Genomic DNA, 41963 nt, shown 5'->3' with positions numbered 1-41963 from the left:
ACACCCGCGTGCTGATCGGCGCGGCCACGGCACTGGGTGGATCCGGCCCGGTTCCCGCCCCCGCCCGCATCGCCCACCGGGAACTGGCCGCGCTGCACCATGATCCGGTGATTCAGGATCACCGGATCGGCACGCAGGCGGTGCTGCCCGCGACATTCGGACTGGGCTGGCTGATCAATGTCGCGGAACGGGCGCATCCGGGCCTTCGCGTGGTGCGGGTACGGGGCTTCCAGGTGAACAAGGGGATCGTGTTCGACGACGGCCCGGATATCCCACGCTGGGTCGAACTTTCCGATGCCCGGATCGAGGGTGACCGCGTGTTCGTGGACGCCTCGGCGCGGGGCGACAGCGGCCGGACACTGCCCATGTCGCACTACGCGGCCACCCTGGAGCTGGCCGCCGCAGCGGGCAGTACGCCGATGCGGCCGCCGCGACCGTCCGGCATCGGCGCTCAGGACGGCGCGTCCATCTACACCAGCGCCACCCAATTCCACGGCCCACTACTGCAAGGTCTGCGGGAGGTCCTCGAATTCACCGATGAGCGCCTGGTCGTGCGCTGCCACCTGACCGATACCCGGGTAGCGAACGGGGCGTTCACCGGCATCCTGCACAGCCCCGTGCTGGCGGACCTATTGCTGCAGGGACCCTCCGCCCTCGGCAGTCGGCTGCTCGGACAGGCCTGCCTGCCGCTGGCGATCGGTGTCGCCGAGTACTACGCGCCGCTGCCCGGCGACGCGGACTTCGTCCTGGTTGTCGACGGGGTACGCCGAAATGCCAATGGCATCACCGCGACTGCTACGGCCACCGATGAAGCCGGCCGGGTGCTGATGCGATTCGACGAGCTGGCGTTCGTGGCGACACCGGCCATGGCAGCCAAGTTCGCCGAATCCGTGGCGCACCGGCGAGATTCGGTGGCTCACATGCCAGCGGCCCAGAGTGAAATGGAGACTGCGCCGTGATCACCGCCGAACTCGAATTCGTCGGCGAGCCGTTCGACGCGCTCGCCCTCATCTCGCCCGCCGCGATCCCGCCCGCGGACGTTCTCATGCCACCAGCGGTAACTTCACGAGCCCCGGCCGCCTCCGACAGGCCGATCTCGCCCGCGGGCGTCGCAGGCTTGGTGCGGGGCCTGCGGTTCGCCATGGTTCGCGCGCACGAACAGGTATTGCGGGCGCAAACGGCACTGCAGCTCAGGGAATTTCAAGTACATGGGGCCTTCGGTGCCACCCTGCCCGCACCCGCGGCAACGGCCCGCGTGGATACCGAGGCGAGGTTCAAACCGCTGGCCCGCACCGCCGTCACGGAGTTGGACGGCACCGCTCTTGCCCAACTGGCGGCCGGTGACATCGCGGCCGTGTTCGGTTCCCGCTACGCGCAGGATGGCGCGAATCCAGATATCCGCCTGAGCGGTACCTCGCTGGCGGCGGTGCGCGGACTGGACCTGTACGGCGGGACGCGGGGGAGAGGCGGATTCACCGCGCGCGTGCGGGCGACCGACCACGCGGCCCCCGAGCACGACGTGGTCGAGGCGGTCGTGCAGTGCGCTCAGGTGTTCGCGCTGTACACCGGCCTGCACCTGTGTCTCGCGGATGCCACCTTCGAGCGGAGCGCACCGGGACTGCCCGATCAACCGGTGGTACTCGACTACGCCGCACCGGGCGGCAGCGATATCGAGCTGAGCCTCGAGGTCACCGAAATCGACCTGGTGCCACGGCCGTATCTACGTATCGATGCGGAGGCGTCGATAGCGGGCGGCGCGGTGGGACGGGTGCGCGGCGTGACCATCGCCGTGGTGGAGAAGCCGGGCGTTCCGATCGGCCCGGAGCTCGGCGGCGTCCCCGCCCGCTGGCTCGGCCGGGTCGGCCGCTTCGGTGAGCGCGCACTGCTGAGTGAATTCCATCTCGCGCACATGTGCCGTGGTGATCAGGGCATCGGCATGGGGCCGGAGTTCACACCCAACAGCGCGCGCAAGGCGACGCGTCCGCCGGACGGCGGACTGCTGCTGGTGGACCGGTTCATGGAGATGACCGGTACCCGCGGCACGCTCGACGGTGGTTCGCATCGCACCGAATACGATTCCCCGGCCGATTCCTGGTACTACCTCGATACCGCCAATGCCTCCATGCCCAACTGCGTGTACATGGAGACCTCACTACAGGCGGCGCTATTGCTCGGCTACTACCTCGGACCGACCCTCGCCGATCCCGAGGCCACCGTCAGCCTGCGCAATCTCGGCGGTACGGCCACCGTGCTGCGCGAGGTGGATTTGCGGGACAAGACGATTGTCGAGCACTCCCAGCTGTTGTCCACCTCGCCCGTACCGGGTTCTATACTGCAAAATTTCGCCTACACGATGACCGTGGACGGCGAGCCCTTCTATTCGGGCGACACGCTTTTCGGTTACTTCAGTGACGCGGCCATGGCCAACCAGAACGGACTGGACGCCGGACGCAGCGTCCCGACCTGGCTCGACGATCAACCCACCGCACCCGCCACCCGAACAATCGACATCGCCGCCCGACGCGCCGACCCGCACGCGCGCCTGGTCTCCCGCGGCCACCTTGCCCTGCTCGACCGGGTGCGGGTTGTCGATGGCGGCGGCCGCTATGGGCAGGGGTATCTGCACGCGGTCCAGCCGATCGACCCGTCGCACTGGGTATTCGCGCGGCACTTCCGCTACGACCCGGTGATTCCCGGCTCGTTCGGCATCGAATCCTGCATTCAGGCCATGCAGGAATGGGTGTTGGACAGCGGTTTCGCCGCCGGCATGACGAATCCGGGATTCGTGCTGCCGGTCGGATTGCCGTTCACCTGGAAGTACCGGGGCCAGTTCCTGCCTACCGACGGGGAATACACCCTCGAAGTGCATGTGAAGCGGGTCGAGCAGCGGCCCGATCGGGTCCGCGTGGTCGGCGAGGCCAGCATGTGGAAGCCCGGCCTGCGGATCTATGAACTCAGCGATATCGCAGTCGAACTGCGTGCGGAAGGAGCGCTGCCATGGTGAGCGCCGAACCCACTCGAATGGCCGGTGATGTGGCGAGCGTGCGGGCCGCGCTGCTGCGTGTGGAGGATCCGTTCTTCCTGGTGCGCACCGAATCCGGTCTGGCGGCCACCAACGACCCGGTGGCCGCGCGCACCGTGCAGGTGCTCGCCGCCGTGCCACCCGGGCGACCGGAAGCACTGGGGGACGAGGCATTCCGTCGCGCACACGGCGTCCGTCAGGCGTATATGGCCGGGGCGATGGCCAATGGCATCGCGTCGGCCCGTATGGTGATCGCCCTGGCCCGCGACGGCATCCTGGCCTCCTTCGGTGCGGCCGGTGTAGTGCCCGCGCGAATCGACCAGGCGCTCACCGAGATTCGTCGCGACGCACCGGGCATGCCGTTCGCCTGCAACCTCATTCACAGTCCCAATGAGCTCGCCATGGAACGAGCCACGGTCGACCTCTGTCTGCGCCACCAGGTTCGGTGCATCGAAGCGTCCGCATTCATGAGTCTCACCCCGCAGGTGGTGCACTACCGGCTCGCGGGACTGGTGGCGCGCGAGGGCCGGGTGGCTGCCGAAAACAAGGTGATCGCCAAGGTTTCCCGGCTCGAGGTCGCCGAGTTGTTTCTGCGACCCGCGCCCGAACCGATGGTCCGGGAGCTGCTCGCCGCGGGACTGATCACCGCCGAGCAGGCCGATCTGGCCCGGCGGGTGCCGATGGCGGATGATATTACCGCCGAGGCCGATTCGGGCGGACATACCGACCGTCGGCCCCTGACCGTATTGGTGCCCGAGCTGATCGCCCTGCGCGATCGTATTCAGTCCGAACTCGGCTATCGGCAACCGGTTCGGATCGGCGCGGCGGGCGGTATCGGCACTCCCGCCGCGGCCTTCGCCGCCCTCTCCCTGGGAGCTTCGTATGTGGTGACCGGTTCGATCAATCAGGCCAGTGTCGAAGCCGCACAGTCGGAATCGACGAAGGCGCTGCTTGTCGCGGCCAATAGCGCCGATTGCGTCATGGCCCCCTCGGCGGACATGTTCGAAATGGGTGTCGAGGTGCAGGTGCTCAAGCGCGGCACCATGTTCGCGGCGCGTGCCAAGCGGCTCTACGAGACCTATCGGGCCTACGACTCCATCGAGGCCATCCCGGCCACCGAACGCTTGCTGCTGGAACAGCGAACCTTCCAGCGTCGGCTGGATGAGGTCTGGGAAGGCTGCGTCGGCTACTTCACCGAACGCGATCCCGAGCAGCTCATACGCGCCGAGCGCGACCCCAAACGCAAGATGGCGCTGATCTTCCGCTGGTATCTGGGTCTGTCCTCGGCCTGGAGCATTGTCGGCGAACCGGAGCGGGCCACCGACTATCAGGTGTGGTGCGGTCCGGCCATGGGCGCGTTCAATGCCTGGGCAGCCGGATCCTATCTGGCCCCGGCGCGCAATCGACAGGCAGCGGAGCTGGCCGCGCAGATCATGCGCGGCACCGCGGTCACCGCGCGGGTGGCCGCACTGCGCCAGGTGGGGGCGCGCCTGCCGGCCGCCGCCTGCACCTATCTGCCCGCTCCGCTGGAGGGATGATCATGACTGTCGTCCAGTCCGACCCCCGGTCCGCTGCACCCAATGACTGGCTGTTGTGCGGAGGCTGCGGGCAAATGCTGTACCGCAAGCGATTCGAGTCGGCGAGTCACGTGTGTCCGGCGTGTGGTCACCACGGCCCGCTGACCGCCGGGGATCGCCTGGATATGCTGTGTGACCCAGGCTCGATCCGGGTGTTGGAACTCGCTGTCGCCGAGACCGATCCCTTGGACTTCGTCGATACGAAGCCCTACCCGTGGCGCTTGCGAGAAGCCCGGGCGCGCACCGGGTCAGCCGAGGCGGTGGTCTGTGCCCGCGCTCGCATCGGCGGGTTCGCCGCGGTACTGGCGGTCATGGACTTCCGCTTCCTCGGCGGGAGTCTGGGCACTGCGGTCGGTGAAGCCATCACCCAGGCCGCCGAAATCGCTCTGGCGCAGCGCACTCCACTGATCCTGGTGACCGCCTCCGGCGGTGCCCGCATGCAGGAGGGCATTCTCGCGCTCATGCAGATGGCCAAGACCAGTCAGGCCCTCGGGCAGCTGGACGAGGCGGGCATTCTCACCGTCGCACTGATCACCGACCCAACCTTCGGCGGCGTCGCAGCGTCCTTCGCCACCCTCCCCGACGTGATTATCGCCGAACCAGGTGCGCGACTGGGATTCGCCGGACGCCGGGTGATCGAGCAGACCATCGGTCAGACTTTGCCCGCGGAGTTCCAGACCGCCGAATTCCTGCTCGAACATGGGGTTGTGGATAGGATCACGCCCCGCGCGGAGCTCCCGGCGACCCTGGCCCGGCTGCTGTCGGTGGCCGGGCGACGCCCAGGGGCCGTGCCGCACGAATGGCCTCGAACCGATGCGCTGGTCACCGATTACGCGCGATTGCCTGAGCGGGATACCTGGGATTGTGTGCGCGCCGCGCGCCGCTTCGGCCGCCCCAGCACCCTGGATTACATCGGGCTCATGATCGACGATTTCGTTGAACTGCACGGTGACCGGGCCTCGGCCGACTGCCCGGCGATCGTGGCCGGCCTCGGCCGACTGGCCGGGATTCCGGTCACCATCATCGGTACCCAGAAAGGGCGCAGCACAACGGAACTGGCACAGCGTAACTTCGGGATGCCGAATCCGTCGGGCTATCGCAAGGCCGCCAGGGTAATGCGGCTGGCCGCCAAACTCGGCCTGCCCGTGCTCACCCTGATCGACACCGCGGGCGCGCATCCGGGCATCGAGGCCGAGGAGCGGGCGCAGGCGGTGGCCATTGCCGAGAACCTGCGGCTGATGGCGAGTTTGCCGATTCCGGTGGTCGCGGTGATCACCGGTGAGGGTGGCAGCGGTGGCGCACTCGCCCTGGCCGTCGCCGATCGGGTGCTCATGTGCGCCAACGCCGTGTACTCGGTGATCAGTGCCGAAGGCTGTGCGTCGATTCTGTGGAAGACTCCGGCCGAAGCGCCCAGGGCCGCAGCGGCTCTCCGCGTCGACGCGCGGTCGCTGTTGGAACTCGGCGTCATCGACGGCGTGATAGAGGAGCCCGGTTCGGGCGCGGAGACCGACCTCATCGCGGCGGCGGCGAACGTGCGCTCCGCCTTGACCGAGTGCCTCGACGAGTTGCTCCCGCAGGATCAGATGACCCTGATCGCCACGCGCCACGCGCGATTCCGCCGCTTCGGCGCAGACAGTGCCGTGCTCGCCGACGGTCCGGCCGAGCAGCCTCGTTTTCTCGAAAAGGATGTGCAATGACCCTGCCGAACCTCGATACCGTGGACACCATCACCGCGTTGACCGACAGCGTGCTCGCGGTGGCCGCGCGGGCGGATCGCCCGCCACTCTCGATTCGAGTGTCGGCCAGTGACTTTCAGATCGAGGCGGGCTGGGCGGAACACCCGGTCGCAACGGCCGCCGTGCCCCGGCAGCAGCCGATCGCCGCCACCTCGAACGGCAGTGCCGTGCACACTGTTGCCGCTCCGATCGCCAGTGGCGCGGACACCGCCCCCGCCGATACCGACAGCGGATCCGCCACGTTCCTGCTGACCGCTTCGATGGTCGGCGTCTTCTATCACGCCGCCGAACCGGGAGCCGATCCCTTCGTCACCGTGGGCGCCACTGTGGTGCGGGGCCAGCAGATCGGCATTATCGAGGCGATGAAACTCATGGTCCCGATCGAGGCGGATCGGGCTGGAGTGGTGGCGGAGATCCTGGTCCCCGACGCCACCGCGGTCGAATTCGGTCAGCCGTTGCTCCTGCTGCGCGAGGCCGACCGGTGATCACCTCGGTCCTCATCGCCAACCGGGGCGAGATCGCGCTGCGCGTTGCCCGAACCTGCCGTGAGCTGGGCCTGCGTTCGATCGCGGTCTACACCACGGCCGATGCCGACAGCGCGGTGGTCCGCTGCGCCGATGCGGCGATCCGCATCGGATCCGGCCCGGCGAAGAACAGCTATCTGCATATCCCGGCGCTCATCGAGGCCTCTCGCATGTCCGGCGCGGATGCCATCCATCCGGGCTACGGCTTCCTCTCCGAGGACCCGGACTTCGCGGAAGTGTGTGCGGCCGAGGGGATTACCTTTATCGGTTGCCCCGCAAAGGTATTGGCCGAACTCGGCGACAAGGCCCGCGCCCGCGCCACCATGCTCGAAGCGGGACTGCCACTGCTACCGGGCAGCCGGGATCCGATCACCGATCCGGCCGCGGCCGCCGCCTTCGCGGCCGAGATCGGCTACCCGGTGATCGTCAAGGCGGTCGCCGGCGGTGGCGGTCGCGGTATGGCGGTGGTGCACCATCCGGCCGCCTTCCCCGAGGCATTCGCCCGCACCCGTGCCACCGCTGTCGCGGTATTCGGCGACGGGCGGCTCTACATCGAGCGCTATCTGGAATCGGCTCGGCACGTGGAGATTCAGGTGCTGGCCGATCAGCACGGGACCGTGGTGCACCTCGGCGCTCGCGACTGCTCACTGCAACGCCGCCATCAGAAGCTGGTGGAGGAATCACCTGCGCCCGGCATCGCGGCCGATGTGCTCGACCGGATGGGCGCGATGGCGGTGCGCGGCGCGCTCGTCTCCGGCTATGTCGGCGCGGGCACCTTCGAGTTCCTGCTCGATCCCAGCGACCACCGCTTCTACTTCATGGAGGTGAATTGCCGTCTGCAGGTGGAACATCCGGTCACCGAAATGGTGACCGGCATCGATCTGGTGCACGAGCAGATCCGCATCGCCGCGGGTGAACCGCTCGGATACGCGCAGGAAGACATTGCGCCACAAGGCGTTGCCCTGGAATGTCGCATCAATGCCGAGGACCCTGCCCGTGACTTCGCCCCGACTCCCGGTGAGCTCACCGAGTGTGAACTCCCCGGCGGTCCGTTCGTGCGGGTCGATACCCACGCCCGCCTCGGCTACCGCGTGCCCGCACTCTACGATTCCCTGCTGGCGAAAGTCATTGTCTGGGCACCGGATCGAGTCATGGCCATCGCGCGCATGCGGCGCGCGCTGCACGAACTCCGGATGGGTGGACCCGCGGTGTCGACCACGGCCGAATTCGTGGACGGTCTGCTCGATCACGAGCGTTTCCGGGAGGTCCGCCACGACACCGCCATGGTCGCCACGCTCGCCTGATCGAGAACTCGCCCTGTCGTCGGAACCCTTATGTCCAGCCACTTGGAACAGGGCATTGCCTCTGTTCGCTGCTATCGACGCCCTGGAGGATCTGAATAAACGGCCGGCCCGCCTCGACGCTGAGGCGGGCCGGCCGTTTCTGTGTCGGAAGGGCTGCTGGGCTCTACCGACCTTCCCGCACCCATTCGGCGAAGCGCGCGCCGAGCGACGGGCTGTCCTTGATCCAGGCGAAGTGGTCCAGATTCTCCAGGCCGGAGTCCGGGCCCAGATGCCACCGGGTGAGCTGTGCGGCCTTCAGGCGGCCGGCGAGGTGGTCCACGGTCGACTTCGGGCCCAGCGGGTCGGACTCGAAGGAGACCATGAGGGTGCGCAGCGGCGAATCACCGAGGAGGCGATCGTAATTCAGCTTCGTGCCCGCCGGCCGGTAGCGGCCGGTCAGGGCGTGCCAGGACCAGTCGACCATGACGCCGCCCGCCATCGGGCCGCCCATTACCTTGCCGCCGGGCCAGATACCGCGCAGACGCGAGACCACGCCGACGTACTGGCTGCCGTACAGGACCGAGGCCCAGCGCTTCGGGTCGAAGGCGCGCCAGTAGACGACTCCGGTGGCGATGGTGATGACACCGGCGAGCTGGTCCGGATGCGCCGCACCGTAGAGCAGCGAGAGTTGGCCGCCGAGGCTGTGCCCGACCAGGAAGATCGGCGCCTCCGGGAAACGGTCGTGCAGCGCGTCGAGAATCGCGGGCAGATCCGCCTCGAGCATCTGCCGGTAACCGTAGTTGCGCGCCTCGCCCAGCGGCGGGGTGCTTTCCCCTTGGGCGCGCAAATCCACTGTTGCCGAGGAGAATCCGGCCTCATGCAGGGATTTGGCGAGCGGCAGATAGAACTTCGCCTTCAGGGCGATGGCGGGCAACACCAACATGACCGGTGCGGTCGGGTCGGTGGCGGGCAGTAACCGAACGACGAACGAGGCTGCCTCGGAGACATCGGACTTCGGCACCGTGACCGGCAGTGCCTCCAAGGTGGAGAACTCCGAAGGGCGTTCACTGTTCGGGCGTGGTGCCGCATCGGAAACCGGGGTTTTACCGGGTGTGGACATATGTATCAGCTCCTGGTTCAGACGACCGTGGATGACGGGGCGGCGAGCTTGGTGACGTACTGGAACGAAACCTTGCCGACGAGCACGTCATTGGCGTCGTAGAGCATCGCCCGGGTGTCCACGTCGAACTTGCCCTGCTCGGTGCGCTCGGCAATGGCGCGCACATCGCGCGGATCGACGGTGCCGATGGCGCGGATCCGTCCGACGGCGGGTTTGAAGAACGCGGCGTGTGAGTCGCGCACCACCATCCACTCGACCGCACCCAGGTCGGGGGCAGCCGCGCCGACGAAGGCCACCGCACAGGCGATATCGGCGGCCAGGTACAGCGCCGCCGCGTGCACCGTCTTGACGTGATTGCGCAGGTCCGGGTTGTCCGGTACCACGGCGAGCGCGTGGTCGGCGTCCAGTTCGGTGACCTGGACCCCGGTGAACACACCGAACGGCACGGCCGCATTGGCGATCTCGGTGAGCTTGGCGAAATCCGGGTCTTCGGTGGCGAATGGCACGAACGGCGCGAACGCGCGGTCGAAGAACGACGTCTCGGTCATTTTTTCTGTCCCAACTGCGTCGAATCGATGGTTCTGGCAACAGCTTTCGATTCGCAGTATGTCCGGGCGCGAGGTCTGGAACGGGTCCCGATTGGGAAGTCCTATCGCCATCCATGGACCTGTGGAACGTCACCGATCGGCGGGGTGGTCCGTCGGTAGTGTCCGGACTGACCGTAGGGAGGACAGACACCATGCTCTGGGACGCGATCAGCAGTGCGGTGACGCCGCGTACGGTGCTGCACCTCCCGACGGAGGGACAATCGATTCCGGTCTCGCGAATTCTGCGCGATGCCGAAACGGCCGCCGCGATCATCGACGGCGACCGTCGGGTCGGTGTGCTGATGACCAATGGCGAACCGTGGTTGCGCGGCCTGCTGGCGTGTCTGCGCACCGGAGCCGCGGCGGTTCCGATCGCCCTGCCGGGAGCATTCGGCAGCGGCGGCGCGTATCTGAATCACCTGCGTCGCATCATCGACGACGCCGAGCTGGACACGCTGCTGGTCGACGATTCCGGCACCCGGTTGTTGAAACGGCTCGACGGCGACCTCACGGGCGTTCGGATTCGCGATATCACCGAAGCAGTCGACCCGGATGCCTTGCGGCGGACTCGGACCCGGGGCCCGGACGAATTCGCCGTTATCCAGTACACCTCCGGCAGCACTTCCGCCCCGAAGGGCGTCGCGCTCACCGCCGCGAATATCGTGGCCGGACTGGAGGTCATCGCCGATGCCGCCGCCTGGACCGGCGAGGACTGCATGGGGCTGTGGCTGCCGCTGTTCCACGATATGGGCCTGTTCGCCACTCTTGTCAGCCTCGTTCACGGCACGCCGGTATGCCTTTGGCGTCCAGCGGATTTCGCCCGCGACCCCCGGCGCTGGCTGAACGAGTGCGCGGCATCGCCTACCACTGCGGTGCCCATGCCGGACTTCGGCTATCGAACTCTCGCGACCGCGTTCCGGGACGGGGTACCCGCCGAAATGGATCTCTCCCGATGGCGGCTGGCCTTCAACGGTGCCGAGCCGGTGCAGATGGAGACCATTCGGGAATTCACGGAAGTCTTCGCGCCCAACGGATTCCGCCCGGCGGCCATGCGCCCCTGCTACGGCATGGCCGAAGCCACCCTCATGGTGACTTGCCAGGCACCGGGGTCGCTGCCACGGGCGCTGACCGTGGACCGATTCCGGCTCGGCCCCGGAGATACGGCTCGGTCGGTGCCCGAGAACTCCGACGCCGCGCGAACGGTGGTGAGCGCGGGCCGTGCTGCCGGCCAAATGCGCTGGCGCGTAGGTGAATCGGGTCGCGTGGGGGAAATCGAGGTATCCGGTGCCGCGGTCATGGGCGGCTATCTGGGCGTTCCGGATGCCGGGCAACCGTTCACCGGCGATGGCTGGCTGCGTACCGGCGACCTCGGTTTCGAGCACGGCGGCGAGCTCTACATCGTCGGTCGAGGCAAGAACATGATGATCCAGCACGGGCAGAACTACTACGCCGAAGACATCGAGGAGATCGTCCGGCGCTTCCCGGACGCGGACACCGGTCGCTGCGCCGCGATCGGCATCACCGGACCCGAGGCCGAATACATTGCCGTCCTGCTCGAAACACCACTCGCTCCGGAGGCGGCCGACGACTTGGCCGCGGACGTCGAATCGGCGATCCGGGCGGCACTGGGGCCCGATATCGCCCGGGTGTATCCCGTTGCACCCAAGACGATTCCTTACACCAGCTCCGGCAAGGTGCGCCGCCAGGCGGCCCGCGAGCTGTGCTGTCGCATCACAGAGGAAGGCGCGCTCGCATGAACGCGGAAACCGTGGAAGCTGCCCTCGTCGTCGCGTTCGCGACCCGGCTGGCACTGGACCCCGCCGAAGTCGAACCGGACCAGGCGATCGTCGACTTACCCGGCATCGACTCGCTCGCCATGCTCCGCGTCATCGTGGACGTCGAAACGGTCCTCGGCATACAGGTTCCCGACGACACCGCCTATGCCGCGACCACCGTGCGGCAGCTCGCGAAACTCATCGCGGAGCAGGCGTGAATCTCCGATTCGTACAGACGCCGGCCGATCTGGCAGTCTTCGACACCACCGTCGCGGAGGCGGCCGAACTACTGGGGTTCGACACCGCACAGGTGGCGGCACTGGCGTCGGATGGGTTACAGCACCGGCTCGATCCCCTGCGAGGCCTGCTGTTCGACTACGCCGATGTGGTCAATGCCGGTGCCTGCTCGCACAGTGGACTCACCGTACCCGAACTGGCACAGCGGCTGCTGCTGCGGTTCGCCGCCGGTACGCCGCAGTCGTGGCTGCGGCCGGTCACCTGGACCATCACGGTGCATTTGCCCGTGGGGCGGCGGGGTGCTCTGGCCGCCGCCGTACCCGATCTGCGGGCCGACGGGATCGAGGCCCTCGATGCTGCGGACTCCGACATCCCGGCCCCGACCGTGCCGACGGGTCGCCAGAGCGAACCGTATCGGGTCCGAGTGCGACTCTCCGGTGAGCGATATGACATCGAGAATATCGGTGTCCGTGAGGTATTCGATGAGCACCTCGACGCCTTCACATCCGGGAGGGTCGTCTACCAGACCATTGCCGAGAGTCTTCGAGCCGACCACCGGCGGGCGTGGGATCTGGGTATCGCCGACTGTGTGGTGGCGAGCGCGGTACTCGCGGACAGATTGCGGGACAGTGGATTACGCGCCAGAACCCGTCGCGGCTATCTGCTCGGCCTGCTCGGCAGCGACCACGCCTGGACCGAGGTGCACGAACAGGGACGCTGGAGGCCCCTGGATGTCGTCTTCGCGCACCTGGCGGCCGAGGATGCCGACGAGTTCCGGCAAGCCTGCTGCGGCAGTCGCTTGAACCGCTTGCTGCCGTGCGCTGTCGAGGCGGGCGCTCCGCTGGTGATCGATGCCGACGGCGGGCCGGGACCGAAATGGGCGTTCGCCGGAGTGACCTCGCGCATGGAATCCGCTGCGGTGACGGGAGTCCGGTGATGAATAGCGGGAGTTCACCGAGCGAGGCCGAGCGGATGGCCGCACTCGGCGGGAGCTGGTCGCTCGAAACCGGTGGAGCGACGGTATTCAGCTGGGACTACGACGCCGGGAACGAACGGCTGCTCGCCCTGTACGGGAAGGGCAAGCAACGGCAGTGGGACGCTGAGGTCCGGCTGGACTGGTCGCATGAGGTTGATCCGGACAATCCGATCGGCATGCCGGACGAATTCGTGTGGATCGCCGACTCGGACCTCTGGCGGGCGCTACCGGAAACCGAGCGGATCACCGTGCGGCAGCACCTGGCGGGCTGGTTGTATTCCCAGTTCCTGCACGGCGAGCAGGGTGGGCTGGTCTGTGCCGCGAAAGTGGTGCAGACCGTGCCGGATATGGATGCCAAGTTCTATGCCGCCACCCAGGTTATGGACGAGGCCCGTCATGTCGAGGTGTATCAGCGGATGCTGGACACCAAAATTGGTGTGCGGTACGGCATGTCGACCCCGCTGCGCGGTCTGTTCGAAACCATTGTCCGCGACAGCCGCTGGGATATCACCTATCTCGGCGTGCAGGTGCTCATCGAGGGACTCGCGCTCGCCTCGTTCAGCATTCAACGCGACCGCCTGCGAGATCCCCTGGCCCGCACCCTGAACGCCTACGTGCTGCAGGACGAGGCCCGTCACGTCGCGTTCGGTCGCCTCGCGCTGCGCGATTTCTACCGCCAGCTCACCGACGCCGAACTACGTGAGCGCGAGGAATTCGCCATCGAGGCGTGCTGGACCCTGCGTGACCGTTTCGCCGGTGAGGATATGTGGCGCAACCTCGATTACGGAGCCGAGGAGTGCATCGCGCTGGCCCGGCGCTCGCCCGCCATGCGGGAATTCCGCCGCCGGCTCTTCTCCCGGATCGTCCCGACGCTGCGCGATATCAACCTGTTCGGGCCGCGCATGCAGCAGGCGCTGCGGGATCTCGGGGTCCTCGGCTTCAGTGACATCGACGGTGCCGCGATCAATGCCGAGGATGAACGGCTTGCCCGGGAGATCGACCGCCAGGAGCGCCGGGTCCGGGGCAGGGAAGTGGCCGACACCATCGCTGCGGGAAAGGAAGACATCGCATGACCACACCGACCGAGGAAACCGACCTCTTCGCAATAAGCACTGCCACCGCCGTCGAGATGCTTCGCGGCGCACCGTGGCAGCGGATGGTGACGCTCGGAGACAGTGTCGCGGAGGGCATTCGGGAGCCGCTGCCGGGATTCGCCGACCTGTCCTGGTCCGAACGCATCGAAACCGCCCTGCGCGAAATCCAGCCGGAATTCACCTCGATCAATCTCGGCAGGCGCGATCTGACCACCGCGGAAGTACGCGCGACCCAACTCGATGCCGCACTGGAGTTCGGACCGGATCTGGCCTTCGTCGCCTGCGGTGGCAACGATATGCTCCGCCCCGGATTCGATGCGGCGCGGGTGCGCACGGATCTGACGGCCATCGTCTCCGCACTGCGTGACCAGGGCGCGGATGTGGTGACGTGCGGACTGCTCGACCTCACCCAGGCGGAACTGGTGCCCGCGAAGTACGCGCGGTCGGTCAGTGCCGCCACACGTGCGCTCGCTCACCTCACCGAGGAGGTGTCACGCGAACTCGGGGCCATCTTCGTGCAGTTCCTGGACCATCCGCTGACCGCCGACCCGAGCATCTACAGCAGCGACAAACTGCACTTCAATACTCGGGGCCACGCGTTCTCCGCGGCACTGAATATTCAGGCACTGGCTCGTCACCTCGCCGGAACGCCGCGCTGATGTCCGCCGATGCGCTGACGCGCCCCATCGACATGTCGACGTCCCTGCCACCGGGCCGTTTCGAATTCAGCCACGCCGCTGCCGCCGAAGCCGACCGGGTACTTGCCTCGGGTACCGACGCGGTGTGGCGTGAACTACTCATGGAGCAGGAGAACGAAGCGTCGGTACTCATTGCCCGGCGGATCATCGCCGCATTCCTCGCGGCCGCCCCGCTGCCCGCCGCGCGTGACACCACGGCCGAGGACATCGCGGGCGAAGTCGCCACTGCCCGGATCCGGTTGCGCCCCCTGATCGATACCCTGCGCGCCTGCGATGCGGAGACCAGGCGAATCGTCCTGCGCCAGCGTGCGCCGATCGCCCTGCTGGACGGGTGCTGGAACGACACGGTCTCCCAGCCCGCGACGCAGCCGTCCGCACTTGTCAATCAGTTGGTGGCACACAGCTTCTTCCGGCACGGGGCCGGAGAACCCGGCAATGCGATAGGACAGCTCCGCCGTCGTGCCCTGGCCGCAGCGGGGGTCTTTCTCCCCGAAGTCACCGCCCGTGAATTCCTGAGCGTCACGCAGGCTCGTCCATTGACCGTGCACAGTGCCTCGTTCTATCTCGCCCTGAGCCGCCTGCCCGCCAACTTCCTGCCCGAGATCATCGCGGTGCACTACACATTCGGCATGATGGGTGTGGATGATCGCCTGCTCGACGTAGGCAGCGGTCCGCGACCGAATCTCGATCGGATCATTGCGGACTTTCTCGGCTACGCCCGAATGTCCGGCACCGCGGCAACGGACGTGCCACGGCTGCTGCGCGCCATCCGTCTGGTCATCCGGCTCGAGACCGAGCACGTCGGCGCGCTGGTGGACCTGGCGCAATGGCACGGCCGTCTCTCCCTGGACGAGCGGGTGGGCCAGATCATCACCCGGCACGCGCGCTACGCGGGTAGTCAGCACGGCGGCGTGCGCATCGGCGGGCGGAAACTGTCGGACACCCTCGCCGATCCGGAACTCGATGTCGCGCGGTTCGTTTCGCAGTTGCGCGGTTCTCGCCAACTGCGGCCGGGACCGGCGGGTGGCAATCGGCTGCTGGACTCGATCAAGTTCGGCGGGCCGATGTTCGGCATCTTCGACGATGCCGAAGCGGAGGTGCTCACGGCGTGGTCGAAGGCCGTCGCGGTGGGTGAACCCGCCGGTCCGGCGGCCGGTGCCTGCACCGCCGGCGACGACGCGGCGCGGAATTGGGACACCGCCATCGCTGCCTACCGTCCGGCGGACGTGGAACTGGTGACGGTGGACCCGCGAGACGCGGCGCGGTGGAAGCCGCGAGAGTTGTTCCACCGCCTGGTGAATATCGAGAAATATCCCGGCACCATCACCCGGGCACGCGACTACACCGACCAGGTACTCGAGCGGGCGGAGTTGCTCTTCACCGGTGGTTCGAGTGGCCGCTTCACCGATGCCAGCTGGTTCGAATACAGTGCCGGCGCACTGCTGGAGCGGGTCGAGGATATCTACTGGGCAAAGCTGGTCGGCCCGTACCGGCCACTCGATGAGATACCCGATCGCGACGCGGTGATCGAGAACCAGAAGAGATACGCGCTCGCCGCGCTCGTCGACGGCGCGTGGATACATCGCATCGGCAATGTCGGACGAGTCGACCGGCCCGGTGTGGCCGCCGTGCACGCGATCCACGCCGACGAGATGGGTCGCGGTGATCTGGCGAAGAACCACATCACCCTGATCAATCGGGTGCTCGCGAGCATGTCGATCGAGCTGCCGCACATTCGGGAGCGGGCGTTCATCGAAGAGCGAGTACTGCCCGAGCTGCCCTACGCCTTCGCGAATCACCAATTGAGCCTCGGGCTGTTCCCGGATAGCCGCTATCCCGAAATTCTCGGATTCACCCTCGGCATAGAGCTTTTCGGACTCGGCGAAGTGCGGCTGCACGAGATTCAGAAGCTGCGTCACCACGGCCTCGACACCTGTTACGAGGAAGCGCACCTGACCATCGACAATGTGTCCGCCGGACACGCCCGGCAAGCCGTCGACATCATCAATGGCTATCTGGACTCGGTCGCGCGGAACGCGGGCTCGGCGGCGGTAGCGGGGGAGTGGCGTCGAGTCTGGCGCGGGTACGCCTCCTTCGCCCTGTTCGTCGAGGCGGATCTGATGCGAAAGCTGATGGTCCGTAATGCGAACTGAGGTACGCCGTCCCGCCTTCGACCCCGGCATTCTCGCCCTGCCGTTCTACGACCGGACCCATCGCGCCATTGCCGAATCGGTGGACGAGTGGTGTGCGGAGCAGGGCGAGCTCTGGGTACGTGCCCGGACCGCAGCTCCGGATCTGTCGGGCACCAGCATTATTCGTGAGCTCGGCGCGGCAGGGTGGCTGGCGGCTCTGGACCCGGCCGCAGCTGCGAGCGCACCGGGATCGGATTGGCGTGGCCTGTGCCTGATGCGCGAAATCCTGGCCTACAGCGAAGATCTGGCCGACTACGCGTTCTCGGTGCAGGCCTTGGCCGCCACTCCGATTCGGCGGCACGGTAGCCCCGATCAACAAGTGCGATGGTTGCCGCCGATGGCGCGCGGTGAGGTGATCGGTGCCTTCGCGCTCTCCGAGGACCAGGCCGGCTCGGACGTCGCCGCCATCGAACTGCGCGCCGAAACCCATTCCGGTGGTTATCTTCTCAACGGCCACAAAGCCTGGATCGCCAATGGCACGCTGGCCGATGTGTTCTGCGTGATCGCCCGGACGGGTGGTCCGGGTGCGTTCGGCCTGACCGCCTTCCTGGTTCCCTCGGGTACCCCGGGGCTGCGGACGCAACCGATCGATATGGTGGCCCCGCGGGCCTTCGCCCGTGTGGAGTTCGCGGACTGCCACGTTCCCGCCGACGCCGTCCTGGGCGGCCTCGGCGGCGGATTCATTGTCACCATGGATCTGCTCGAACGATTCCGCATGACGGTCGGCGCGGCGGCGATCGGCTTCGCGCGCCGGGCCGCCGACGCGGCTCTCGACCACGCACGCGACCGAAAAGCATACGGCGGCACGCTATTCGACCTGCCGACGGTGCGCGCCTCGCTCGCCGACGCGGAAGTCGCTCTCAATGCGGCGGCGCTGCTGGTCGCCCGGGCTGCCTGGGATGCCGACCACAACGCTCCGCACTTCGCCAGACAGGCGGGTATCGCGAAGCTCTACGCCACCGAGAACGCGCAACACATTGTCGATACCGCCGTCCAGATCCGCGGTGCGTCCGCGTTGGTCAAGGACAGCGTGACCGAGCGCCTCTACCGGCAGATCCGATCCCTGCGCCTCTACGAGGGCGCGTCGGAAGTGCTGCGCGCCACGATCGCCGAAACTCTCGGGCATCGAACGGCCAGTGCCGGAACGGTTCCGGCGGAAAGCGGGGCAGCCCATGCCGGACCATGAACCGCGCCCCGCGCATTTTCGCTGCGTCGGCATCGGGGTGGGGCCCGCCAACCTGTCCCTGGCGTCGCTGCTGCACGCGGATTCCGACGTGCCGAATCTGTTTCTCGACCGCAACGACCGATTCGGCTGGCACGACGGTCAACTCGTGGGCGGGGCGACGCTGCAGGTATCGCCACTGAAGGATCTGGTCAGCCTGACTGACCCCACCAATCCCTTCTCGTTCCTGAACTACCTGCACGAACAGGGCCGGATCTACCACTTCCTGAACGCGCGATTTGAGATCATGCCCCGGCGCGAATACCGGAACTACCTGGAATGGGCGAGCGGCCGCAATCCGAACGTCGTATTCGGGGAGGCGGTGATAGCCGTGCATTTCGACGGGACCTTCACACTTCGCACCGACCGGCGCACGCTGTCGGCCGACAATATCGTCGTAGGTGTCGGGTCGAGACCCTGGGTTCCCGAGTTCGCTCGCGGTGGCCTCGGCGACAGCCACTTCCACGTCGCGGATTTCACCGGCAAGGCGGCAGCACTCGGTGGGCGCAGCGTCGTCGTGATCGGCGGCGGGCAATCGGGTGCGGAAGCCGTGCTGGACCTGATCTCCCGCAACGGTCCGGAGCTGCCCCGCGAAACAGTGTGGGTTTCGCGGCGGCGCAACTTCTTCCCGATCGATGACTCGCCGTTCACCAACGAGTTCTTCATGCCGTGCCACTCCGACTACTTCTACAACCTCGAAGCCGCGTCCCGGGCGGTGTTCAATCGGGACCACGTGCTGGCCAGTGATGGCATCTCCGAGCACCTCGCGCACGAGATCTACCAGCGCCTGTACGTGCACCGATTCGTCGAACAGCGGGAACAGACGATCGGCCTCTACCCGAATCGGGAGGTGGTCGACGTGACCCGGGAGGGCGACCGGTGGTTGGTCGCGGTCCGGCACCGGGAAGAGGCGGACCAGGTCGAGTATTTCGAGGCGGATGCCGTCATCTGGGCCACTGGGTACCGGAGCGATCGCCTGGATTTCCTCGCGCCGCTGGCCGATCGGCTCGAGCGTGTGGGCGACGAATTCGCGGTCGACGAGGACTTCGCCGTGCGCTGGGACGGCCCGTCGGATCGCAATATCTTCCTGCAGAACGCCGTCGCCCACCAGCGTGGCCTGGCCGATCCGAATCTGAGTCTGAATTCGTGGCGCAGCCAGCGGATTCGCGATCGAATCCGAGGGACCCGAAGCCGAGATCAGCTGGCGGCCTTCGTCGAATGGTCGACGAAACCCGGAAGGTCGATGCCGGTATGACGGACTCGATCAGGGCGGATGTGGCGATTGTCGGTGCCGGAGTGATCGGATGCCTGATCGCGCGGGAATTGTCCGTGCGTCGGCCCGATCTCGATATCGTGGTTGTCGACCGGGGTGGCATCGGTGGCGGAGCCAGCCGATACTCGGCCGGACTGGATATTCCACGCGGCGATAGCGAACGGGTGCGCCGCATGGCCGCCTATGGTCAGCGTTATTTCGCCGGTACCCGGTGTGTGCTGCCCATGACCGTAATCGCGCACCGTACAAGGGAATCCGATGTTCGAGAGCGGTATCTCGAGGATGCCGGATCGCAGCAGACGCTCCCGGTGCACCGCGGACTGTTCGATATCCCGTCCGGGCACATCGCCTGGTATGGCGAGTGCGCGTACACCGACGTACACGCCTTTGCTCAGCAAGTCGCGCGCGAGGTCCGATCGCGCGTGCGCATCCACGAAGGCGTCGCGGTGCTCGGTGTCGAGCCGCGTTCGGATGGAATCCGGTTGCGGCTCGGTACCGGGCGGAGCGTCCATGCCGGTCGGGTCGTACTGGCTCCGGGGCCCTGGACCGGCTCGCCCGAATGGACGACGTTCATCCGCCCCTTCGGCATTCGCGTCAAGCGGGTTGTCGCACTCCACCTCGACCGGGTCCCCAACGAGGGTGACCCCGCTGCCGTCTTCGACACCGAGGACGCCTTCCTACTGCCGATGCACCGTCGTGGTCACTGGCTCCTGAGCTACACCAGCGAGGAGTGGGACGTCTCACCCGACCGACCCGGGACCGGGCTGACTGCGGCGGATCTGGCTGCCGGACATCGAATTCTGGAGAAGTACGCGCCGCAGCTGATCGCGTCCACTGTCTCCGGTCGCGTGTTCTGCGACGCCTACAGCCCCGACCGCGAGCCACTGGTCCGGAGTTCGCCGGCCGACCCGCGAGTCGTGTTCGCCGGTGCCGCCAATGGATCCGGCTATCGCCTCGGCCCGGCAATAGCCGCCGAGACGACAGATCTGCTCGAGGCCCTATCCGGGGCCGATGTCGAACGGGAGCACACCGCATGATCATCCGCCGGTATCGGGCCGAGGCACTCGGCGACAGCTTCGGCATTCAGATGGGTGGTATCGACGGCCTTGGTACCGCGGCGGCCTGGGGGCGCGTGCCGCCGGGTGGGAAGACGGAGGTGCACCGGCACGACGAGAGCGAGCAGATCACCATTATTTCCGGGGATGGCGAGTTCCTCGTCGACGATCGGCGGATACCGGCGGGCCCCGGCACCGTAGCGGTGTTCGCGCCGTTCGAACCGCACGTACTCGGAAATGTCGGCGATGGCGAGCTGGTCTTTCTCACCCAGTACTGGCGCGACGCCGCCGAGGTGAACGACGCGGTGCGTGGCGAAGGGCGCGTTGACCAGGCTCGCCCGATCTTCGTCTTCTCCACACCGCCGACACCCAACGGGGATCTGCACCTCGGGCATCTCTCCGGGCCCTATCTCGGTGCCGACGCCTACGTTCGGTATCAGCGTATGAACGGTGCGCGAGCCTGGCATCTCACCGGAAGTGATGATTTTCAAAGCTACGTAAGGGATTTGGCGCGCCGGGAACAGCGTGCGCCGGACGAGATCGCCGCGCATTTCAGTGCGGAGATCGCGGCGACGCTCGCGCTGATGGATATCGAACCCGATCAGTACACCATCACCGGGACCGACCCGGACTATCGCCGTGGATTGCGGGAGTTCTTCTCGAAACTCGTCGCGTCGGGACGGATCGAGCCGGTGGCGGGTCCCGCTCTGGCTGATCCCGAGAATGGCGCGTACCTCTACGAGGTCGACGTCGCGGGTGGTTGCCCGGTATGCGCCTCGGCGACGCGTGGCAATATCTGCGAAGAGTGTGGCGAGCCCAATGCGGTGGTCGACCTGCTCGGTCCGATCAGCGTGGCATCCGGTCTATTGCCCGTCCCCAGTACCGTCACCCGATTCATGTTGCCGCTGCACGCATTTCGCGAAGCGGTGCTACTTCACCACCGCTTCGGGCGAGTGCCGGCACGTCTGCGGCAATTGGCCGACCGGGTGTTCCGTCGCGAGCGGCTCGATATCGCGGTCACCCACCCGAGTGACTGGGGCGTGTCGCCGTCGGAATCGGAGGGGGCCGGACAGGTGGTCTGGGTCTGGCCGGAGATGTCCTACGGATTCCTGCACGGCATCGGGCGGCTGGCCGAACGGCTCGGTGAGGACTGGAAAGCCAATGCGCCACAGCCTGAGTGGAAGCTCGTGCACTTCTTCGGCTACGACAACAGCTTCTACCACTGCATCCTCTTTCCCGCCCTGTACTCGCTCGCGTTCCCCGCCTGGCAGCCCGAGATCGACTATCACGTGAACGAGTTCTACCTGCTGGAGGGCAAGAAGTTCTCCACCAGTCGCCGACATGCGATCTGGGGCAAGGAAATCCTGTCCCCGGACAGTGCCGACGCGGTGCGGTACTTTCTCGCCGCCACGCGCGCCGAACGCACCCGAACCAACTTCACGACCGCGGACTACGAGCGAGTCCTCCACGAGCAGCTCATCGGCATCTGGCAGCGCTGGCTCGTCGACCTGGGGTGCCGGGTCACGCAACTATTCGGAGGCCGCGCGCCCGAAGCGGGGAACTGGACCGCGGAGCACCTCGCCTTCCTGCGCCGCTTGTACCTTCGCCTCGACGCCACCACGGCGAGCCTGGAACCGGACGGCTTCTCCCTGCGCGCGGCGGCCGCCGAAATCGACGGCCTCGTCGGCGACGCGGTGCGGTTCGCCGCCGAAGGCGATCGGCTCGGCGGTATCGGAACGCTGGACAGCGAGGTTCGCACCTCGATCGTCCTCGAGCTGACAGCCGCGAAACTGCTTGCGGCGGTGTCCGCGCCGATCATGCCGCGATTCGCCGCCACAGTGGATGCCGCGCTGGGCGGACGCGGTCTCCGGGACTGGCCGAACACGATCGAGCCGGTGCCGGCCGGTACTTCGATCGCCCTGTCCGACGCGGTGTTCTTCCGCCCGTCCCTCGATGCCGCCGCGGTCCCGGTCGCCGATGCGGTGTCATCGTGATCAACGCCATCATTGCCACCCCACCCACCGGTGGGAGCATTCATATCGCGATATCGACCGCGTGGCACAGCATCTCACTGCGAGAGCTGTATGAGCGCGCGGGCCGGGTGGCGGCATACCTGGTCGCCCTCGGAACAGATTCCGGTGATCGCATCGGAATACTGTCGTCGAATCGGCTGGAGTGGGTGCTGCTCGACCTCGCGGCTTTGCGGCTCGGAGTTGAGACGGCTGGACTGGAACCTGGAAAATTCGAGCCGACCAGTGAGCTGCTCGCTCGGTACGACCTGAAGGTGCTCTTCACCGACACACCCGTCGATCTGCCCGGAATTCTGGCCATCAGCGATATCGAAAACCACTCGGACAGTGCGCGATCAGAAGTATGGCCGCCCGTCAGCTATGCGCCCGAGGACATCACAACTATCAAATTCACCTCCGGTAGCACGGGCGTACCCAAGGGACTGGCCGCTACGGCGGGCAGTATCGACAGCTCCGTGACGGCAATCCAGCAGATGTTCGACCATGGTCCCGGCGACAATCTGCTGGTCTTCCTGCCACTGTCGTTGCTGCAGCAGCGCTATTGGATCTACTCGGCCCTGGCCTACGGACACGATGTCACCCTCTGCACCTACACGTCGGTCTTCGCCGTCATGGCATCGGTACGGCCGACGGTCGTCATGGGCGTACCCGCCTTCTTCGAGGCCGCGCGCCGCGAGATCGAGCAGTCGGCCGCCGAGATCGACACCGACAGTGCGGATGAGGCACTGCGCGCGGCGGCGAACGAATTGTTCGGCGGGTGCATTCGATACCTCTGGACGGGCTCCGCTCCGGCCGGAAGCGCGCTGCTGGATTTCTATGCCTCGGTGGGGCTTGCGATCTTCGAGGGATACGGCCTCAATGAAACCTGCATCGTGGCGAAGAACTCTCCCGGTGCGGCGCGCGCAGGCAGTGTCGGCCGCGTCCTGTCCGGAAAGACGGTTCTCATCGACTCGGAGGGAATCGTTCGGGTCCGCAGCGAGTATCCGGTCAGCCATCGGTACCTGTACGCCGAACCCGGTGCCTCGGATCGGGTGTTCCGCGGCGACAACACCGTGATCACCGGGGATGTGGGCTATCTGGACAGCGATGGATACCTGTATATCCTCGGGCGCGCCGATGACACGATCGTGCTCGACAATGGCCGCAAGATCGTTGTCAGAGCCATCGAAGAGCGCCTCGTCGGTGTCGGAACAACAATCACCGAATGCGTCGTATTCTGCCGTGCGCAAACCGAATTGGTGGCGGTCGCGTCCTCGGACCGCCTACCGGCGGATCGCGACGCCGTCGCCGCCCAGCTCGCCGCCGCCAATCTCGGCGCGCACCGCGATGAACGTATCTCGCGGGTCGTCGTCGCCGACGAGCCGTTCAGCATCGGCAACGGTCTGCTCACATCCCAATACAAGCCACGCCGACAGCGCATCTACACGCGTTTCGAAGCCGGGCTGACGAACCCGGAGGAGGGTATTCATGCATGCTGACATAGCAGAGTTCACGCGCCGCAGACTCGCGGCGCTGACCGCCGCCGACGTGACACCGGGGGAGCTGGACCCGGACGTCGACCTGGTGCGGTCCTACGGTCTGACCTCACTGAACAAGGTTGTGCTGCTCACTTCGGTGTGCCGCCGGGCCGGAGTCGACCTCACCCTGCTCAGCGATGACGATCTCGCGCAGATGCTGACCCTGCGCGAAATCATCGACACCATCGCGCGGTACGTACCCGAAGGCGGAAACGCATGAGCTGGGTAGTCCTCGGACATCAGGTGCTGGAGAATGATCATGTCCGGTTGCAACCGATTTCCGCAGGCGATCGCGAGGCCATGCATGCCGTCGCCATGGACCCCGAGATCTGGCGCTACTTCGTCACGCTGATCGAAACTCGCGCCGATTTCGACGAGTACTTCGACGCGTGTCTCGACGACGACCGCGAGGGGCGACGCGTGGTGTACGTCCTCACCGACAAGGGCAGCGGCCGAGTCGCCGGGAGCATGAGCTTCGGCAATCTCGCCGAACCCGCCGCCCGGCTCGAGATCGGGTGGTCCTGGCTGGGGCACGATTTCCGCGGCGCGGGTCTCAATCGGTGGGCCAAACTCCTCCTGCTCGAGCATGCGTTCGACACGATGGGAGCACATCGGGTCGAATTCAAGACCGATCAGCTGAATATGCGGGCCCGCAGTGCTTTACGCAATATCGGTGCGACCGAAGAGGGCACCCTGCGCAGCTTCGATTTCATGCCGGGCGGGCGCCGTCGCGACGCCGTCTACTACAGCATCCTCGCCGTGGAATGGCCGGCTATCCGGCAGGTGCTCATATCCCAACCGAAGGTCGAGCCCGCCATCTCTTCGATATGACCGACTCACAGCAGGTTCCCGTAATCGACTGTGCCGGTGACTCGTTCACCATCGGATACCAGCATGGGTCGCGATTGGCACCGCGACTGCGCTCCTTCCTCGACGATTCCCTGTGCCGGCTCAACCGTGTCCTGCCCGCCCAGGTCACCCTGTCCGGTTTGCGGCCCGAGATCGCCGCCTACCGCAATGCGACAACCTCCGCACTGCCCGATCTGGCGGAAGAGGTTCGTGGGCTTGCCGAAGGTGCGCGCATCACCACCGAGGAAGCGTGGCTGCTACAGATCCGCCGCGAGCTCATGGGTTACCGAAGGGTGCCGACCGGGGGAGACTGCACCACCTATTCCCGAGTCGAAACCGCGACGCACCCAACCCTGCTCGCCCAGACCGTAGACCTCAATGGCGACCTCGACGACCACATCGCGGTGTTGCGAATCCGCCACCACGATTCCGCACGCCAAGTGCTCCTACTGAGCTTCGGCGGACTGCTCGGATACTTGGGCATCAACAGTGACGGCCTGGCCATCGGGCTGAACCTGGTCCTCGGCGGCGACTGGCAGCCGGGGGTGCCCCCATACCTGGCCATCCGCCACCTGTTGGACACCTGCGCCACCGCATCGCAGGCCGTCGACCGACTACGCACCCTGCCCCTGGCAGGCTCCCGATCCCTCACCATCGTCGATCCCCATGATTCCAGGTGTCTCGAGGCCCTGAACAACGACATTCGCCTCGTAACCCATGGCGATTCGGTCCACACCAACCATTTCCTACACCCCGATTTCGCCGATCACGACGAGCTCAATATCTTCGCCCGCAACTCCTCGGCCCGCCGCCTCGACACCTGCACCGCCGCACTGGACGTCCTCCCGTCCACCGCGGCCATCGCCGATCACTTCGACCTCCTGTGCAGACCACCCATTCGCATCCCCGACCACGGCGACATCCAACGCGAACGTACCGTGGCAGCAGTCGTCCTCATCCCGGACCGTCGCCGACTACACCTTCGCCCAGGCGACCCGTTTCACACCGAAACCTTGACGTTCGCACTGTAAGGCCACGTCGAGTCGACGCGACCTGTCTGCGCTGCCGCCGTGGGCATTCGGCGCATGCTTGCTGGGAGGGTTACAGGCGGCGTGAAGTCGGTGTCCGGGCGGCGCACGTTGAGAAGATCCCAGTAACCGTTCATCGAGTCCATACCAACAGGCAGAGTTCGGGGATCAGTCAGGGCTGAGCTCGGATCTCCCATCATCTGCTGTCCGGCGCGTGCGCAGGGTTGTCTCGTAGGTGCGGGCAGAATGTCACGATCCGTCGGGTGGCCTTCGGCGGCAAGCCGATTCGTGGAAGAACCCAGGTAGGTCGCAGGTATCAGCTTCGGGCGTGCGCGGCACGATGTAGGGGGCGATGCAGGCGAGTTTCTCGCAGGTCTCCTCGTGTTCGCGATCCGGGGTCGAGCCGGCGACGACGCCTGCGCCGGCGCGCAGCCAGCTTCGGCCGTCTCGCTGGTAGACGGCGCGCAATATCAGTGCGGCATCGAGGGTTCCGCTGCTGTCGGCGCGTATGACGGCTCCGCTGTAGAGGCCGCGGGTGCCGGGTTCGAGGTCGCCGATCGCGGCGCAGGCGGCGGCTTTGGGGATACCGGAGGCGGTGACGGCGGGGAAGACGGCGGCGAGGGCATCCCAACAGGTCCGATCGGCGGCCAGGAGGGTTTCGACCCGCGAACCGAGGTGTTGCACGGTGCCACGTTCCTTGATGTCGAGGAATTCGCTGACCCGGGTGGTGCTGCCGACGCTGTCGAGTTCGTCGTAGGCGAGCCGTACGGAGGTGGCGTGTTCGTAGATCTCCTTGGGGTCGGTGAGCAGATCGTCGCGCAGGGCGCGGTCGTGGTCGGCATGGCCGGTGCGGGCGCGAGTACCGGCCAGCGGCTGGGTCGTGACCAGCCCGGTGGCGTCGGCTTCGAGGACGGTTTCCGGGCTGACCCCGGCGGCCTGCCAGCCACCGAGATCCAGCAGGAACGAGCGGGCCGGGGTGTTGGCCCGGCGGACCGTGGCGTAGGTGGCCGGCATGTCCACCGCGAACGGGAGGTCCACCCGACGGGACATGATCACCTTGTGGAACTCGCCGTCGTGGATCCGGTCCAGGGCGTGCCGCACGCGCTGTAGGTAGGCGGTGTCGACCTCGTCCACCGGCACCGGTGTGGGAATTGTAGTGGCGGTGACGATTCCGGTGAGATCGAGATCGAACGCGGTGCCGTAGCTGCGGCTGTGCACGGTGGTTTCGGTGATCTCGAATTCGACGCCGGGCACGATGAAGTGCGCGAGGACGTCATCGGGAGCGGCGGTGTCCGGGCGGTAGAGCTCGAAACACGCCCAGCCGTAGGCCCGCCACTTGGGCACCGGTGCCCGGTCGAGCGCGGCACGGATCTGCGCCCACGGTGTGCCGCTCCAGGATTCGGTGTGGTCGCCGCCGAGGGTGCAATGCAGCCGGTCGGGTCCGACGGTCACCGCGCCGATCGGATTTCCGGCCACAAACCAGCGTCCCGGCTGTTCGTAGACGACGTAGTCGGTGAGCAATCCGGAGGCGGCGATCGCCGCCGCCAAGGTCAGGGGGTCGGAGTTGTGCCGACGCACGGTGTGCACGTAGTGGTCGGCGTCGAGGGCAGTGGTCCGGCTCATCGTGCTTCCGATGCGGTCTCGGCGAAACGTCGGTCGAGGAAGGGCGAGTCAGTTGTGGCTGTGGTGTCGTGGCTGTGAACGCGAGCCGAAAACCGATGGGGCATCACGAAAAGGACGCCCTGATGCGCTGCGGCGCCGCGGTGCGGGACCAGTGCATGAATTGCATCGCGATGTCCTGGCTGATGTCGAAGTATTTGAGGTCCGGGTTCCCGTGGGGTAGGTAATCGGGCCAGAACTGTTCGTGATTGATCCGGTCGATGATCGCCGCCGCGGCGGCCTCGGACGTCAGCTCTCCGCGCTCGACCGCCTGGCAGGTCGTGCGAGCCGTGGTCAACAGGTCTCGCAGTGCTGTGGCCAGTTCGGAGTCACCGCTCTCGAGGGTTCGGAAGGCGCGATCGTCTCGGCTGCCCAGATATCGGGACAGGGCGTGCTCCAGCGCGGCGTCCGAGTAGAAGCTGTAGGTGTGCCACACCCGGACGACCGCGTTCCACAGTGCGTAGTCGCGGAATGCCACGTATGACGAGTAGGCGAGATCGTCGTGCACGTCGAACATGCGCTGCTGTACAGCATCGACGGTGGTGAACCGCTCGGTCGACCAGTCACCGTCGCGTGCCGCCTCGATAAGGCGCCATGCCAGTGCGTTCACGGTCTGGAAGGAGTTCGCGAGTCCACGGGAGAACAGTGCGTCGATGGCTCCGGCGGACTGCGCGGTCAGACAGAACCGGTCACCGACGGTATTGGATGCGGAGTATTGCAGCCGTCCGGTACTCACCCACGGCCGGACGGCCTTGGCGGACCGGAACTGATTCGCGACGGCCGGGAACCGCTCGAGGAAGTCGCTGAACTCCTGTTCCGGCGCGGCACGGTCATCGAAAACCGCCTGCCCGGTCAGTGTGAGCCCCACACTGCACAGCGGGTTCGTGGAACTGTCGTGGTTGTCGAAGGGGATCACCCAGAGCCAACCGCCGTCGAAGACATGGTGCAGCGTGCCGTTGTGCCACCGGCTGGGCTGCTTGTACTGAACTGGCGACACATCGTCGAAAGGCTCGACACCGATCATGTGGGTGAACAGTGAACGCGAGTGGGTGCGGGCTCGGGTCGGTTCCTCACGCAGCCCGAACCGCTCGGCCAGTACGGAGCGGAAGCCGGTCGCGTCTACCAGATACTTCGCATGGAACGTCTCACCGGACGCCGTACGCAACTCGGCTCCGCCGTCCGGATCGATAGCGATGTCATCGATTCGGGTGTTCAGCCGCGGTACCGCACCGTAGCGAACGGCGAGGTTGAATACGTGCGCATCGATGTCTTGGCGAAACCAGTGTGATTCGGCGCGGCGATACTCCGATGCCAGGACAACCTGATTGGCCATATCCGGATCGGGGGACCGGCCCTGCTCGTGGTAGACGAAACCGAAGTTCTGCTTCTGCCCGCACGTCTTGCTCACGTGCTCAGCGGTGTCCTGGAAGTTGGCCAGCGCCGCGAATTCGGGGATGTCATAGCGCTCGGCGAGAATATGCATTGTCGTGGTCGCGTGCGGAATGGTGGATTCGCCGACCACGAAGCGCGGATGCACTCCGGCGTCGATGAGCAGGACGTTGATGTCGTGGCGAGCCAGGATCGTTCCCAGTGTGCTGCCCGCGATCCCGGCTCCGAGGATCGCGACGTCGTATGTGGTGTCGGTCGACGGTGTCATGGGTCGAACTCCTTGTGCTGTGAGGTGAATCGGTAACCGCGGCCGAATCGGTTGGCACCCTGCTGCTCTCGGCCTTTCACACGGTGTGCCTGGCGCGAGTCCATATCGGTTGTCCGCCATGCGAATCAGGGGCGTGCCACCCACGGTTCACCTTGTAATGAAAATCATTGTCGATTACGCTAGCTCATGTTCGCTCGTCACGCCAGTGGGGAGGGATGCCGATGCCGGTCGCGTAGTTCTAGGTAATCGCCTGTACCGCAATCGGTTTCGGTGCGACGGCAGCACCTTCGATGGTGTTGTGGTCGGCGTCTTGTGGTATCCGTGAACGCCGGACAAGGAGCCGTGATGAAGGCTGACGCCGAGGTGTCGCCGCAGGTGGACGAGCAACGAGCAGCGCCCGACCCGATGGTGGAGACGAAACCCGGCAGTGCCCTGTATCGGGTGATCGCACCCGTGCGGCGGCGGTTGGGTCTGGCATTGGCGGTGGCCGCGCTCGGTGCCGTCGCCGGCGTGATCGGGTTGGTCGGAATCGCGCTGGCGCTGTGGGAACTGGTGGAACCCGACCCCGATACCGGCCGGGTGGTGGCGCTGCTGATCATGGCGGCGGTCGGAACCCTCACTCGATTCGCCCTGCGCGCGTGGTCTTTCCGTGAATCACACCTGGCGTCCTTCGAACTGGAGCAGCGGCTGCGGACCGATGTCGCGGCGCATCTGGCCCGGGTCCCGCTCGGCGAGGTGCAGCGCCTGGGTGCGGGCACGGTGAAAAAGGTGGTCCAAGACGATGTTCGCGGATTGCATATCGCCGTCGCGGACTCCGTGCCCCTCGCGGGTTTTATTGTGGCGCAACCGATCGCAGCGCTGATCGCACTGGGATTCGTGGATTGGCGGCTGCTGCTGGCGGTGCTGGCGGTCTTTCCGCTGGTGATGGTCGGGATGATGCTGTCGATGCGGGACTACGCCGAGGTCAGGGCCCGCTACGACGAGGCCAACGAGGCCATCAACGCGGCGGTGGTGGAGTTCGTGCAGGGTATGCCGGTGGTGCGCACCTTCGACGACGGCGCCGGATCCTTCCGGCGCTTCGTCCAGCGCGTTCGGCAGTCCACCGCGGCCACCGCGGCCTGGCAGGACTCCAACCGTGGCGCGATGATCTTCGCCAATCAGGTGATGGCGCCACTGCTCACGCTCACCTTCGCGCTCGCGCTCGGTATCTGGCTGACCTCCACCGGCTCGATGTCACCCGCGGCGCTGGTCGCGGTGGTGCTCATCGGAACATTGCCGGTGGAGTCGGTGCTGCCATTGATCTATCTGATGAATCTGATCAACCAGTCCAAAGCCGGTGCGGCCCGCATTGTCGATCTGCTGGATATCGCGCCACTGCCGGAACCGACGCAGCCCGCCGATCCGGTCGGCGGGTCGATCGTCTTCCGTAGCGTCGGCTTCGCTTACGCGGGCGCGGATCGATCCGCGCTGGCCGGAGTCGATCTCGCTATTCCCAGCGGCACCGTCTGCGCGCTCGTCGGCTCATCCGGGTCGGGCAAGTCGACGATCGCGCGACTGATCCCGCGCTTCTGGGATGTGACCGAGGGGCAGATTCTCGTCGGTGGCGTGGACGTCCGGCAGATCCCGTCCGAGGAACTGCTCCGTCAGGTGAGCCTGGTCTTTCAGGATCCGTTCCTGCTCTCCGACACGGTGGCCGAGAACATTCGGCTCGCACGCCCATCGGCCACCGACGCCGAGGTGGAAGCCGCCGCACGGGCGGCGCAGGCCCACGACTTCATCGTCGCGGAACTGCCGCAGGGATACGACACCCCGGTGGGCGAACGCGGAGCCCGGCTGTCCGGCGGTCAGCGCCAGCGCATCACGATCGCGCGCGCGATGCTCGCCGATGCCCCGATCGTGATTCTCGACGAGGCGACCGCATTCGCCGATCCCGAGAACGAGGCGGCCATTCAGGACGCGGTCGCCGCACTGACCCGGGGACGCACCGTGGTGGTGATCGCCCATCGGCTCTCCACCGTCGTCGACGCCGACCAGATCGTCGTACTGGACGCGGGCCGGGTGGCCGAACACGGTACGCACACAGAGCTTCTCGCGGCCGGGGGACGTTACGCCCGGCTGTGGGAGCACCATCAACGCGCGCGCCAGTGGGGACTGGGTGCCGAAGCGGCCGAGGAGACTGTCCGATGAGAAGGATTGTGCGGCTCATGCTGCTGGCGGCGGGCAGCTATCGCGGCGAGTTCCGCCGCGCGCTGTGGTGTGCGCTGATCGCCGCGATCGCGCAGGCGCTGGCCTACGCTGCGCTGGTCCCGCTGCTGTACGAACTCACCCGGCCCGAGGTGAATGTGGGCGCCGCGTGGGCGTGGTTCGGTGTATTCGCCGCGCTGTACGCCGTGGAGGCCGTATTCCATTACGGGGAACTGAGATTCGAGTTCGGCCGCTGGGCCGACATGCTCTCCGACGCACGTCTGGAACTGGGCGACAAGCTGCGGACCATGCCGCAGGGCGAGCTCGAGCGACGGTCGGCGGGTGACCTGACCATGTTGCTCGGAAGTGCCGTCGCCAATGCGGCGATGAGCGCCTCCACGCTGGCCCTGTGGTTCCTGCGGCTGGTCACGGTGCCCACGGTGCTCGGGGTGGTCGTACTGCTCATCGACTGGCGGCTGGGCCTGGTGCTGGCGCTTTCGGTGCCGTTCGCGGTGTTGTTCGTGCGCCGAATTCAGGGTGTCTCCGGTGTGGGCATGCGCGAGAGCGATGCCGCCGACGCGGCCGCGGCGAACCGCATTGTCGAATACGTGCAGGGGCTGCCGGTGCTGCGCGCCACCGGTCAGGTCGGTGCGTCGTCGCGGCGGTTGGTCGAGACGCTCGAGCGGCAGAACGAGACCATGTCCGCCATGCAGAACCGGTTGACCTGGCCGGGTCTGCTGGCGTCATCGGTGGTCCATCTATGTCTGGTCGCCATGGTGTCCGTGGGCGCGGCGCTGGTGCTCGATCTGCGGATATCGGCCGCGTTGCTGGTCGCTGTGGTCGTCGCCGCCGTACGTTTCGCCGAACCGCTGTCGGCCGTGCCGTCGATGTCCTCGTTGTTCGAGGTCACCGATTCCGCGCTGGAACGGATCGGTGATGTGCTGGCCACACCGCCACTGTCGGTCGGCAATCCGACGGCCGAGATCACCCGGCACGACCTGGAATTCGACAATGTGCATTTCGCCTACCCGGACGGTCCGCAGGTATTGCGCGGAGTGTCGTTCACCGTTCCCTCGCGTTCGCTGACCGCGTTGGTGGGCCCCTCCGGCTCGGGCAAGACGACGGTGACCAAACTGCTCACCCGGTACGCCGACCCGGAACGTGGCAGTGTCCGGATCGGCGGTATCGACCTGCGTGAACTGGATCCGACCGAGATCTACCGGCATATCTCGGTGGTCTTCCAGGACGTGTACCTGTTCGACGACACCATTCGAGCGAATATCGCCATGGCCAAACCCGAGGCGAGCCAGGCGGAGATCGAGTCCGCCGCCAGGGCGGCCAATGCCCACACCTTCATCGAAGGGCTGCCACACGGGTACGACACCCGCGTCGGCGAGATCGGCAATGCCCTCTCCGGCGGGGAACGCCAGCGCATCTCCATCGCCCGGGCGATCCTGAAGGATGCGCCGATCGTTCTGCTGGACGAACCGACCGCCGCGCTCGACGCAGAGAACGAGGTGTACGTCCAGCAGGCCATCGACGCGCTGGTCGCGAAGAAGACAGTGGTGGTGGTGGTGGCGCATCGCCTCTCCACAGTCGTTGCGGCAGACCAGATCCTGGTCCTCGAATCCGGCCAGGTCGTCGAACAGGGCAGGCACGAGGAGTTGATCGCGCGCGACGGTCGCTACAGCGCGATGTGGTCGGCGCAGACCCGGGCACGGCACTGGCGGGTGCCCACGTCGGCGTAGTGCGGCTGCCAGAAGCGTTGGGCGGGAATATCTCTCGTCATTCCGGCGTATTCTTGCCGGGATCCGCACCGGTCACCTGCGCCGATAGTGTGGATTCCGGCCGAAACCACGCCGGAATGACGGGGCTGGTCTCTGTGCGAAGCCAGCTGAACGTGCTGGTGTGGTGTCCACATACTTCCGGGGAGAACTTATCCGTCAGCCAGGCGTGGTTTCGGCCGGGATCCACCACGGGCAGTGTGGATTCCGGCCAAAAGCACGCCGGAATGACGGGCGGAATGACGGGCGGGGGTGCCGCAGGCATTGCTGGACGCCGCACTGCAGCTGCACACCGCACCAGCTAGGTTTCTACCGTTTCGTCGTCTTCGGCGCGTCGCTCGGACCGCGCGCCCCCGATATGGACATCGTCATGATCGGGGACGCGTGGTACTCGGAGTCAGGGCCGCACCGGTAGTCGGCGTAGGCCGCGCAGTCCCATGCCGGGTCGCCAGCGCAGTTCGGTGGGGTCGGTGGCCAGGCGAAGGTCCGGCCAGCGGGCGATGAGGGTGTTGAGGCCGATTCGGCCTTCGGTACGGGCGAGGGCGGCGCCCACACAATTGTGGATGCCGCCGCTGAACCCGAGGTGTGGCCGGGGGTTGCGGTGGATGTCGAAGCGGTGGGGATCGGTGACGTGGGACGGGTCGCGATTGGCCGCGGCGGGAAATACCAGGACCCGGTCACCGGTTCGGATGCGCCGGCCACCGAGTTCGAACGGTTCCACCGCGTAGCGGACCGTCGCCGATTCCACCGGCCCCCAGTAGCGCATGGTCTCTTCCACTGTGGGAGCGGCCAATTCGGGATCGTCGCGCAGCGCGGCCCACTGCGCCGGATGGGTGAGCAGGCTCGCGGTGGCGCTGGCGATCAGGCTGGCCGATGTTTCGAAACCCGCGGCCATGAGCAGACCGATCATGGCCATCAGCTCACTGTTCGACAACGTGTCGTCGCCTGAGGCGGGATGCACCAACCTGCTGACCAGGTCGTCGGCGGGGTTGTCGCGTTTGAGCAGGATGAGATCGCGTGCGTAGCCTTCGAGTTGCGCGCGCAGCTCGGGGTCCGGTGCCGACAGTGGTGTGGACGCGGTCGCCGCCCGCACGGCCAGTACCTCCAGGCCGGGATGCCACGCTTCGGGAAATCCCAGAATCTCACCGAGCGCTGCCAGCGAGAGCGGATAGGCGTAGGTGTGCAGCAGATCCACGGTGCCGTCACCGTCTCGCGCCGCCTTGTCCGCCTGGTCCAGCAGTCGTTCGGCATGCCGGACCACGGTCGGTCGCAAGGCCGTCACCGACCGGGGGGTGAACGCCCGCTGCGCGATTCGCCGCAGCCGGGTGTGCTCCGGCGGATCGGAGAGCAGCATGGTGTTCGGGGCTCCGGGAAGCTGGGCCGCGGCCCTGGCCGCGCGTTGCGCGGGTGAGAGCAGGGTGCGTGGGTCATTGGCCAGCCGAGCATCGCGCAACGCGGCTTCGGCCGCCGCGTAGCCGGTGACCATCCAGAACCCCCTGCCCGGTTGCTCGGGCAGTTCGACCAGGGCGACCGGCGACTGCTCGCGCAGCTCGTCGTAGAGGGTGTGGGCGCGTTCGTGGAAGTCTTCGGCCAGTAGGTCGACCACGATCGGGCGAAGTTCGTCGAGCATGGACTGCGAGCTCCGTTCAGACCGGTGTTGCCTCGATAATCGAATACGACGTGCGCAGGAGCGTCGGGTGTACCGCGGTGATCGCGAAACCGGCTCTGCGGCACAGTTGTTCGTACTCGGAACGGGTGCGTTCCTGCCCGCCCATATTGACCAGCATGCTGATATCGGTGAGATATGGCGCCGGGTCCGTGGTGTCGACCACCTCGGGCAGCACCGATTCCACGATCAGTAGTCGCCCGTGCTCCGGTATCGCCTCGCGGCACCGTTCGAGAATGGTCACGCAGCGTTCGTCGTCCCAGTCGTGCAGGATGTTCTTGAGCACGTAGGCATCGCCATCATCGGGAACGGCGGTGAAGAAGTCTCCGGCATCGATGCGGCAGCGCTGTGCGACGCCGGCGGCGGTGAGTGTCGCCGTGGCCTCGGCGACACCGGTCGGCGAGTCGAACACCACACCGCGCAGAGTGGGTGCGCCGCGCAGGATTTCCGCCAGCACCGTGCCGTCACCACCGCCGATATCGACGACGGTGTGGTGCCGGGAGAAGTCGTAGCTCACCGGTATCAGCTGCGCGATGGGCAGGCTGACCTGTCGCATTGTCGCGTTGAACCGTTCGGACAGTTCTGGATTCATGGCGAGGAAGCCGAAAAAATCGGTGCCGTAGAGCTTTTCGAAGGTCGGCTGCCCGGTGCGGACCGCTTCTTCGGTCTGCTTCCAAGAGTCCAGCAGCGCCGGGTCGGTGAACAGCAATACCGCTGCCGCCTGGGAATCCGGGCGATCCGTGCGCAGCGGCATACCCGCCTCGGCCAATCGGAAGGTGCCGGGCCGGGTTTCGGTAACCAGCTCCAATGCGGCCAGTGCGCGTAACAGCCGGGCGAGTGCGCCGGGATGGGTCCCGGTGGCCTCGGCCAGCTCGGTGTAGCCGCGTTCGCTATCGCCCAAGTGATCGGCGAGCCCGAGTCGAGCGGCGGTGCCGACAACCTGGGAGCAGATCGTACCGAACATCATGTTCATGAGTCGCTGGTGAGCTGCCATGCCTACTTCCTGTTTGTCACCGAAACATGTTCGGCACGTGCGCATTTCGAGCCCACACATCGAGGGGTCGCCTTGACCGCGCTTTGTCGGACGTCGTAGAGTCTAGCATTAATGAAAATGATTGTCGTTTGCTAGTTGTTGGGAATGTGATGCAGGAGCAGCTCCGATCGCCACGCGTACGCACAACGAAAAAGGTCGACTGGGGCAACAGTGTGGGCAGCCTGCGACAGGCTGTCAGTGAGCTGACCGGCGTACCCGTCGAAGAGTTGACCGACACCGCCAACCTGCTCGAGCTGGGGTTGGACTCGGTGACCATCATGCGGATCTCCGGCCTGATGCGACGCACGGGCCATCCGGTGGAATTCCGGGATCTCGTCCGGAACCCGTCTATCGGCTCATGGTGGAAGCTGCTGCACCGCAGCGAATCCGACACCGAGGTGCAACCGCTCGCCGATACCGCCGTGGAACCACTTGTCGTGGATCCATCGGCTCCGTTCCCGCTGGCGGTGATGCAGCATGCCTTCTGGATCGGTCGGACTCGGGCGCACCAACTCGGTGATGTCGCCGCGCACCTCTACGGCGAGTTCGACCACGAGGGCGGTCTCGAGCTGGATCGGCTGGAGAGCGCGGTACGCGCCCTGCTGGTTCGGCATCCGATGTTGCGGGTGGCGATCGACGCCGCGGGTATGCAGCGGGTAACCGAGGATGGGCACCGGCCCGGGCTGGTTGTCCACGATCTACGGGAGTTGCCCGAGCCCGAGCGCGCCCGACGATTGGCGCAGACCCGAGACGCCCTCTCGCATCAGCGCATGGATGTCACGGCGGGCGAGGTATTCGACCTCCAGGTGTCACTGCTGCCCGAGGGCCGCACCAGACTGCACCTGGATCTGGACATGATCGCGGCGGACGCGCTGAGCCTGCGCAACCTTCTCGCCGATCTGACCGCGCTGTATCAGAACGGTCCGTCCGCGCTGCCCGCCCTGGAGTACAGCTACGGGCAATACCTCGCCGACCGCGGTCGTGCCCGGGCCGCGGCTCGGGAACAGGCTCGCGAGTGGTGGCAGTCGCGACTGTCGGAACTGCCCGCGCCGCCGGAACTTCCGCTGCTGACCTCCGAAGCGGCCACCGGTGGCCCGCGGATCGACCGCCGCCACTACTGGTTGTCGCCGGAGCGCACGGCGCTACTGCGCAAGCGCGCACAGCACGCCGGTCTGACCACCGCGAGCGCGCTCGCCACGGTTTTCGCCGAAACTCTCGGCGTCTGGAGTAGCGCCGACCGGTTCCTGCTGAATCTGCCGGTATTCGATCGGGAACCGCTGCACGACGAAGTGGACCGGATGGTCGGGGACTTCTCCAGTTCGGTCCTGCTCGACGTCGACCTGTCCGCGTCGATGTCGGTAACGCAACGGGGACAGGCGATTACCGAGCGGCTGCGGGAAGTCCTGGGGTACGCCGCCTACACCGGCGTCGAGGTGCTGCGGGATCTGAGCCGGGCGGGCGGCGGCGAGCGGGTGCTGGCACCGGTGGTGTACACGAGCGCGCTGAGCCTGGGAGAGCTCTACGCACCCGAGGTCCGGCAGTGCCTCGGGGAACCGTCCTGGACAGTGTCGCAGGGGCCGCAGGTCTGGCTGGACGCGCAGGTCACCGAGTTCAACGGCGGCATCCTGCTCAACTGGGATGCCAGGGTGTCGCTGTTTCCGGCGGGCATGTTGGACGCGATGTTCGATGCCTACGTCGGTTTCGTCGACCTACTGCTCGACGACGAGGGCGCATGGGATCGCGAGGCGCCGTGGCCGGTCGATCCGCCGCGCTTCGACGAGGCCGCCGCCATGCCGGGGCGAGCGGAGCGACGGGGGATTCAGCATCGGATCACGCCGCTGCACCAACGGTTCTTCGCCCGCGCCGTCGCCGATCCGCAGCGGACCGCATTGCTCGCCGATGGCGCGGAAATCTCCTACGGCGAGCTGGCGATGCGGGCGCGCCGGATGGCACGGCTGTTGCAGGATAAGGGGATCGGCCGCGGCGACAGCGTGGCCATCACCTTGCCCAAGGGCGTCGATCAGATGGTGGCGACCCTGGGTGTGCTGGCCGCCGGCGCGACCTATGTGCCATCGGGTATCGATATCCCACCCGCGCGTCGGGAACGGGTCTATCGCATGGCGGGCGCCCGGCTGGTCATTACCGACGAGGCCACCGCGGCGGTCGGGTCGTGGCCCGAGGATATCGATCTCGTATTCCCGGCGCGGTCCCGTACCGCGGACCCGGTGGCCGACATTGTCGAGGTCGACCCCGAAGACGTGATGTATGTGATCTTCACATCGGGCTCCACCGGCCTTCCGAAGGGTGTGGAGGTTTCGCACCGTGCGGTGGCCAATACCGTCGATGCGGTCAACCGCCGGTTCGGGATCGGCGCCGATGATCGCACCATCGCCCTGTCCGCCTTGGACTTCGACCTGTCCGCCTATGACCTGTTCGCCTTCCTGGCCTTCGGCGGCTCCGTGGTGGTGGTCGATGAGGCGCGGCGTCGCGATGCCGCCGCGTGGGCGGAGCTGATCCGGCAGTGGGACGTGACCGTCGTCAGCGCCGTACCCGCGTTGCTGGACATGCTCCTGATCGCCGCTGACGAATCCGGCCTGGGCACGGCGCTGCGGGTGGTCATGCTCGGCGGTGACCGGGTCACCGTCGATCTGCCCGATCGGCTGCGCCGACTCGTTCCCGGGTGCCGGTTCGCCGGTCTCGGCGGTATGACCGAGGCCGCCATCCACGCCACCGTCTGCGAGGTCGATACGGTGGACCCCGACTGGTCGAGCGTGCCGTACGGAATCCCGTTATCGCATGCCCATTGCCGGGTGGTGGACGGCCATGATCGGGATCGCCCGGTATGGGCGCCCGGTGAACTGTGGGTCGCGGGTGGTGGGCTGGCGCACGGCTACCGCGGCGACCCGGCGCGCACCGCCGAGAAGTTCGTCGACCACGACGGGGTTCGCTGGTATCGGACCGGCGACCTGGTGCGGTACCAGCCCGACGGGACACTGGAATTCCTCGGCCGCACCGATCATCAGGTCAAGATTCGCGGGCATCGCATCGAGCTGGGCGAGATCGAGGCGGTACTGGCGAACCATCCGCGGATCACCGCCGCGGCGGCCGCGGTGGTCGAGCACCCGGCCCGGGCACTTGCCGCGGTCGTCGTCGCCGATGCACTGGATGACGGCGATGTCGATGACGCGGCCCTGCGCGACTGGTTGGGTGAGCGGTTGCCCGGCTACATGATTCCCCGCTTCTTCGTCCGCAGGCCGGAACTCCCGATCACCCGCAACGGCAAGATCGACCGCGCTTCCGTCCACGCCGCGCTCACGGCGGCGAACGGAAACGCCACTGCCGGTACAGGTTCCGCGATAGTGAATACCGTCGCGCTGCCGACAGGTCGGCGGGAGCGGATCGCGGCCGAGGCGTGGCGCGCGCTGCTCGGTGTCGATGACATCCGCCGTGACGACGATTTCTTCACCCTCGGCGGTGACAGCCTGCTGGCCACCCGGCTGATTCGGCGTCTCGCCGCAGACGGTGTGGGCGCGGAGCTGGCGCAGCTGTTCACCAATCCCACGCTGGCCGCCTTCGCGGCGACCCTGACATTCGGCACTGTCGCGGCGTCGCCGGTAATCGCGTTCGACCCTCGGGGTCGACATGAGCCGTTTCCCTTGACCGATATCCAGGTGGCCTATTGGTTGGGTCGGTCGCCGGATTTCGATCTCGGTGGTATCGGTGCGCAGCTGTATATCGAGTATGACTGGCCCGACCTGGATGTTGCTCGGTTGGAGGCGGCCTGGAATCGGTTGATCGACCGTCATGCGATGTTGCGTGCGGTGGTCGGTGCCGATGGGATGCAGCGGGTGCTGGAAGATGTTCCCGCGTATCGGATTTCGGTGGTCGAGGGGCCCGTGGAGGTCTGCCGGGAGGAGATGTCGGGTGGGCTGCTCGATGCCGATGTCTGGCCGCTGTTCGATGTGCGGGTTGTTCGAGAGGGCGAGAACGTCCGGGTGTGTGCGGTTTTCGACACGCTCATAGCCGATGGACTGAGTGCGCTGGTGCTACTTGCCGAGTGGCAGCGGCTCTACGCGGACCCGGATATCGAGTTACCGGCGGTGGGGCTCGAATTTCGCGACTATGTGATGAGCTGCGCCCCGTCGGACGAACAGGTCCGGGCGGGTCTGGCGTACTGGCGTTCCCGGTTGGCGGCATTGCCGCCCGGCCCGCAATTGCCATTGCGGGTATTGCCCGCGCAGGCGGGACAGCCGCGATTCCGGCGTCGGGAAGTGCGATTGGACACCGATACGTGGCGTCGGATTGTGGCTCGTGCCCGCGGCTATGGTGTGACGCCGAGTGTTGTGCTGTTGGCCTGTTATACGTGGGTGCTGGGTGGTTGGAGTGCACAGCGCGATCTGACGGTCACCCTGACGCGTTTCGACCGGCGCGAGGTGCATCCCGACATCATGCGGGTGGTGGGCGATTTCAGTTCACTGCTGTTGGTCGCTGACCATCCAGCCGTGGGAGAGGGCTGGTTGGGGCGGGCGCGCCGGTTGCAGGAGCAGCTGTGGAGCGACCTGGATCATCAACAGGTTTCCGCGGTGCGAGTGCTGCGGGAACTCGCCCGGGAGAACGAAGCCCCGGTGGAGCCCATGCCGGTGGTGTTCACCTCGATGCTGGGGGTGGATGACGACCTGGCTTCCTCGGTGCGGTGGCCGGATCATACGCGGACGCAGACTCCGCAGGTGTGGCTGGATCATCAGGTTATCGAACTGCCGGATGGTGTTGTGCTGAGCTGGGATTCGGTGGACGAGTTGTTCCCCGAGGGGATGGTCGACGATATGTTGGCCACCTATCACGACCATGTGTGTCAATTGGCGGACGTCGATTGGGAACGGCCGCTGCCCGACGTGCTGCCGGTACTGCCCGCGCGGCAGCAGACGGTCCGGGACAGGATCAACGACACCGACCGGCCGCAGCCGGGTAACGCGGCGACATCACCCGCCTCGCTCTTACACACTCCGATGTTCGATATCGCGACCTCCGATCCGGAACGGGTGGCAATCATCGACGGCGACACCACTGTCGGTTTCGGTGAGCTGGCCGACCATGCCGGGCGGATCGCCGCGCTGCTGATCGAGCACGGCGTGCGACCCGGCGCGACGGTCGCGGTATCCGCGGCTCGTGGCGCGACACAGGTCGCCGCGCTCTACGGGGTCCTGGCTACCGGTGCCGCCTACGTGCCGATAGCGAAAGATCAACCGACCCAGCGACGTAACGCGATCATCGAACATGCCGGAGTGTCGGTCGTACTCACCGACGACGTCGCCGGGCACCCCGACGGGGTGCGGGTGGTGGCCATAGCGGATGCCGGACGGCAGCGCCGCGCCCCGGTATATCGGGGCGCCGGTACCGATCTCGCGTACGTCATTTTCACATCCGGTTCCACCGGTGTCCCGAAGGGTGTCGAGATTACGCACGGCAGTGCGGTGAACACTCTCGATGATCTGCGGTGCCGCTACGATTTCGGCCCGGATGATCGGGTATTGGCGGTCGCGGCAACAGATTTCGACCTATCGGTATTCGATCTATTCGGTGTGCTCGCCGCCGGCGGCAGTGTGGTGCTGGTCGCCGATGCCGACCGGCGCGATCCTCGTCGGTGGCTCGAACTGACCCGGGCACAGCAGGTCACGCTGTGGAACAGTGTCCCGGCCATGCTCGACATGTTGTTGACCGTGGCCGAGTCGGGACCCGGACTCTCACCGACACTGCGACTGGCCCTGGTCTCCGGCGACTGGGTCGGCCTCGACCTGCCCGGCCGACTCACCGCGCTATCGGAGACCTGCCGTTTGATCGCCCTGGGCGGCGCCACCGAGGCATCGATCTGGTCGAACTTCTTCGAAGTCGAGAACGTGGAATCCGACTGGGTATCGATCCCCTACGGCCGTCCGCTCCATAATCAACGCTTCCGGGTGGTGGACGAGTCGGGCCACGACCGGCCCGACTGGGTGCCGGGGGAGTTACTGATCGGTGGTACCGGGGTGGCCCGCGGTTATCGAGGAGATCCGGAACTCACCGCCGCCAAGTTCTTCGAGGAGGCGGGTGTCCGCTGGTATCGGACAGGAGATCTGGGGCGGTACCGGTCCGATGGGGTCCTCGAATTCCTGGGTCGGGCCGATCGTCAGGTGAAGATTCGTGGACAT

At 66.5% G+C, this 41963-nt stretch carries 29 protein-coding genes; 23 read left to right on the top strand and 6 right to left on the bottom strand.

Annotated features, from left to right (window positions below; genetic code table 11):
* The 6 genes from NU1_RS32660 to NU1_RS32635 form a co-directional block, all read left to right on the top strand.
* A partial coding sequence (locus NU1_RS32660) for a polyketide synthase dehydratase domain-containing protein (protein WP_174565952.1) occupies nucleotides 1-959 on the top strand: 959 nt, incomplete at its 5' end.
* Nucleotides 956-3004: a hotdog family protein gene (locus tag NU1_RS32655; RefSeq protein ID WP_212761166.1), complete on the top strand. Its 2049-nt coding sequence runs from the start codon at nucleotides 956-958 to the stop codon at nucleotides 3002-3004. The genes NU1_RS32660 and NU1_RS32655, both read left to right, overlap by 4 nt.
* Entirely contained in the window at nucleotides 2998-4560 is a 1563-nt protein-coding gene (locus NU1_RS32650; protein WP_067527350.1) for a PfaD family polyunsaturated fatty acid/polyketide biosynthesis protein, read from the top strand. Before NU1_RS32655 ends, NU1_RS32650 begins: the two co-directional genes overlap by 7 nt.
* Before the next feature lie 2 nt (nucleotides 4561-4562).
* Nucleotides 4563-6296: an acetyl-CoA carboxylase carboxyl transferase subunit alpha gene (gene accA, locus NU1_RS32645; RefSeq protein WP_084522022.1), complete on the top strand. Its 1734-nt coding sequence runs from the start codon at nucleotides 4563-4565 to the stop codon at nucleotides 6294-6296.
* Entirely contained in the window at nucleotides 6293-6820 is a 528-nt protein-coding gene (locus NU1_RS32640) for an acetyl-CoA carboxylase biotin carboxyl carrier protein (RefSeq protein ID WP_067527345.1), read from the top strand. The genes accA and NU1_RS32640 overlap by 4 nt, the downstream gene beginning before the upstream one ends.
* The gene (locus tag NU1_RS32635; RefSeq protein ID WP_067527343.1) at nucleotides 6817-8163 is read left to right on the top strand and encodes an acetyl-CoA carboxylase biotin carboxylase subunit; all 1347 of its coding nucleotides are present in this window, start codon (nucleotides 6817-6819) and stop codon (nucleotides 8161-8163) included. Before NU1_RS32640 ends, NU1_RS32635 begins: the two co-directional genes overlap by 4 nt.
* A gap of 163 nt (nucleotides 8164-8326) precedes the next feature.
* Here NU1_RS32635 and NU1_RS32630 read toward each other — a convergent pair whose 3' ends face one another.
* Together NU1_RS32630 and NU1_RS32625 are read right to left on the bottom strand one after the other, a co-directional pair.
* Nucleotides 8327-9262, bottom strand: coding sequence for an alpha/beta hydrolase family protein (locus tag NU1_RS32630; RefSeq protein WP_084522020.1), 936 nt, complete (start codon nucleotides 9260-9262; stop codon nucleotides 8327-8329).
* Between the two features lie 17 nt (nucleotides 9263-9279).
* Nucleotides 9280-9810 carry a PaaI family thioesterase gene (locus NU1_RS32625; protein ID WP_067527341.1) on the bottom strand — a complete coding sequence of 177 codons (531 nt, stop codon included), beginning with the start codon at nucleotides 9808-9810 and terminating at the stop codon, nucleotides 9280-9282.
* Between the two features lie 191 nt (nucleotides 9811-10001).
* On the opposite strand from NU1_RS32625, the gene NU1_RS32620 reads away from it, so the two are divergent.
* The 14 genes from NU1_RS32620 to NU1_RS32555 are packed head-to-tail and all read left to right on the top strand — an operon-like array spanning nucleotide 10002 to nucleotide 25798.
* Nucleotides 10002-11606 (top strand): AMP-binding protein, encoded by a 1605-nt coding sequence (locus NU1_RS32620; RefSeq protein ID WP_067527339.1) that lies wholly within the window; start codon nucleotides 10002-10004, stop codon nucleotides 11604-11606.
* Nucleotides 11603-11842, top strand: a complete 240-nt coding sequence (locus NU1_RS32615) for an acyl carrier protein (protein ID WP_067527337.1) — start codon at nucleotides 11603-11605, stop codon at nucleotides 11840-11842. Before NU1_RS32620 ends, NU1_RS32615 begins: the two co-directional genes overlap by 4 nt.
* The gene (locus NU1_RS32610; RefSeq protein ID WP_067527335.1) at nucleotides 11839-12798 is read left to right on the top strand and encodes a transglutaminase-like domain-containing protein; all 960 of its coding nucleotides are present in this window, start codon (nucleotides 11839-11841) and stop codon (nucleotides 12796-12798) included. Before NU1_RS32615 ends, NU1_RS32610 begins: the two co-directional genes overlap by 4 nt.
* Nucleotides 12798-13910 carry a diiron oxygenase gene (locus NU1_RS32605; protein ID WP_084522019.1) on the top strand — a complete coding sequence of 371 codons (1113 nt, stop codon included), beginning with the start codon at nucleotides 12798-12800 and terminating at the stop codon, nucleotides 13908-13910. Before NU1_RS32610 ends, NU1_RS32605 begins: the two co-directional genes overlap by 1 nt.
* The gene (locus tag NU1_RS32600; protein ID WP_067527333.1) at nucleotides 13907-14590 is read left to right on the top strand and encodes an SGNH/GDSL hydrolase family protein; all 684 of its coding nucleotides are present in this window, start codon (nucleotides 13907-13909) and stop codon (nucleotides 14588-14590) included. The genes NU1_RS32605 and NU1_RS32600 overlap by 4 nt, the downstream gene beginning before the upstream one ends.
* Nucleotides 14590-16782, top strand: coding sequence for an iron-containing redox enzyme family protein (locus tag NU1_RS32595; protein WP_084522018.1), 2193 nt, complete (start codon nucleotides 14590-14592; stop codon nucleotides 16780-16782). Before NU1_RS32600 ends, NU1_RS32595 begins: the two co-directional genes overlap by 1 nt.
* Nucleotides 16772-18007 carry an acyl-CoA dehydrogenase family protein gene (locus NU1_RS32590; protein WP_067527331.1) on the top strand — a complete coding sequence of 412 codons (1236 nt, stop codon included), beginning with the start codon at nucleotides 16772-16774 and terminating at the stop codon, nucleotides 18005-18007. The genes NU1_RS32595 and NU1_RS32590 overlap by 11 nt, the downstream gene beginning before the upstream one ends.
* The gene (locus NU1_RS32585) at nucleotides 17994-19298 is read left to right on the top strand and encodes a lysine N(6)-hydroxylase/L-ornithine N(5)-oxygenase family protein (protein ID WP_067527357.1); all 1305 of its coding nucleotides are present in this window, start codon (nucleotides 17994-17996) and stop codon (nucleotides 19296-19298) included. Before NU1_RS32590 ends, NU1_RS32585 begins: the two co-directional genes overlap by 14 nt.
* A complete protein-coding gene (locus NU1_RS32580) occupies nucleotides 19295-20353 on the top strand; it encodes an NAD(P)/FAD-dependent oxidoreductase (RefSeq protein ID WP_212761167.1) in 1059 nt (352 codons plus the stop codon). Before NU1_RS32585 ends, NU1_RS32580 begins: the two co-directional genes overlap by 4 nt.
* A complete protein-coding gene (locus NU1_RS32575) occupies nucleotides 20350-22365 on the top strand; it encodes a class I tRNA ligase family protein (RefSeq protein WP_067527327.1) in 2016 nt (671 codons plus the stop codon). The genes NU1_RS32580 and NU1_RS32575 overlap by 4 nt, the downstream gene beginning before the upstream one ends.
* The gene (locus NU1_RS32570) at nucleotides 22362-23879 is read left to right on the top strand and encodes an AMP-binding protein (protein WP_170264158.1); all 1518 of its coding nucleotides are present in this window, start codon (nucleotides 22362-22364) and stop codon (nucleotides 23877-23879) included. Before NU1_RS32575 ends, NU1_RS32570 begins: the two co-directional genes overlap by 4 nt.
* Nucleotides 23869-24138, top strand: coding sequence for a phosphopantetheine-binding protein (locus NU1_RS32565; RefSeq protein ID WP_067527325.1), 270 nt, complete (start codon nucleotides 23869-23871; stop codon nucleotides 24136-24138). The genes NU1_RS32570 and NU1_RS32565 overlap by 11 nt, the downstream gene beginning before the upstream one ends.
* A complete protein-coding gene (locus NU1_RS32560) occupies nucleotides 24135-24749 on the top strand; it encodes a GNAT family N-acetyltransferase (protein ID WP_067527323.1) in 615 nt (204 codons plus the stop codon). The genes NU1_RS32565 and NU1_RS32560 overlap by 4 nt, the downstream gene beginning before the upstream one ends.
* Nucleotides 24746-25798 carry a C45 family autoproteolytic acyltransferase/hydrolase gene (locus tag NU1_RS32555; RefSeq protein WP_067527321.1) on the top strand — a complete coding sequence of 351 codons (1053 nt, stop codon included), beginning with the start codon at nucleotides 24746-24748 and terminating at the stop codon, nucleotides 25796-25798. The genes NU1_RS32560 and NU1_RS32555 overlap by 4 nt, the downstream gene beginning before the upstream one ends.
* 246 nt (nucleotides 25799-26044) lie before the next feature.
* On the opposite strand, the gene NU1_RS32550 is transcribed toward NU1_RS32555, so the two are convergent.
* A complete protein-coding gene (locus NU1_RS32550) occupies nucleotides 26045-27418 on the bottom strand; it encodes a salicylate synthase (protein ID WP_067527319.1) in 1374 nt (457 codons plus the stop codon).
* A gap of 103 nt (nucleotides 27419-27521) precedes the next feature.
* The gene (locus NU1_RS32545) at nucleotides 27522-29111 is read right to left on the bottom strand and encodes an NAD(P)/FAD-dependent oxidoreductase (protein ID WP_067527318.1); all 1590 of its coding nucleotides are present in this window, start codon (nucleotides 29109-29111) and stop codon (nucleotides 27522-27524) included.
* A gap of 345 nt (nucleotides 29112-29456) precedes the next feature.
* Between NU1_RS32545 and NU1_RS32540 the strand changes: the two genes are divergently transcribed.
* Nucleotides 29457-31298 carry an ABC transporter ATP-binding protein gene (locus tag NU1_RS32540; protein WP_084522021.1) on the top strand — a complete coding sequence of 614 codons (1842 nt, stop codon included), beginning with the start codon at nucleotides 29457-29459 and terminating at the stop codon, nucleotides 31296-31298.
* Nucleotides 31295-33043: an ABC transporter ATP-binding protein gene (locus tag NU1_RS32535; protein WP_067527317.1), complete on the top strand. Its 1749-nt coding sequence runs from the start codon at nucleotides 31295-31297 to the stop codon at nucleotides 33041-33043. The genes NU1_RS32540 and NU1_RS32535 overlap by 4 nt, the downstream gene beginning before the upstream one ends.
* A 433-nt stretch (nucleotides 33044-33476) precedes the next feature.
* Here the strand turns inward: NU1_RS32535 and NU1_RS32525 are convergent, their stop codons facing one another.
* Nucleotides 33477-34709: a cytochrome P450 family protein gene (locus NU1_RS32525; RefSeq protein WP_067527315.1), complete on the bottom strand. Its 1233-nt coding sequence runs from the start codon at nucleotides 34707-34709 to the stop codon at nucleotides 33477-33479.
* Nucleotides 34710-34725: 16 nt separating this feature from the next.
* Nucleotides 34726-35739, bottom strand: a complete 1014-nt coding sequence (locus NU1_RS32520; protein ID WP_212761168.1) for a methyltransferase — start codon at nucleotides 35737-35739, stop codon at nucleotides 34726-34728.
* Nucleotides 35740-35888: 149 nt separating this feature from the next.
* Between NU1_RS32520 and NU1_RS32515 the strand changes: the two genes are divergently transcribed.
* Nucleotides 35889-41963 (top strand): non-ribosomal peptide synthetase (locus NU1_RS32515; protein WP_157553332.1); only part of this gene is annotated, 6075 nt, incomplete at its 3' end.

The organism is Nocardia uniformis NBRC 13702, assembly GCF_001613345.1.
Lineage (GTDB): Bacteria > Actinomycetota > Actinomycetes > Mycobacteriales > Mycobacteriaceae > Nocardia > Nocardia uniformis.
This window is presented reverse-complemented; position numbering and strand designations above follow the sequence as displayed.

Coding starts and splice junctions, on each gene's coding strand:
- NU1_RS32650 (WP_067527350.1), top strand. CDS start 2,998: ATGGTGAGCGCCGAACCCACTCGAATGGCCGGTGATGTGGCGAGCGTG.
- accA (WP_084522022.1), top strand. CDS start 4,563: ATGACTGTCGTCCAGTCCGACCCCCGGTCCGCTGCACCCAATGACTGG.
- NU1_RS32640 (WP_067527345.1), top strand. CDS start 6,293: ATGACCCTGCCGAACCTCGATACCGTGGACACCATCACCGCGTTGACC.
- NU1_RS32630 (WP_084522020.1), bottom strand. CDS start 9,262: ATGTCCACACCCGGTAAAACCCCGGTTTCCGATGCGGCACCACGCCCG.
- NU1_RS32625 (WP_067527341.1), bottom strand. CDS start 9,810: ATGACCGAGACGTCGTTCTTCGACCGCGCGTTCGCGCCGTTCGTGCCA.
- NU1_RS32620 (WP_067527339.1), top strand. CDS start 10,002: ATGCTCTGGGACGCGATCAGCAGTGCGGTGACGCCGCGTACGGTGCTG.
- NU1_RS32615 (WP_067527337.1), top strand. CDS start 11,603: ATGAACGCGGAAACCGTGGAAGCTGCCCTCGTCGTCGCGTTCGCGACC.
- NU1_RS32605 (WP_084522019.1), top strand. CDS start 12,798: ATGAATAGCGGGAGTTCACCGAGCGAGGCCGAGCGGATGGCCGCACTC.
- NU1_RS32600 (WP_067527333.1), top strand. CDS start 13,907: ATGACCACACCGACCGAGGAAACCGACCTCTTCGCAATAAGCACTGCC.
- NU1_RS32595 (WP_084522018.1), top strand. CDS start 14,590: ATGTCCGCCGATGCGCTGACGCGCCCCATCGACATGTCGACGTCCCTG.
- NU1_RS32590 (WP_067527331.1), top strand. CDS start 16,772: ATGCGAACTGAGGTACGCCGTCCCGCCTTCGACCCCGGCATTCTCGCC.
- NU1_RS32585 (WP_067527357.1), top strand. CDS start 17,994: ATGCCGGACCATGAACCGCGCCCCGCGCATTTTCGCTGCGTCGGCATC.
- NU1_RS32580 (WP_212761167.1), top strand. CDS start 19,295: ATGACGGACTCGATCAGGGCGGATGTGGCGATTGTCGGTGCCGGAGTG.
- NU1_RS32575 (WP_067527327.1), top strand. CDS start 20,350: ATGATCATCCGCCGGTATCGGGCCGAGGCACTCGGCGACAGCTTCGGC.
- NU1_RS32565 (WP_067527325.1), top strand. CDS start 23,869: ATGCATGCTGACATAGCAGAGTTCACGCGCCGCAGACTCGCGGCGCTG.
- NU1_RS32560 (WP_067527323.1), top strand. CDS start 24,135: ATGAGCTGGGTAGTCCTCGGACATCAGGTGCTGGAGAATGATCATGTC.
- NU1_RS32555 (WP_067527321.1), top strand. CDS start 24,746: ATGACCGACTCACAGCAGGTTCCCGTAATCGACTGTGCCGGTGACTCG.
- NU1_RS32550 (WP_067527319.1), bottom strand. CDS start 27,418: ATGAGCCGGACCACTGCCCTCGACGCCGACCACTACGTGCACACCGTG.
- NU1_RS32545 (WP_067527318.1), bottom strand. CDS start 29,111: ATGACACCGTCGACCGACACCACATACGACGTCGCGATCCTCGGAGCC.
- NU1_RS32540 (WP_084522021.1), top strand. CDS start 29,457: ATGAAGGCTGACGCCGAGGTGTCGCCGCAGGTGGACGAGCAACGAGCA.
- NU1_RS32535 (WP_067527317.1), top strand. CDS start 31,295: ATGAGAAGGATTGTGCGGCTCATGCTGCTGGCGGCGGGCAGCTATCGC.
- NU1_RS32525 (WP_067527315.1), bottom strand. CDS start 34,709: ATGCTCGACGAACTTCGCCCGATCGTGGTCGACCTACTGGCCGAAGAC.
- NU1_RS32520 (WP_212761168.1), bottom strand. CDS start 35,739: ATGGCAGCTCACCAGCGACTCATGAACATGATGTTCGGTACGATCTGC.